This window comes from Paraburkholderia sp. SECH4 (assembly GCF_030511745.1).
GTDB lineage: Bacteria > Pseudomonadota > Gammaproteobacteria > Burkholderiales > Burkholderiaceae > Paraburkholderia > Paraburkholderia madseniana.
Map to the genome: position 1 here is coordinate 57,672 of NZ_JALOCP010000027.1, position 56,952 is coordinate 114,623.

The 56,952-nt window shown below is 61.2% G+C and carries 54 protein-coding genes (2 of these 54 running past the window's edge); 24 read left to right on the top strand and 30 right to left on the bottom strand.

What is annotated here, in order from left to right:
• The 6 genes from poxB to M0D67_RS29360 all read left to right on the top strand — a co-directional run.
• Window positions 1-706, top strand: partial view of a ubiquinone-dependent pyruvate dehydrogenase gene (gene poxB, locus M0D67_RS29335; protein ID WP_266240677.1) — the 3' end only. Its footprint begins 1,031 nt before the window's first position; 706 of the gene's 1,737 nt are visible here — the last part of the coding sequence; its start codon lies beyond the left edge, outside the window; its stop codon occupies window positions 704-706.
• Between the two features lie 9 nt (window positions 707-715).
• A complete protein-coding gene (locus M0D67_RS29340; RefSeq protein WP_171928144.1) occupies window positions 716-2,107 on the top strand; it encodes a cytochrome ubiquinol oxidase subunit I in 1,392 nt (463 codons plus the stop codon).
• 16 nt (window positions 2,108-2,123) lie between these two features.
• Entirely contained in the window at window positions 2,124-3,110 is a 987-nt protein-coding gene (gene cydB, locus M0D67_RS29345; RefSeq protein ID WP_171928145.1) for a cytochrome d ubiquinol oxidase subunit II, read from the top strand.
• A gap of 149 nt (window positions 3,111-3,259) precedes the next feature.
• Window positions 3,260-4,003, top strand: a complete 744-nt coding sequence (locus M0D67_RS29350; protein WP_171928146.1) for a (Fe-S)-binding protein — start codon at window positions 3,260-3,262, stop codon at window positions 4,001-4,003.
• Complete coding sequence (locus M0D67_RS29355; RefSeq protein ID WP_266240678.1) at window positions 4,000-5,376, top strand: lactate utilization protein B; 1,377 nt, start codon at window positions 4,000-4,002, stop codon at window positions 5,374-5,376. Before M0D67_RS29350 ends, M0D67_RS29355 begins: the two co-directional genes overlap by 4 nt.
• Window positions 5,373-5,966, top strand: coding sequence for an LUD domain-containing protein (locus M0D67_RS29360; protein ID WP_171928148.1), 594 nt, complete (start codon window positions 5,373-5,375; stop codon window positions 5,964-5,966). The genes M0D67_RS29355 and M0D67_RS29360 overlap by 4 nt, the downstream gene beginning before the upstream one ends.
• Before the next feature lie 93 nt (window positions 5,967-6,059).
• Here M0D67_RS29360 and M0D67_RS29365 read toward each other — a convergent pair whose 3' ends face one another.
• Window positions 6,060-6,800, bottom strand: coding sequence for a response regulator (locus tag M0D67_RS29365; RefSeq protein WP_154561142.1), 741 nt, complete (start codon window positions 6,798-6,800; stop codon window positions 6,060-6,062).
• Between the two features lie 225 nt (window positions 6,801-7,025).
• Window positions 7,026-7,808 (bottom strand): SDR family NAD(P)-dependent oxidoreductase, encoded by a 783-nt coding sequence (locus tag M0D67_RS29370; protein WP_266240679.1) that lies wholly within the window; start codon window positions 7,806-7,808, stop codon window positions 7,026-7,028.
• A 121-nt stretch (window positions 7,809-7,929) separates the two neighbouring features.
• Here M0D67_RS29370 and M0D67_RS29375 point away from each other — a divergent pair, with 121 nt between their 5' ends.
• Window positions 7,930-8,829: a LysR family transcriptional regulator gene (locus tag M0D67_RS29375; protein ID WP_266240680.1), complete on the top strand. Its 900-nt coding sequence runs from the start codon at window positions 7,930-7,932 to the stop codon at window positions 8,827-8,829.
• A gap of 1 nt (window position 8,830) precedes the next feature.
• On the opposite strand, the gene M0D67_RS29380 is transcribed toward M0D67_RS29375, so the two are convergent.
• The gene (locus tag M0D67_RS29380) at window positions 8,831-9,790 is read right to left on the bottom strand and encodes a LysR family transcriptional regulator (protein ID WP_168435734.1); all 960 of its coding nucleotides are present in this window, start codon (window positions 9,788-9,790) and stop codon (window positions 8,831-8,833) included.
• Window positions 9,791-9,920: 130 nt separating this feature from the next.
• On the opposite strand from M0D67_RS29380, the gene M0D67_RS29385 reads away from it, so the two are divergent.
• A complete protein-coding gene (locus M0D67_RS29385) occupies window positions 9,921-11,087 on the top strand; it encodes a mandelate racemase/muconate lactonizing enzyme family protein (protein WP_054033760.1) in 1,167 nt (388 codons plus the stop codon).
• A 4-nt stretch (window positions 11,088-11,091) separates the two neighbouring features.
• On the opposite strand, the gene M0D67_RS29390 is transcribed toward M0D67_RS29385, so the two are convergent.
• Window positions 11,092-11,253: a hypothetical protein gene (locus M0D67_RS29390; protein ID WP_154561138.1), complete on the bottom strand. Its 162-nt coding sequence runs from the start codon at window positions 11,251-11,253 to the stop codon at window positions 11,092-11,094.
• Here M0D67_RS29390 and dctA point away from each other — a divergent pair.
• Both dctA and M0D67_RS29400 read left to right on the top strand, forming a co-directional pair.
• On the top strand, window positions 11,252-12,607 hold the full coding sequence (gene dctA / locus M0D67_RS29395; protein ID WP_266240681.1) for a C4-dicarboxylate transporter DctA: 1,356 nt from the start codon (window positions 11,252-11,254) through the stop codon (window positions 12,605-12,607). The genes M0D67_RS29390 and dctA overlap by 2 nt on opposite strands.
• Window positions 12,608-13,079: 472 nt before the next feature.
• On the top strand, window positions 13,080-13,451 hold the full coding sequence (locus M0D67_RS29400) for a hypothetical protein (protein WP_054033757.1): 372 nt from the start codon (window positions 13,080-13,082) through the stop codon (window positions 13,449-13,451).
• 94 nt (window positions 13,452-13,545) lie between these two features.
• Here M0D67_RS29400 and M0D67_RS29405 read toward each other — a convergent pair whose 3' ends face one another.
• Together M0D67_RS29405 and M0D67_RS29410 are read right to left on the bottom strand one after the other, a co-directional pair.
• Entirely contained in the window at window positions 13,546-13,947 is a 402-nt protein-coding gene (locus M0D67_RS29405) for a hypothetical protein (RefSeq protein ID WP_266240682.1), read from the bottom strand.
• A gap of 93 nt (window positions 13,948-14,040) precedes the next feature.
• Window positions 14,041-14,802, bottom strand: a complete 762-nt coding sequence (locus M0D67_RS29410) for a CerR family C-terminal domain-containing protein (protein ID WP_266240683.1) — start codon at window positions 14,800-14,802, stop codon at window positions 14,041-14,043.
• A gap of 109 nt (window positions 14,803-14,911) precedes the next feature.
• Here M0D67_RS29410 and M0D67_RS29415 point away from each other — a divergent pair, with 109 nt between their 5' ends.
• The 3 genes from M0D67_RS29415 to M0D67_RS29425 are packed head-to-tail and all read left to right on the top strand — an operon-like array spanning window position 14,912 to window position 19,144.
• Window positions 14,912-16,054 (top strand): HlyD family secretion protein, encoded by a 1,143-nt coding sequence (locus M0D67_RS29415; RefSeq protein ID WP_233468985.1) that lies wholly within the window; start codon window positions 14,912-14,914, stop codon window positions 16,052-16,054.
• Window positions 15,990-17,657 (top strand): MDR family MFS transporter, encoded by a 1,668-nt coding sequence (locus M0D67_RS29420; RefSeq protein WP_216674343.1) that lies wholly within the window; start codon window positions 15,990-15,992, stop codon window positions 17,655-17,657. Before M0D67_RS29415 ends, M0D67_RS29420 begins: the two co-directional genes overlap by 65 nt.
• A 17-nt stretch (window positions 17,658-17,674) precedes the next feature.
• Window positions 17,675-19,144 carry an efflux transporter outer membrane subunit gene (locus M0D67_RS29425; protein ID WP_266240698.1) on the top strand — a complete coding sequence of 490 codons (1,470 nt, stop codon included), beginning with the start codon at window positions 17,675-17,677 and terminating at the stop codon, window positions 19,142-19,144.
• A gap of 36 nt (window positions 19,145-19,180) precedes the next feature.
• Here M0D67_RS29425 and M0D67_RS29430 read toward each other — a convergent pair whose 3' ends face one another.
• Window positions 19,181-20,704 carry a PLP-dependent aminotransferase family protein gene (locus M0D67_RS29430; RefSeq protein WP_266240684.1) on the bottom strand — a complete coding sequence of 508 codons (1,524 nt, stop codon included), beginning with the start codon at window positions 20,702-20,704 and terminating at the stop codon, window positions 19,181-19,183.
• A gap of 140 nt (window positions 20,705-20,844) precedes the next feature.
• Between M0D67_RS29430 and M0D67_RS29435 the strand changes: the two genes are divergently transcribed.
• Complete coding sequence (locus M0D67_RS29435) at window positions 20,845-21,507, top strand: FMN-binding negative transcriptional regulator (RefSeq protein WP_171928154.1); 663 nt, start codon at window positions 20,845-20,847, stop codon at window positions 21,505-21,507.
• A gap of 82 nt (window positions 21,508-21,589) precedes the next feature.
• On the opposite strand, the gene M0D67_RS29440 is transcribed toward M0D67_RS29435, so the two are convergent.
• A complete protein-coding gene (locus M0D67_RS29440; RefSeq protein WP_266240685.1) occupies window positions 21,590-22,228 on the bottom strand; it encodes a TetR/AcrR family transcriptional regulator in 639 nt (212 codons plus the stop codon).
• 228 nt (window positions 22,229-22,456) lie between these two features.
• Here M0D67_RS29440 and M0D67_RS29445 point away from each other — a divergent pair, with 228 nt between their 5' ends.
• Entirely contained in the window at window positions 22,457-22,858 is a 402-nt protein-coding gene (locus tag M0D67_RS29445) for a nuclear transport factor 2 family protein (protein WP_266240686.1), read from the top strand.
• A gap of 48 nt (window positions 22,859-22,906) precedes the next feature.
• Complete coding sequence (locus M0D67_RS29450; RefSeq protein ID WP_266240687.1) at window positions 22,907-23,662, top strand: SDR family oxidoreductase; 756 nt, start codon at window positions 22,907-22,909, stop codon at window positions 23,660-23,662.
• A gap of 118 nt (window positions 23,663-23,780) precedes the next feature.
• Here the strand turns inward: M0D67_RS29450 and M0D67_RS29455 are convergent, their stop codons facing one another.
• Complete coding sequence (locus tag M0D67_RS29455; RefSeq protein ID WP_266240688.1) at window positions 23,781-24,698, bottom strand: LysR family transcriptional regulator; 918 nt, start codon at window positions 24,696-24,698, stop codon at window positions 23,781-23,783.
• 139 nt (window positions 24,699-24,837) lie between these two features.
• Here M0D67_RS29455 and M0D67_RS29460 point away from each other — a divergent pair, with 139 nt between their 5' ends.
• The gene (locus tag M0D67_RS29460; protein ID WP_154561114.1) at window positions 24,838-25,602 is read left to right on the top strand and encodes an SDR family oxidoreductase; all 765 of its coding nucleotides are present in this window, start codon (window positions 24,838-24,840) and stop codon (window positions 25,600-25,602) included.
• Between the two features lie 70 nt (window positions 25,603-25,672).
• Here the strand turns inward: M0D67_RS29460 and M0D67_RS29465 are convergent, their stop codons facing one another.
• A complete protein-coding gene (locus M0D67_RS29465) occupies window positions 25,673-26,710 on the bottom strand; it encodes a methyl-accepting chemotaxis protein (RefSeq protein ID WP_301717647.1) in 1,038 nt (345 codons plus the stop codon).
• 218 nt (window positions 26,711-26,928) lie between these two features.
• A complete protein-coding gene (locus M0D67_RS29470; protein WP_154561110.1) occupies window positions 26,929-27,846 on the bottom strand; it encodes an AraC family transcriptional regulator in 918 nt (305 codons plus the stop codon).
• 100 nt (window positions 27,847-27,946) lie between these two features.
• On the opposite strand from M0D67_RS29470, the gene M0D67_RS29475 reads away from it, so the two are divergent.
• From M0D67_RS29475 to M0D67_RS29485, 3 genes are all read left to right on the top strand, one after another.
• Window positions 27,947-28,690, top strand: coding sequence for an SDR family oxidoreductase (locus tag M0D67_RS29475; protein ID WP_171928159.1), 744 nt, complete (start codon window positions 27,947-27,949; stop codon window positions 28,688-28,690).
• 118 nt (window positions 28,691-28,808) lie between these two features.
• Window positions 28,809-29,141, top strand: a complete 333-nt coding sequence (locus M0D67_RS29480) for a hypothetical protein (protein ID WP_233464891.1) — start codon at window positions 28,809-28,811, stop codon at window positions 29,139-29,141.
• Between the two features lie 64 nt (window positions 29,142-29,205).
• Complete coding sequence (locus tag M0D67_RS29485) at window positions 29,206-29,409, top strand: hypothetical protein (RefSeq protein WP_266240689.1); 204 nt, start codon at window positions 29,206-29,208, stop codon at window positions 29,407-29,409.
• 79 nt (window positions 29,410-29,488) lie between these two features.
• On the opposite strand, the gene M0D67_RS29490 is transcribed toward M0D67_RS29485, so the two are convergent.
• The gene (locus M0D67_RS29490; RefSeq protein ID WP_171928160.1) at window positions 29,489-31,156 is read right to left on the bottom strand and encodes an alkaline phosphatase family protein; all 1,668 of its coding nucleotides are present in this window, start codon (window positions 31,154-31,156) and stop codon (window positions 29,489-29,491) included.
• A 292-nt stretch (window positions 31,157-31,448) separates the two neighbouring features.
• On the opposite strand from M0D67_RS29490, the gene M0D67_RS29495 reads away from it, so the two are divergent.
• On the top strand, window positions 31,449-31,871 hold the full coding sequence (locus tag M0D67_RS29495) for a hypothetical protein (protein WP_154561102.1): 423 nt from the start codon (window positions 31,449-31,451) through the stop codon (window positions 31,869-31,871).
• Window positions 31,872-31,899: 28 nt separating this feature from the next.
• Here M0D67_RS29495 and M0D67_RS29500 read toward each other — a convergent pair whose 3' ends face one another.
• Window positions 31,900-32,337: a MerR family transcriptional regulator gene (locus tag M0D67_RS29500; RefSeq protein ID WP_154561100.1), complete on the bottom strand. Its 438-nt coding sequence runs from the start codon at window positions 32,335-32,337 to the stop codon at window positions 31,900-31,902.
• Between the two features lie 70 nt (window positions 32,338-32,407).
• Here M0D67_RS29500 and M0D67_RS29505 point away from each other — a divergent pair, with 70 nt between their 5' ends.
• Window positions 32,408-33,643, top strand: a complete 1,236-nt coding sequence (locus M0D67_RS29505; protein WP_266240690.1) for an NADH:flavin oxidoreductase/NADH oxidase family protein — start codon at window positions 32,408-32,410, stop codon at window positions 33,641-33,643.
• A 61-nt stretch (window positions 33,644-33,704) separates the two neighbouring features.
• Here M0D67_RS29505 and M0D67_RS29510 read toward each other — a convergent pair whose 3' ends face one another.
• The 4 genes from M0D67_RS29510 to M0D67_RS29525 all read right to left on the bottom strand — a co-directional run bounded on the left by M0D67_RS29510 (window position 33,705) and on the right by M0D67_RS29525 (window position 38,240).
• Complete coding sequence (locus M0D67_RS29510) at window positions 33,705-34,775, bottom strand: rhodanese-like domain-containing protein (protein ID WP_154561191.1); 1,071 nt, start codon at window positions 34,773-34,775, stop codon at window positions 33,705-33,707.
• A gap of 193 nt (window positions 34,776-34,968) precedes the next feature.
• A complete protein-coding gene (locus M0D67_RS29515; protein WP_171928162.1) occupies window positions 34,969-35,625 on the bottom strand; it encodes a peroxiredoxin in 657 nt (218 codons plus the stop codon).
• A 369-nt stretch (window positions 35,626-35,994) separates the two neighbouring features.
• Window positions 35,995-37,488 carry a HAMP domain-containing sensor histidine kinase gene (locus tag M0D67_RS29520; protein WP_168435732.1) on the bottom strand — a complete coding sequence of 498 codons (1,494 nt, stop codon included), beginning with the start codon at window positions 37,486-37,488 and terminating at the stop codon, window positions 35,995-35,997.
• The gene (locus tag M0D67_RS29525; RefSeq protein ID WP_266240691.1) at window positions 37,485-38,240 is read right to left on the bottom strand and encodes a response regulator transcription factor; all 756 of its coding nucleotides are present in this window, start codon (window positions 38,238-38,240) and stop codon (window positions 37,485-37,487) included. Before M0D67_RS29525 ends, M0D67_RS29520 begins: the two co-directional genes overlap by 4 nt.
• A 265-nt stretch (window positions 38,241-38,505) precedes the next feature.
• On the opposite strand from M0D67_RS29525, the gene M0D67_RS29530 reads away from it, so the two are divergent.
• A complete protein-coding gene (locus M0D67_RS29530; protein ID WP_266240692.1) occupies window positions 38,506-40,368 on the top strand; it encodes a cytochrome c biogenesis protein DipZ in 1,863 nt (620 codons plus the stop codon).
• 48 nt (window positions 40,369-40,416) lie between these two features.
• Window positions 40,417-41,157, top strand: a complete 741-nt coding sequence (gene msrA / locus M0D67_RS29535; protein ID WP_154561092.1) for a peptide-methionine (S)-S-oxide reductase MsrA — start codon at window positions 40,417-40,419, stop codon at window positions 41,155-41,157.
• Window positions 41,158-41,186: 29 nt separating this feature from the next.
• Here the strand turns inward: msrA and M0D67_RS29540 are convergent, their stop codons facing one another.
• From M0D67_RS29540 to phbB, 13 genes are all read right to left on the bottom strand, one after another.
• On the bottom strand, window positions 41,187-42,020 hold the full coding sequence (locus M0D67_RS29540) for an AraC family transcriptional regulator (RefSeq protein WP_154561090.1): 834 nt from the start codon (window positions 42,018-42,020) through the stop codon (window positions 41,187-41,189).
• A gap of 123 nt (window positions 42,021-42,143) precedes the next feature.
• Window positions 42,144-43,646 (bottom strand): DHA2 family efflux MFS transporter permease subunit, encoded by a 1,503-nt coding sequence (locus tag M0D67_RS29545; protein ID WP_266240693.1) that lies wholly within the window; start codon window positions 43,644-43,646, stop codon window positions 42,144-42,146.
• Between the two features lie 209 nt (window positions 43,647-43,855).
• Window positions 43,856-44,533 carry a glutathione S-transferase family protein gene (locus M0D67_RS29550; protein ID WP_171928164.1) on the bottom strand — a complete coding sequence of 226 codons (678 nt, stop codon included), beginning with the start codon at window positions 44,531-44,533 and terminating at the stop codon, window positions 43,856-43,858.
• Window positions 44,534-44,608: 75 nt separating this feature from the next.
• A complete protein-coding gene (locus M0D67_RS29555; RefSeq protein ID WP_171928165.1) occupies window positions 44,609-46,249 on the bottom strand; it encodes an AMP-binding protein in 1,641 nt (546 codons plus the stop codon).
• A 76-nt stretch (window positions 46,250-46,325) separates the two neighbouring features.
• Window positions 46,326-46,721, bottom strand: a complete 396-nt coding sequence (locus M0D67_RS29560) for a RidA family protein (protein ID WP_054033712.1) — start codon at window positions 46,719-46,721, stop codon at window positions 46,326-46,328.
• Entirely contained in the window at window positions 46,718-47,161 is a 444-nt protein-coding gene (locus M0D67_RS29565; protein WP_154561082.1) for a thioesterase family protein, read from the bottom strand. The genes M0D67_RS29560 and M0D67_RS29565 overlap by 4 nt, the downstream gene beginning before the upstream one ends.
• A complete protein-coding gene (locus tag M0D67_RS29570; protein WP_154561080.1) occupies window positions 47,158-48,366 on the bottom strand; it encodes an acyl-CoA dehydrogenase family protein in 1,209 nt (402 codons plus the stop codon). The genes M0D67_RS29565 and M0D67_RS29570 overlap by 4 nt, the downstream gene beginning before the upstream one ends.
• 1 nt (window position 48,367) lies before the next feature.
• Complete coding sequence (locus M0D67_RS29575) at window positions 48,368-49,219, bottom strand: enoyl-CoA hydratase family protein (RefSeq protein ID WP_154561078.1); 852 nt, start codon at window positions 49,217-49,219, stop codon at window positions 48,368-48,370.
• 23 nt (window positions 49,220-49,242) lie between these two features.
• The gene (locus M0D67_RS29580; protein ID WP_168435731.1) at window positions 49,243-49,800 is read right to left on the bottom strand and encodes a MarR family winged helix-turn-helix transcriptional regulator; all 558 of its coding nucleotides are present in this window, start codon (window positions 49,798-49,800) and stop codon (window positions 49,243-49,245) included.
• Complete coding sequence (locus tag M0D67_RS29585) at window positions 49,797-50,570, bottom strand: SDR family NAD(P)-dependent oxidoreductase (protein WP_171928166.1); 774 nt, start codon at window positions 50,568-50,570, stop codon at window positions 49,797-49,799. Before M0D67_RS29585 ends, M0D67_RS29580 begins: the two co-directional genes overlap by 4 nt.
• Window positions 50,567-52,939, bottom strand: a complete 2,373-nt coding sequence (locus M0D67_RS29590) for a bifunctional salicylyl-CoA 5-hydroxylase/oxidoreductase (protein ID WP_171928167.1) — start codon at window positions 52,937-52,939, stop codon at window positions 50,567-50,569. The genes M0D67_RS29585 and M0D67_RS29590 overlap by 4 nt, the downstream gene beginning before the upstream one ends.
• A 174-nt stretch (window positions 52,940-53,113) precedes the next feature.
• The gene (locus tag M0D67_RS29595) at window positions 53,114-56,470 is read right to left on the bottom strand and encodes an EAL domain-containing protein (protein ID WP_266240694.1); all 3,357 of its coding nucleotides are present in this window, start codon (window positions 56,468-56,470) and stop codon (window positions 53,114-53,116) included.
• A gap of 410 nt (window positions 56,471-56,880) precedes the next feature.
• Window positions 56,881-56,952: the 3' portion of an acetoacetyl-CoA reductase gene (phbB, locus tag M0D67_RS29600; RefSeq protein WP_266240695.1), read on the bottom strand. 672 nt of this gene lie beyond the right edge of the window; the window shows 72 of its 744 coding nt (coding positions 673-744); its start codon lies beyond the right edge, outside the window; its stop codon occupies window positions 56,881-56,883.

Here is a 56,952-nt window from a genome sequence, read left to right on the forward strand (position 1 = left end):
GAAGGCGCGCAAGGATCTCGACGCGCTGGCGCAGACCAGTGCCAGGAAGTCGTTGATCCATCCGCAGCAGGTTGCCAAAGCCATCAGTGACCATGCAACGGAAGACGCGGTGTTTACCTGCGATGTTGGCTTACCGACGGTATGGGGCGCGCGCTACCTCGCGATGAACGGCAAGCGCCGGCTGATAGGGTCGTTCTGGCACGGCTCGATGGCCAACGCCATGGCGCAGGCGATCGGCGCACAGGCGGCCTTTCCCCACCGCCAGGTGATCTCCATGTCGGGCGACGGCGGTTTCGCGATGCTGATGGGCGATTTCCTGAGCCTTGCGCAACTCGGCCTGCCGGTCAAGGTGGTGGTCTTCAACAACGGCGCGCTCGGCTTCATCGAACTCGAACAGAAGTCCACATCGTTCGTGCCGATCGGCACCGAGCTGAACAACCCGAATTTCGCCGCGATGGCCGAAGCCGTAGGTATCCGCGGTATCCGCCTTGAAAAGCCAGACGATGTCGAGCCCGGCATCGCCGCGGCGTTCGACCACAACGGTCCGGTGTTGATCGACGCGGTTGTCAACCGGATGGAGCTGGCGATGCCCCCCGCGGTCAACCTCGAAATGGCAAAGGGGTTCTCGCTTTATATGGTCAAGGCAATCCTGAACGGACAAGCGGACCAGGTGATCGATCTCGCGCAAACCAACCTGTGGCGCTAGGGGAGTGAAATGGACACCACCGCGCTCATGCTGTCGAGACTGCAATTCGCCTTCACCGTATCGTTCCACATCATCTTCCCGTCGTTCACGATCGGACTGGCGGCGTGGCTGACGGTACTCGAAGCGCTGCATCTGATCACCGGGCGGCCCGCGTACCGCCGGGTATTCGACTTCTGGCTGAAGATCTTCGGGATCGCATTCGGCATGGGCGTGGTCTCCGGGATCGTGCTGGCTTTCGAGTTCGGCACGAACTGGAGCGAACTCTCGCGGCTTTCGGGGCCGATTCAGGGGCCGCTGTTGTCCTATGAGACTTTTACGGCCTTCATGCTGGAGGCGTCGTTTTTCGGCGTGCTGCTGTTCGGCAAGAGCAGGGTGAGGCCGGGCTTCTACCTGTTTTCCACCGCGATGGTGGCGCTCGGCACAACGCTCTCGGCGTTCTGGATCATGGTGAACAATAGCTGGATGCAGTATCCGGTGGGCTACATCATCCAGGGTGGCGTCTACGTGCCGGACGACTGGTTGAAAATCATCTTCAGCCCGGTTGTCTGGGTGCGGTTTCCTCATATGTTGCTGGCGGCTTACGTTACTGGAGCGTTTTGTGTGGCCGCGACCGGTGCGTGGTACACGCTGCGCAGGATGTGTCCCGCCGAAGCGCGCATCATGCTGCGCATGGGTCTTCTGCTCGCGGCGATCCTCGTACCGGTTCAACTGCTATTCGGACATCTGGTCGGCGATTATGTGCACCGCTATCAGCCCATCAAGTTTGCAACGATCGAGGCGCGCTGGCACGACGAACAACCCGCATCCGAAGTTCTGCTTGCGTGGCCCGATGCCGCCCACGAAAAGAACGACTATGCGATTTCGGTGCCGGTGCTGGGCAGTCTGATTGGGTCGATGACGCTCGATTCGAAAGAGGTCGGTCTCACCGACTTCCCACGCAGCGAGCGTCCGCCGATCGTCATTCCATTCTTTGCGTTCCGGGTCATGGTGGGATGCGGTCTCATCATGCTGCTCGTTGCGTGGGGCGGCACCTTGCTATCGCTCAAGGAGCGCCTGCTGCAGCGGCGCGCGTTGCTGTGGACGGTATTCCTGTGCTTTCCGCTGCCTTTCATCGCGACGCTCACCGGCTGGTTTACCGCGGAGGTGGGACGGCAACCGTGGACCGTCTATGGGCTGCTGCGCACCGCTGACGCGCTTACGCCGTTCCTGACGCCGCGCGCAGCCGCGGGTTCGTTGCTGGTCTTCTGTGCGACCTACGTCTTCATCTTTGCCTTTGGCACGTTCTACATTTACAGGCTGCTCAAAGGGGGACCTGCCGAAGATCTGCTGCACACGCCGCCTGCTGCCTTGCCGAACCGTCCGCTTTCAGTGGCGGCGGATCTGTCGTCGACGGTCAAATGATCTGGGAGACGCTCAAATGATCCTCTACTGGTCGCTGATACTCGCCTTTAGCATCTTGCTGTACGTATTGCTTGACGGTTTCGACCTCGGTGTAGGCATCCTGTTCGGCCTGACCCGGGACGAAACACGCCGGCGTCATATGCTGGCCGCCGTGTCGCCGCTGTGGGACGGCAACGAGACCTGGCTCATCGTAGCCGGCGTGGTGTTGTGGGGCGCATTTTCGCAGGCTTACTCGTTGCTGGTCTCCGCCTTCTATGTGCCTGTGATGCTGATGCTCGCCGGCCTGATCTTTCGCGGTGTCGCCTTCGAGTTCCGTGGCAGGGCTCGCCGTACGCGGGCGATCTGGGACGTTGGCTTCGTATTGGGTTCGCTCGTCGCCGCCTTCATGCAGGGCGCAATGGTCGGCGCGCTGGTCAAAGGGCTGCCGGTCGTCAACGGCCACTTTACCGGCGACGTCATGACGTGGTGCAGCAGTTTCTCGGCACTGTGCGGTGTGGCGTTATGCGCCGGCTACGCTCTGCTCGGTGCGAGCTGGGTTGTCAGGAAATGCGAGGCAGACGCGCGCGACGCTGCGTATCGTGCGATTGCACCCTTGCTTCTGGTGGTGCTCGTTCTGCTGATCGTGCTGTTCTTTCATGCACTTCATGAAAACCTCGCGATCATGCACCGCTGGCTCGATCGCCCCTATCTTTTCCTTGTACCGTTGATCGCGCTCTGCGCCATCGTAGGCACTCTGACGGGCGTCAGACGGCGCCGCGACGACCAGCCGTTCCTCATGATCGTGCTGCTGTTCATCTGCGCGTACGCGATGCTGGCTATCTCGTTCTGGCCGTACATGGTCCCGTTCTCGCTCACTGTGGCAGCCGCCGCGAGTCCGCATGCCAGCCTGGCCTTCATGTTCTGGGGAGAGGGTCTGTTCATCTACCCGTTGATGCTGGGCTATACGGCCTACAGTTATCACGTCTTCAAGGGCAAGGTCGACCTGACTTCAGGGCACTACTGACACGCGGATGGAAGCGCCGCGCCGGATTACGGATGTAACCCAACCTGTGTGATTTGCAATCTGGCGGCAACCGCAGGCCAGGAAACTTGAGCACAAGACGAGTTCAGCCGCTTCATCCCACTGGAATTCATCCCGCCACCGGAGACACCATGAAAGTCGCCTTGTTCGTTCCATGTTTTATCGACGCCTTCTTTCCGGACGTCGGTGTCGCAACACTCGAGCTTCTCGAGCGTTTTGGTTGTGATGTCGACTTTCCACTCGAACAGACCTGCTGCGGACAGCCGATGGGCAATAGCGGTTGCGAGAAAGACGCTGCTGCCACTGAAGCGCTGTTCGTCAAGAACTTCTCCGGCTACGACTACATCGTGGCGCCGAGCGGAAGCTGCGTGCATCACGTGCGCGATCATATGACGGCCGTCGAATCGACAGCGCAAAGCAGGGCAGTGCGTGCCAATACCTACGAGTTAGTCGAGTTCCTGCACGACGTGCTGAAGGTCGACGCGCTTCCGTGGGCCGAGTTTCCGCATAAGGTCGGGCTGCACAACAGTTGCGGAACGCTTCGATCGTTGCGCACCGCGAAGATGTCGGAGATTGAGGAGCCGTTCTTCTCGAAACCGCTATCGCTGCTGAAGAAGGTCAAGGGTATCGAGTTCGTTATGCCTGCCCGGCCTGACGAATGCTGCGGATTCGGCGGCACGTTCTGCGTGACTGAGGAACCCGTCTCTGCGCGGATGGGCCAGGACAAGGTGCGCGATCACAAGCAGGCCGGCGCCGAATACATCGTATCCGCCGATTCGTCGTGCCTGATGCACCAGAAAGGCTGCTCGGAACGGCTCGGCCTTGATCTGAAGTTTATCCATATCGCCCAGATTCTCAATGGAGCCCGCTCATGAAACGTGTCGACCACGTAAAGGCGTCGCGCGAATTTATCGCCGACGAAAAGCACATCGAGTTCCACGACAAACGCCTGTGGACCCTGCGCACCTTGCGGGACGAGGCCGCGCACGGCATCGAAGAATGGGAACAATTACGCTCGCTTGCATCAGGGATCAAGGAACATACGCTGACGCACCTCGCCGACCACCTCGAAGAATTCGAGCGCAACGCGACGAACAACGGCGTGATCGTGCACTGGGCGAAGGATGCGGAAGAGCACAATCGCATCGTGCACGAGATTCTCGAAAGCCACGGCGCGAAGACGCTCGTCAAAAGCAAGTCGATGCTGACGGAAGAATGCGGAATGCGCGAGTACCTCGAACCGCGCGGCATCACGGTCGTGGAAACCGACCTGGGCGAACGGATCCAGCAGCTCGATCACCAGCGCCCCGCGCATATCGTCGTGCCGGCGGTTCATAAGCTTGCATCGGACGTCTCCAGAGTGTTTGCGAAGACACTCGGAACCGACCCGGACAACGACGACGTGCATTACCTTGCCGAAGCGCAGCGCGATGCGACCCGGCCGCTGATCCTGAACGCCGAAGCCGGGATGACCGGCTGCAATTTCGCGGTCGCGGAAACAGGCGGTATCACGGTGTGTACGAACGAAGGCAATGCCGATCTCAGTGCAAACGTGCCGTCGCTGCATATCGCATCGATCGGCATCGAGAAGGTGATTCCGAAGCTCGAGCACCTCGGGGTATTCATTCGCATGCTGTCGCGCAGCGCACTCGGCTCGCCGATCACGCAGTACACATCGCACTTCCGCGGCCCGCGCAGAGGCGGCGAAATGCACTTCGTGCTGGTCGACAACGGCCGCTCGGCACGGCTTGCAATGGACGACTTCTGGTACTCGCTGAAGTGCATCCGCTGCGGCGCCTGTATGAATACGTGTCCGGTTTACCGGCGCAGCAGCGGCCTGAGTTACGGCGGAGTCTACTCCGGGCCGATCGGTGCGATTATCAATCCGACCTTCGATCTGAAGAAATACAGCGCGCTGCCGTTTGCTTCGACGATGAACGGTAGCTGCACGAACGTCTGCCCGGTCAAGATCAACATCCACGAACAGATCTACAAGTGGCGCCAGATTGTTGCCGAGCAGCATGAGCTGCCGTTCGTGAAGACGCAGGCAATGAAAGTCGCGGGGAAAGTGCTGGCCGAGCCGGCACTGTACCGCGCGGCGATCAAGGCAGCGGACACCGCCGTTGCCAAGTTGCCGCGTGCCTTCATCTACAACCCCTTTAATGCGTGGGGCAAGCAACGGGAAGTGCCGGACGCGCCCGAGCAAACCTTCCGCGACTGGTACCTGAAAAACAGGAAAGCAAAATGAGCAGCCGAAACGCTATTCTCGCAAGTCTGCGCAGCGCGCAGCGCACGCCGGCCACGCTACCCGACGTGCCCATGTTCGATGCCGGCCTGCCACCGGCACTGGAAAAATTCAAGGAAACGTTCGCCAGCATGGGTGGCATCTGGGCGGACAGGTCCCCGGACGGTGATCTCGAAGCGCAGATCCGCGCGCGCTTTCCGGACGCGAAAGTGATCTGCTCGGCCGTGCCCGAAGTGGCGGGTACCCGACGCATCGAACAGGTCCGCGATCCGCACGAACTGAACGACGTCGATGTCGGCATCGTCCGGCCGCTGTTTGCGGTCGCCGAAACCGGGTCGATCTGGCTCAGCGAAGCGCAGTATCAGGTCAATGCGCTTGGGTATCTGTCACAACACCTCGTTGCGTTGCTGGATCCTGCGGACATTGTCGGTAATCTGCACCATGCGTATCACCGGTCCGACTTCTTCGCTGCGAATTACGCGGTGCTGATGAGCGGACCCTCGGCGACCGCTGACATCGAGGGTGTCCTGATTCGCGGGGCACAGGGGATTCGGTCTTTAACGGTGATTCCGGTGGCGCGTGGGGCAGGCTGACGGAGGCTGGCGCGCGTGGATGCTCTCGTCTTCATATGAACGTTGATCCGGCAGTGCGCGCAAAGCCCAGCAGTTATGGCGGCAGGACGGCGCTTATGAGGCCGCTGCGCTCAGTTTGTCGACGCTCGCTGCGAAGATGTAGCCGGCGCCGCGTTCGGTCTTGATGTAGGCAGGATGCGATGGATCCTCTTCAATCTTGCGGCGCAGCCGGAGAATCTGGACATCGATCGACCGGTCGTACACGTCGTCGTAAAGCCGGCTCGCTTCGAGTAGCTGCTCGCGCGTGAGAATCCGGCCCGGAGAAGCGAGAAACGCGTTGAGCAGGCAGAACTCGCCATTGGTCAGCTCGACGCGCTTGCCGTCCGGCGATGTCAGCCGGCGCGTGCCGATATTCAGTTCCCATCCGGCGAAGCGGTACGCGCGCGCGTCGACCTGACGTCCTGTCAGCGACTGCGTGGCCGCTGTGCGCCGCAACACCGTGCGGATGCGAGCCAGCAGTTCGCGCGGGCTAAATGGTTTGGTCAGGTAGTCGTCGGCGCCGAGTTCGAGTGCCATGACGCGGTCGGCCTCGTCGAGGCGGCCTGATACAACGATGATGGGCAGCGATGACTGCTCGCGTAGCCGACGCGCGATTTTCATCCCATCCTCGCCCGGCATCCGCAGATCGAGTACGACCAGGTCGATCGCGTATTCCGCCAACGCGGCGGTCATTTCCTGGCCGTCGGCGGCGACGGTCACCTTTAAGTCGTTGTCCGTCAGATACTCGCAAATGAGATTGCGAATGGCTGGATCGTCGTCCACTGCAAGCACATGTGGAAGATTAGACTCGCTCATCACCGGAAGCCTCGTTGCAAAGCGGGAACGCGGCGCTGTCGTGCTGCCACGTGCGGTGGACTAGCGATCGCCCGCCGGATGGCACATTATAGCGACGGATTGACGCGAGCACAGAACCCGTCGCGGACCGGGCCGAGCGATGGTCCGCCGGCATCACGAACCCGTGCGTTAAAAATGGGTGCTACCTGCTAATGTCGAGCGGCCATCGATCCGGCGCTGAAAAAATCAGACTTGCACGCGTCCACCATCAACGAACAGTTCTATCCCGGTGATATAGCTGGCATCGTCGGAGGCGAGAAAGGAAACCGCCTTGGCGATTTCATCGGTGCTGCCGACACGGCCGAGCGGTGTCGTCTCGGCAACCTCCTTGCAATAGGCTTCGATCTGTTCGTCGCTCAGCTTGAGTTCGGTCTTGTAGGCAGGCGTGACGACGACACCAGGCGCGACCACATTGACGCGGATGTCTCGGCCTTTGAGATCCGATGCCCAGGTGCGTGCGAAGGAGCGCAATGCAGCCTTGGTGGCGGCGTAGACACCGAACGCCGGTACACCTTGTGCCGATGTGATCGATCCTGTAATCACGATGGCGCTGCCGGCCCGCATGAGCGGCAATGCGCTCTGCACGGTTAGCAAGGTGCCTTTCACGTTGATGTCGAAGTACTTGTCGAATTGTGCTTCGGTGATCTGTCCAAGCGGGGAGAACTCGCCGCCGCCCGCATTGGCGAAGAGAATGTCTATCCGTTGATGTTCCGCAGACACCGCGTCGACGGCTCTCTTAAGGTCTGCGGCCGACGAAATGTCGCCACGAATCGCGCGTGCCCCGTGCCCGATTTCAGATACCGCCGTGTCCAATTCCGCCTGGCGTCTACCGGTGATAAACACCGTTGCACCTTCGCGAGCGAGGCGCTTGGCGGTAGCGAGGCCGATTCCGGTGCTGCCGCCGGTTACGAGCGCCACCTTTCCCGCATGCTTGGTCGAATGGATGTTGTCGTAGAGGGACGTTGTCATTTCAGGACTCCTGGTTCATCTGTGGATTAATGAGCCCAGCTTAGTTTAAACACCCATGCAGATAAATATGTATATTGTGGTTTATCTATTCACTGGGATGGATAATCGACGAGGTAGATCCATGGACCATCTGCAGGCCATCCGTATTTTTGTTCGCGTTGTCGAGACAGGAGGCTTCGGGCGGGCAGCCCTTTCTCTGAATATGCCCAATGCCACGGCGAGCAAATGGGTCCAGTCACTGGAAGCGCATCTTGGCGTAAAACTGCTGGAGCGAAATACGCGGCGCGTCAGCGTGACGACCTATGGCGCTGCTTACTATGAGCGCACTCGGCAACTCCTCAGCGAACTCGATGACATAGAGGCTACGCTGGGTCGGGAGGAGGCGAGCCCGCGTGGAGTGCTGAGAGTCGATGCTGGCGGATCGACTGCAAGCGGCATTCTCATTCCCGCGTTGCCAACCTTTCTCGAGCGTTATCCGGACATACAGGTTCAACTAAGCGTCACGGACCGTACCGCGGATCTTGTCGCGGAAAACATAGACTGTGCAATTCGAAGTACAGCCGACGATCCGGATCTTGTGACGCATCCGATCGGGAAGCTTGCGTGGACCACATGTGCGAGTCCCGCGTATCTCGCGAAGTACGGCACACCGAAACATCCACAGGAAATCGTGGATAACAACCTGCCTGTTGCGGGATATTTTTCTGCCAGTACGGGTGTGACACAGCCCCTTATGTTTCGCAGGGGCGAGGAGACGATCACGCTTGGCCGCGTACGCAATGACGTTCTTGTCAGCGAGAGCAATTCGCACATTGCAACTGCACTGGCCGGTTTGGGGATCGTCCACACGTTGGACTTCATGGCTCGCCCGTTCATCAAGCAGAGGAAACTTGTACCTATTCTCACGCGATGGCGACCGAACCCGCTTGAGGTCTATATCGCGTATCCGCCTAGCCGACGATATAGCACCAAGGTGAGGGTGTTTGCGGATTGGGCCGCTGCATTGTTCGCGTCTGCGTGACTTATGACTTGCGGCCCGTTTTCTTTTTTTGATCATAGATCGAAGCACCGGTTTCGACAGGTATAAACGGTGCTTGAAAGCGATCGATCAGAAAGTCGATGAATGCGCGGGCGCGGGCCGTCTGGTTTCGCTGGCTCGGATAGTAGACGAAGAGGTCGGCTGAGGGCAGCACCGTTTCCGGCAAGACCAGTTTGAGCCGCCCACTTTGGACGTATTTCGCCAGATCCCATTCGGAACGAATCAATATCCCATGCCCGTCGAGTGCCCACCGCAGCACGATATCGCCATCGTTGCTCGATAGCGCGCCTTTGACTTTCAACGCTTCGGTGTGGTCCCCCTGCATATACCGCCACACGCCGTAGGCATCATCGTTTTGCCGATGAATGATGCAACGGTGCCGAACGAGATCCTCTACGCACTCCGGTGTCCCGAAACGCTCGAGGTATTTCGGGGAGGCGCAAAGAAAGCGACGATTGCTCATGATGCGCCGGGCGCTAAGCCGGCTGTCAGGGAGTTCGCCAAAACGAATCGCCATATCGAAGGCCTCCTCCACCAGATCGATGGGCCGGTCGGTCACCTCAAACTGGATCTCCACGTTGGGAAAACGCTTCGCGAATTCGGACACAAGCGGCGCGATGGTCGTGCGCCCGAAGCCGAGCGTCGCATTGACGCGTAGCAGTCCGTGGGGATCGGATCGAGCCCCCGATATCTCGTCCTCCATCTGCCGGACTTGCCCGACGATCTGTGTCGCGTAGCGCAGGTAGGTCTCGCCCTCGGGCGTCAGGCTGACACTCCGCGTTGTCCGGTTGACTAACCGCGCCCCCAGTCTTTGTTCCATCAGCCCCAGGCGTTTGGTCGCGGCCGGCGGGGTGAGATCGAGCGCCCGCGCCGCTCCCGACAGGCTTTTGAGTCTGGCGAGGAGGATGAAAAACTCGAAGTCGGATGCTGAGTCAGTCGTCACTTCAGTTGTTCACCAAAAGTAAAAAATGAAATGAATCCAAGTGAATTCTAATCCCTCCTTTCGCGGATAAGCTAGTTTCCATTGCAGCCGGACGCATGCAAAACGTGCCCAAAACTCAGGAGACACCGTCATGAGAATCGTTGAAATCCGCGAAAAAACTGTTCCGATCAGCTCCCCGATCCGGAATGCCTACATTGACTTCAGCAAGATGACGCTGAGTCTCGTCGCCGTGGTGACGGATGTCATCCGTGACGGAAAACCGGTCGTGGGTTACGGCTTCAATTCCAACGGCCGCTACGGCCAGGGCAAGCTGATGCGCGAGCGCTTCATTCCGCGCATTCTCGAAGCCGATCCCGCCACGCTCGTCAACGATGCCGGCGACAACCTCGATCCGCACAAGATCTGGGCGACCATGTTCACGAACGAAAAGCCGGGCGGTCACGGCGAGCGCTCGGTCGCCATCGGCACGATCGACATGGCGATCTGGGATGCGGTGGCGAAGATCGAAGGCAAGCCGCTGTTCCAGTTACTGGCCGACCGCTACGGTAATGGCCAGCCCGATCGCAAGATCTTTGTGTACGCAGCCGGCGGTTACTACTACCCAGGCCAGGACCACGAGAAGCTGAAAGACGAAATGCGCAGCTATATCGACCGAGGCTATACGGTTGTGAAGAAGAAGATCGGCGGCGCTTCGCTCGATGAAGATCTGCGCCGCATCGACTCGATCCTGAGCGTACTTGGTGACGGCCAGAAACTCGCTGTCGATGCCAATGGCCGCTTCGACCTTGACACCGCGATCCAGTACGCGAAGGCACTCTCGCAATACGACCTGTTCTGGTACGAAGAACCGGGCGACCCGCTCGACTACGAATTGCAGGCGACGCTGCGCAACTACTACGACAAGCCGATGGCAACTGGCGAAGACCTGTTCTCGATGCAGGACGCACGCAACCTGATCCGTTACGGCGGCATGCGTCCGGATCGCGACTGGTTGCAGTTCGACTGCGCGCTGAGCTATGGCCTGGTGGAGTATCTGCGCACGCTCGACATGCTGCGTCAACACGGCTGGTCGCCGAGCCGCTGTATTCCGCACGGCGGACACCAGATGTCGTTGAACATCGCGGCCGGACTCGGTCTGGGTGGCAATGAATCTTATCCGGACCTGTTCCAGCCTTATGGCGGCTTTCCCGACGGCGTGAAGGTGGAGAACGGCTTCATCACCATGCCGGATCTGCCTGGCATCGGCTTCGAAGGAAAAGCGGATCTTTTCGCCGAAATGCAAAAGCTGTCCGCATAAGCCTTCAAACGGCAAAACGCGCCGACAAAAGCGTCGGCGTAGCGTTCATAAGAATAGACAAAAGGAACGCACGCGAAATCAGTCCGTGCTCGCCGCAGCGGTAGATCCCGCTGCGGCGGCTGGTGCTGAATTTCATTAAAAGATGCCACGCATAGGAGACAGTCATGCGGGTTTCAAAGATCGGAAAATCTCTTTCCAAGCTCTACGTACAGGTTCTGATTGGCATTGTTGCCGGCGTCCTCGTCGGCCATTTCTATCCTGACATCGGTTCTCAGCTCAAACCTCTCGGAGATCTGTTCATCAAGCTGATCCGGATGCTGCTTGCGCCGATCATTTTCGCGTCTGTTGTCGTCGGCATTGCCCGCATGAACGACCTTCATGCGGCCGGTCGCGTTGGCGTCAAGGCGGTTGTTTACTTTGAAATTGCATCGACGATTGCGCTTGCTGTTGGCCTTGTAATCGTGAACGTCATCAAGCCGGGCAGTGGGATGAACATTGACCCCGCGCATATCGACAGTTCGGCCATTTCCAGCTACACCCATGCGGCACAGCAGCACGGCATGCTTGAGTTCTTCATGAGCATTGTTCCGAACAGCATTGTCGGAGCGTTCGCAAATGGAGATATCCTGCCCATCATCTTCTTTTCGCTTCTGCTCGCCATCTCTCTCGCCAGGCTTGGTCCCCGCACTGCGCCGTTCGTCGACATGCTCGACATGTTCCTTCAGGGCATGTTCGGCGTCGTGCGAATCGTGATGTATGTCGCGCCCATCGGTGCCTTTGGCGGCATGGCATTTACCATCGCGAAGTACGGAATTGGCACGCTGGCATCGTTCGGCCAACTGATGCTGTGCCTCTACCTGACCTCGATCTTCTTCGTGGTGGTTGTGCTTGGTTTTGTCATGCGGATGAGCGGACTGTCGCTGTGGAAGTTTCTCCGCTACATCAAGGACGAGATCTTCATTACTCTCGGTACCGCTTCGACTGAAGCGGTGCTCCCGCAGATGCTCATCAAAATGGAGAAGCTGGGGTGTTCACGCCCCGTGGTCGGGATGGTGCTGCCTACGGGCTATACCTTTAACGCCGATGGCACGGCGATCTACCTGACCATGGCCTCAATGTTCGTTGCGCAAGCGATGAATATCCACTTGACGATCGGCGATCAGTTGCTGCTCCTCGGTGTGTTGCTGCTGACATCCAAAGGGTCTGCGGGTGTGGCCGGAGCCGGATTCGTCGCGCTGGCTGCCACGCTGGCCTCGATGCACAAAATCCCGGTGTCTGGACTGGTGCTGCTGCTAGGCGTCGATCGCTTCCTCAACGAAGCTCGTGCCGTCACAAACCTGATCGGCAACGGGGTAGCGACGATTGTCGTCGCTCGATGGGAGGGGGCGCTCGATATGAACAAGGCCCGCGCGATGCTCAACCGTACCGACATGAGCATCGATCCGTTGGAGTCCGCCGACGAGACGCCGGCGGATCGGACGCCTCCGAAAGACGCTGTTATTCGGCCCCACACGCATTGAATCGTCGAGGCAACTTGATGCTGAGCAGATTCCTTCGCCGCGAGTAGCGCAACGCTGACGCAAGCACTCGTAGAAACACATCCTTGGCGTATGGCCGATCCATGCACGTCGTGCGGTTTTCGCCCCCAAAACACCTCGGCATGTTCCTACAAGCGCTTGCGGCAACCGTCTACGAAAAAACGCGAACGGTAAGACTGCGGAGACAGAGAGGGTGATCCCGGCCGAAGCATGTAGACCCGCGCTCTGTGACCTCGAGATTCTGTCATCAACCGTATAACGAATTTATAAAACCGAGGGGTGTGTACCGTAAATTCAGCATATCTAAGCGCATGTCTCGCCATTCCACTCGACCCACATACCTTCTTTATCAAGAAGCCCGCGCTTTATACAACGGCTTTAGATACAGCTCGATATCATCGCTCCGCTTGACGCCGCTGCTTCACAGCCAGGCGTCATTCTTCGGAGAAAAATCATGTTTGAAATTGGAAAAGAGTATTCCCGGGAAGACATTCACAGGGTGACGGGAGGATGCAAGCAGGCATTCTTGCCTACGAAGGGCGGCAAGGTCGTCGCTGCGCGATTGCGTCAGGACCTCAACCCCTATGCGCCGGATGTGATCGTCTGCGATAGCAGCGCCGCTGCACGTGCGGCCGGCCGGACGCTCGCGCGACAGACCGAGCCGCTTCCAGTTTTTGTCCGAACAGCAACTGACCGATTCCGTTACATGGGCGAGTACGTCACCGATGAATCGTTCACTGCTCCGCTCGACTACGCCAAATACGTGCAGAACACCGGATTTACGCTTGGTCAGATTTCACGCGTGATCAAGATGAAACGCCGTTGATCTCTACGGCGTTTTCGATTCGTAATCGTTCTTTCGCCGGCTGGGTTGTTGCTCGCACCCAACCGGCGATCATCAATGACGCGACAGACAGCGCTCACTCCTCGCACTTCACATCCTGCCGTCGCACGACGATGATCACCGGGTAGGTGCCGTGCTCGAGTTCCACGCGCGCAACCACGGCTATCGTCGCATTGTCGACGTCGTCGTACACGCTGACTTTTTCATTCCGAAGGTTTGTCACGCCGGTACAGGCTGACGCGCGACCTTCGTCGGAGATCTTGCATTGAATCGGGTTGTCAGCAACGAAGCGATATTTGTCCCGGTCGGGGGTTGAAAGGTATTCACGAAAGCTCTGCGCCGATCCACCGACGCCGGTGACATACCCAATGGCGCACTGCAGTTTGGGTGCGTCGCTGCCCCCGGATGTTTGGGCGGTTGCGATCGTGCTTGCGGTTGCAATGACCGCGGCGAGTGTCAATGCAAGGGGATATCTCATGGCGCAAATCACCGTTGTCGGTTCGAAGTGCTGGATTGTAATGGCATCTTGCCCAACGGGTTCGAAAGCGTTGATGCGTGCGCCGGCGTGAGATCACTGCTGCTTGCGCGGCTTTCCTTTACCCGTGGTTTGCGCGGGGGGCGTGCGCCCCTCGTCACGTTCCCGGCTCCAATGCTCGAGCAGCGTGCGAGTCTGATCGCGGACGGTCGACGTGAGCAGTGCCGCCTTCTCTGCGTCGATGCTCTTCCAGCCGAGCATCGACAGCTTGGACGGATGCGCGAGGTGAAAAATCACCAGTTGCCCATGCAGGCTGAAGGTGCGGATCAAGGTGACCGGATCGTCGGCTGCACGCCCGGAAATTCGCGCCACTAGCGCCACGCTGACATCGTTGAGCGGCTGGCGAATCCGGCAGCCGAAAATCTGCATGGCACTCTGAGGTTCGTGTCCCGCCTGTTCGCGCGCAAAGAACATCCGCCGGCCGGGCTTGCTTGCCTTGACGAAAGCGCTGTGCGCGATCGCTGTCTGAATACCGATGAAGGCGTCGATCAACGCCGGGGTGTCGGCGTTTTCACGCAGCGCTTCCTGCGCGTGTTCGATGGCCGGGCCGAATGTCTCCCATGCGTCGTCGGCGAGCATCTCGACACATGCGCGATACACCCCTTCCTTATTCTCGAAGTAGTACTGCAGCGCGGGCGCGTTGACGCCGGCGCGGGCCGCGATGTCGCGTGTCGACGCGCCCTCGAAACCGTGTTCGCCAAACAGTTCGATCGCCGCCTCGATGATCCGGTGCCGCGTTTCGTCGCCGCGTGCATAGCCGCCCTCCGGCGAGCGGCGCAGCTTCTTTGCGGTGCTCATGCCTCTTTCTCCATTGCGCGTATTGCGGGAATTCGTAAGAAATATATCACTTGACACAATTTGATCAACTGGAATAATTGTGCCACCTGGAAACAATTGGACCGATACGATGTCAGCGACCGCAGGCTCTCCCTCCCGCCCGATACCCGCCGATGATTCGCCCGCAGCAGGCGCGAGGCGTCCCAGCCGGCGCACGGTGCTGATCGCGCTCGGCGTCGTCGCGCTGATCGTCGGCGCCGTCTGGCTCGCCCGCTGGTGGGCCGTGGGCCGCTTCATCGAAAGCACCGACGACGCCTATCTGCAGGCCGACAGCGTCACCGTGGCGCCCAAGATCGCCGGCTACGTTACGGAAGTTTACGTCGCGGACAACCAGGTCGTGAAGCCTGGTGATCCGCTTGTCCATCTCGACGCCCGCCAGTATCAGGTCGCGCTCGACCAGGCGCGGGCCACGATCGATGCGCGCAAGGCCGACATCGAACGCGCGCAGGCCGACATCAAACAGCAGCAATCCAACATTGCGCAGGCCCAGGCGCAGCAACAGGTGGCGCGCGTGAGCGCGCAGCATGCGAGTGACGAAGTGCGCCGCTACGCGCCGCTCGTCGCCACTGGCGCTGAAAGCAGCGAACGGTTGGCGGAATTGACCAGTAGCCGCGACCAGGCGAATGCCACGCTCGCCGCGAATGCGGCGGCGGTCGAGGCAGCACGCTCGCAGATTGGTTCGGCCACCGCGCAGCTCGCGCAGGCGCGCGCGCAGCTCGAAGCCGTCCAGGCCAGCGCGCAGCAATCGCAACTCGATCTCGACAACACCGTGGTGCGCAGTGTCCTCGGCGGCAAGGTCGGCGATCGCACCGTGCGTGTGGGTCAGTACGTGCAACCCGGCACGCGGATGCTCACGGTCGTGCCGGTCCAAAGTACCTATTTGCTGGCGAACTTCAAGGAAACGCAGGTGGGCGGGATGCGCATCGGTCAGCCGGTGGAAATGCACGTCGACGCGTTGCCCGGTCATACGCTGCACGGCGTGATCGACAGTTTCTCACCCGGCACGGGCTCGCAATTCGCGCTGCTGCCGCCGGAAAATGCCACCGGCAACTTCACCAAGATCGTGCAGCGGGTGCCCGTGCGGATTCGGATCGACACGGGCACGGAGACGCGCAGCGTGCTCTTGCCGGGGCTGTCGGTGACCGTGGATGTCGACACGCGTTCAGCGCGTGATCGTGACGCACGCATCGATAGCGAGAATCATCGTGGCTGAATCGGGAACCGCAACTCCCGCCTCCGCGGCGCCAGCCGCACCGCGTGGGGAAGAGCGTGCCAGCGTCGGCGACTGGATCGCCGTCGCCGCAGGCGCGCTCGGTGCCCTGATGGCGACGCTCGACATCTCGATCACGAACTCCGCGCTGCCGCAGATCCAGGGCGAAATCGGCGCCACCGGTACGGAAGGCACCTGGATTTCGACCGGCTATCTGATGTCGGAAATCGTGATGATTCCGCTGGCGGCATGGCTTACGCGCGTGTTCGGCCTGCGCAATTTCCTGCTGACGAATTCGGCACTTTTCATTGCGTTCTCGATGATGTGCGGCTGGTCACACACCTTACCCATGATGATCGCCGGCCGCATCGGCCAGGGCTTCACGGGTGGCGCGCTGATTCCGACGGCGCAGACCATCATCCGCACGCGCCTGCCGCTATCGCAGATGCCAGTCGGCATGACCATGTTCGGCTTGATCGTATTGCTCGGGCCGCTGCTTGGACCGGTTGTCGGTGGCTGGCTCGCGGAGAACATTAGCTGGAGCTGGTGCTTCTTCATGAATCTGCCGATCTGCCTTGCGCTGATGACCCTGTTGATCGTCGGTCTGCCGTCAGACCGGCCGCACTGGGAAGCGTTTTTCAAGGCGGACTGGCTCGGCATCGTGGGTCTCGCGATCGGCCTCAGTTCGCTCACGGTGGTGCTCGAAGAAGGCCAGCGCGAGCGCTGGTTCGAATCGTCGATGATCGTGATGCTCACCTGCGTGTCGGTCTTCGGCATGATCCTGATCGCCGCCTCGCAAATGACCGCGAAGAAGCCGATCGTGCGCCTGAGTCTGATGCGCAACCCGAATTACGCCAGCGTGATCGTGATCGTGTCCGCGGTCGGCGCAGCGCTCTATGGCGTGTCGTATCTGCTGCCGCAGTTTCTCGGGGTGGTCGCGGGCTACAACGCCGAACAGTCCGGCGCGATCATGCTGCTTTCCGGGCTGCCCGCCTTCATGATCATGCCGATCCTGCCGCGGCTGCTTGGCAAAGTCGACTTCCGCGTGCTGGTGATCACCGGGTTGGTGTTGTACGCGATCAGTTGCATGATCGACATTGAGTTGACGGCACAGAGCGTCGGGCACGATTTCATCTGGTCGCAACTGATACGCGGCACCGCACAGATGCTCGCGATGATGCCGCTCAATCAGGCGTCGATGGCGGCCGTGTCGCGCGAAGATTCCGGCGACGCCGCCGGTCTCTACAACATGGCGCGCAATCTCGGCGGGTCGATCGGCCTGGCGATCATCGGTACCGTGATCGACCGGCGCACGACCTTTCATACCGCGATGATCCGCGAGTCGGTCAGTGCAAATTCGCTGATCGGCCAGGAGAGCCTGGCGGCGAACGCAGCGAACTGGTTCGCACATACGGGCGACATGGCGTACTCGCAGGTGCGCGCGCTTGGGCAACTCGGCGCGCAGATCCAGCAGCAGGCCATCGTGATGACCTATTCGGAAACCTTCTATCTGCTCGGCATCGCGCTGATCGCCTGCATTCCGCTTGCGCTGCTGCTGAAAACACCCAGCCGGAATGCACCGCCGCCTTCTTCCGCCGGACACTAATGTCTTTTCATCACACCATGATGTTCAACCGTCCCTCGTCTATTGCACTGGCCGCCGCCGTGCTTCTGTCCGCCTTGGCAGGTTGCACGGTCGGCCCGGATTATCACGGCGCACCGTCGGTTGCGCAGGACGCCCGCAGCAGCGCGACCTTCGTGCGTGCGCCGGCTTCCGGTACGACTGCGACGCCGGCGCCGAACCAGTGGTGGCTCGCATTCAACGATCAGCAGCTGAACGACCTCATCGCCGCCGCCTTTGCACATAGTCCCGACGTGCATATTGCGCAGGCCCGGTTACGGGAATCGCGTTCGCAACTGCAGAAGCAACGTGCGAACGAATTGCCGAAAATCTCTGGCGATGCTGCCGCGCTGCGCTTGCGCTCGCCTGATCTGAGTTCGCTCAGCTCCGGAAGCTCGTCAGGCAGCAGTACAGCGTCGTCGGGTCGCGGCCCGTTGCAGCTCTATACGGCGGGCTTCGATGCCACGTGGGAAATCGATCTGTTTGGCGGCACGCGGCGCGCTATCGAAGCGGCGTCCGCGGATGCGGAAGCCGTCGATGCCGATCTCGCGGACACCCAGGTGTCGCTCGCGGCAGAAGTTGCGCAGGCCTACATCGAACTGCGCGACCAGCAGACGCGGCTTGAACTCGCGCAGCGTCAGGCTCAGACCGAACAGAAGATGTTGACGCTCACACAGCAGCGCCGGGAGCGCGGCACGGCAGCAGACATCGATGTGGAACGCCTGACCACGCAGGTTGAAAACACGCGCGCGACGCTGATTCCGCTCGACGCGCAACTGACCGATTCACTCGACCGCCTCGCCGTGCTGACCGGCCGTGAGCCCGGTGCGCTGGACCAACAACTCGCGGGCACGCGGCCGCTGCCGGCGTTGCCCGCGACGGTGGCGATCGGCGATCCGTCGGTGATGTTGCAGCAGCGTCCCGACATTCGCGCGGCGGAGCGGCGGCTTGCGTCGAGCAATGCGCAGATCGGCGAACACATCGCGGATTTTTTCCCGAAGGTGACGTTGCTCGGTGATATCGGCTTCAGCGCGGGCGATCCGGGTCACCTCGTGCGCAAGAACAATTTCAGTTGGATCGGCGCGCCGTATCTGCAATGGAACGCGTTCGATTTTGGTCGCACACTGGGCAGCGTGCACGCTGCCGAGGCATCGCGTGACGAAGCCGAGGCGCGTTATACGAAGGCCGTGCTCGGCGCGCTGCAGGACGCGAACTCGTCGCTCTCGCGCTATGGGCATCAGCGCGAGCATGTCGTCACGTTGCAAAAGGTGGAGGCCTCAGCAAGCCACTCGGCCACGCTGATGCGGCAGCGCTATTCCGCCGGCGTTGCCACGCTGATCGATCTGCTTGACACGCAGCGCGAAGAATTCACCTCGCAGCAGAGTGTCGTCGCGGGACAGGCCGAGTTGCTCAAGGACTTTGTGTCGCTGCAGAAAAGTCTCGGTATCGGCTGGCAAGCGCGGCAAGGCTAGCGGGCGGACGCGACCATTCCCTGGTAGATCATTCAGTTACGCTTTAGCGGCAACGGCGCCCTGCGGATTCGCACGGCGTGCCGCTTTGGCCGCAGCTTCAATACTCGTGGCGAGATGTTGAGTGGCAATTTCAATTTCGGCGTCGCTGAAACCGCCGAGACCCAGTATCAAACCCATCGGGCCTTTTCCATCGGAATACATGGGTGACACCGCTCGTACTGCAACGCCACTTTCGGCCGCTAACGACGCCACTAACCTGTCGTCGACGCCCCCTCCAAGCCAGAGCACGAGGTGCATGCCCTGATCGCTCGGCTGCAACCAGGCGACCTCTTTCGGCAGCAGTCGCTCGAGCGTCTCGATGATGCACGCGCGGCGGTCCGCATAGACGCCACGAATACGCCGGATGTGACGATCCAGATGGCCTTCCGCGATGAAGGCCGCCAGTACATGCTGATCTGCGTTTGGGGGATTGCGGTCCATGAGCACGCGCGCGCCGCAGAAGGCCTCCACGAGGTTCTCCGGGACAACGGCATAGCCGAGCCGCAATGACGGAAACAGGATCTTGCTAAAGGTGCCGAGATAGACCACCCGGTTAGGGTCCAGCCCCTGGAGCGACGGAAACGGATGTCCCGCATAACGCAATTCGCTGTCGTAGTCGTCTTCGACCACCCAGGCGTTGTTCGCGCGGGCCCACGCCAACAGCGCGTTGCGTCTCGCCATGCTCAATGGCATTCCCAGCGGATACTGGTGCGACGATGTGACGAACGCCACCCGCGCGTGCGGGCCCAGCTTGATACCCTCATCGACGTTGAGGCCCTCCGCGTCGACAGGCACCCGGATCATGCGCTCCGGACGCCCGGTGCTTTCCAGAATCGCCGTAATGCCCCGATACGCTGGGTCCTCCACCCACGCCGACGCGTCGCCATCGAGCAGCACCTGGCATGACAGGTAAAGGCCTTGCTGTGTGCCGCTCGTGACGATCACCTGGTCCGCCTCGCAACGAACCGAGCGCGATTTCCTGACGTAGTCGGCCACCGCTTCGCGCAGCGCCAGCGCCCCTTGTGGGTCGCCATACCCAGCCGGAGCGCCGGGTCCGCGGGCGCGTAGCCGGTTGCCGAGCCGGCGCCAGACATCGTCCGGAGCGGCAGGGCCAATGGGTACCGAAACTGCGAAAGGTGCCTGCGGTACGGCGGAAAATTGACGTGCAACCTGGGCGAACAGACGGGCGCGTTCTGGAAGCGGGGCAGTTTCAACGGATGAGGACCGCGCTCGGGGATCGGCGGGGAGCGTCAACGATTGCGCCACGCGCGTGTCGGAGCCAGGCTGCGATTGCAGAAAGCCTTCGGCGATCAGTTGCTCGAATGCCTCGACGACGGTTCCCCGCGCAACATGCAACGACGCAGCTAACGTGCGCGTGGAGGGGAGCACCTCGCCGGGTTTGAGGTCACCACGGCGAACGGCGTCGCGGAGTGCCTGCGCGAGCTGACGACCCAAATGGCCCGCGGCGCGATCCAGCATGCCGATCGACGGAACTTCCACCGCTTTCGGTTTGCGAGCCATGGCTTTCTGGTCCAAAGAAAATGATCCAAACTGGTTCTACAATATAAACCAGTTTGCCGCCACAATTCTTTGCAGGCCTGCCGCACCGGCGTTGCCTGCAATGAGGGTTAGCGCATCGCTGCACTCATCACGGAGCCCCTATGTACGTACCCACTCATTTTGATGAACCGCGCACCGAGGTGCTGCACTCGCTGATCACAGAGAATCCGTTCGGCACGCTGTTCACGCATGGCAAAAGCGGTCTGGACGCCAACCACATTCCGTTTGATCTGAAAGCCGGCGAAGGCGCATGTGGTGTCCTTCATGCTCACGTGGCTCGCGCAAATCCGGTCTGGCAGGACGTGGCCAACGGGGACGAGGTACTGGTCGTGTTTCGCGCGGGCGACGCCTACATCTCGCCCACCTGGTATCCGAGCAAGCACGAGTTTCACAAGCAGGTGCCGACATGGAACTACAGGGTGGTCCACGCTCATGGCCGGGTGACCATCCGCGATGACGAACGCTATGTTCGAGGGCTGGTCGCCCGTCTCACGCGGACCCATGAAGCATCCCAGCCGCAGCCGTGGAAGATGACGGACAGCGCCGCCGACTACATCGATACGATGCTCAAGGCGATCGTCGGAGTCGAGATCGAAATCACCCGCTTGGTCGGGAAGATCAAGCTCAGCCAGAACAAGGAGGTGCGGGATATACAAGGGGCCGGCGCTGCCCTAAACGAACGGGGAGAAAACGTGATCGGCGGAGCCATGCTTGAGTACGCCGCGATAAAGGCCGCCGCAAAAGCGGACGATTCCCCCGCCTGACGCTCATGAAAAATCGTGACGAGCATGGAACAGCGGTGAGTCTCGGTAAAGCTCCATACACACCGCCGAACGACACATTGGGCTACCGTCGGCGCGAACGTCCCCGCGATTGAATCTCAGACTGCGTGTCCACCGCAGCGAGCAGATGCTGGCGCCCCTCGTCAAGAATTTCATCGGCGAGCGCCGGATCAACGTCTGCAACAGCACGCGAAAGCAGCAGCGCACCGACCATCTGGCTGAACAAAGTGATCGCCTTGCTGCGGCCGCCTTCGCTGATCCCCTCGGTCTCTTCGATGACCTTGGCGAATCGGTCGAGGTTCACCGCGAGCCCCTCTGCGTAAGAGCCGCGCGCGACGTCGTCGAATCGGCGGGCATCGCCTACAAAACCCGACCACGGGCAACCCGCCTCGATATTCGCGCGATGCTCGGGAGACAGGTACCACTCAATGTTGTACTTGACCGGGTCAGCGCCAGATGACCTCGCGCCGTCGATCAGGGCGGCATAAGCCTCTCCCCCTTCTTCCATCGCCTTCTCCATCACCGCGGCGACCAGCGCGTCTTTTGATTTGAAGTGGTTGTAGAAACCGCCCTGCGTAAAGCCCGCCGCTTTCATCAGCTCCGCGAGACCGACCGCATCGACGCCGCGCTCGCGAAACAGCTTCTCAGCCGCTGCCATGATTGCGTGCCGGTTTTCGACCGCCTGCTGCCTGGAAACACCCACTTTCCCTCCCTTTGGCCGATAGCGACCCAATAAGACCCATCAAAAAATACAATGGTGATCACAATTGACATTGCCGGAACCGGCGCCCACAATCCATTTCAATGACAATGTCATTCACCATTGTCTTAAGTATAGCCTTCTTTACCTGTATGTCCAGGCAGCAGGAGGCACAACGGTTATGCGACGCGTGAGTGCGTCGTCACCTCACTCTTGAAAGAGGACCTCAACATGACGAAGACAACCCCTGAACAGAACAAGGCGCTCGTGCTGGAAGCATTCGAGACCCTGTTCAACAAGCGCGACTACGCGGCGGCTGAGCGCTTGTGGTCGGACCGCTACATTCAGCATAGCGCCCATATCGCGCCGGGACGCGAGGACCTGTTCAACCTGGTTCGCACGCTGCCCGACACAGCGCGCTATGAGAACCACCTGATCGTGGCCGAGGGCGATTACGTCATCGCGCATGGGCGCTTCACTGGGATCGGCCGGCCCGCTGCGTGGATCGCAGCCGACGTCGTCCGCTTTGAAAACGGCAAGCTCGCAGAGCACTGGGACGTGCTTCAGGACGAAGCGACCCGGGCCGAATCCGTGAGCGGCTTGCCGATGTTCGGCGACCGCTTCCCTGCCTGACCACGCCAACCTCATCTACAGCAAATCAACTTCATCAGGAATACGATCATGAAACTCACCGGAAACACGATCTTCATCACGGGCGGCGGTTCGGGCATTGGCCGCGGGCTTGCCGAGGCACTCCATAAGCGCGGCAACAAGGTCATCATCAGCGGCCGCCGGCGCGGGCATCTCGACGAGGTGGTGGCAGCGAATCCCGGCATGTCTGCAATCGAGCTCGACATTGCCGACCCGGCCAGCATCGAGAAGGTAGCGGCGCAACTGATCGCGGACTATCCCGACCTCAACGTGCTGATCAATAACGCCGGGATCATGGAGCCCGACCAGGCGGGCGGCCACATCGACGACGCGCTGCTGGTGTCCACCATCACGACCAACCTCATCGGGCCCATCCGCATGACCTCGGCGCTGCTCGATCATCTCAAGACCCGGAACGACGCTGCTGTCGCCTATACGAGCTCGGTCCTCGCTTTCGTTCCGTTGGCCGTGACGTCAGTGTATTCGTCGACCAAGGCGGCGCTGCATTCGTACGTCCTCTCGCAACGCTTCATGCTGCGGGACACAAACGTTCGCGTACTCGAAATCGCACCACCCTGGGTGCGCACGGATCTCATGAACAGCCGTGAGGCCGAACAGGCGATGCCGCTTGACGCCTTCATCGACGAAACGATCGCTGTCCTCGGAACGGACGCGGAAGAAGTTCTGGTCGAAGGGGCGAAGGCGTTCCGCGCGAACCCGGGACCCGGTGAGCACGCCTTCGTCAATAGCTTTAATGCGCAGATGATGGAAGTGTTCGGTGGGTGATTGACTGCTTGCCGGATACGCGTCGCAGGCACGTCGACGCGTATCCGGTGGCAGTAGCATCGAGGTTCAGGCGCGCCGGGCAGTGGCAAATCGTGAGCGGAGGCGGCGTGACACTCGCTTAGCCTCCGCTATCCCGATCCCACGGCGGCACGCCGCCGAACGCATCGACGAGGAAATCGACCACCGCGCGTATCTTGGCACTCAGATGCCGACGACTTGGGTACAAGGCGAGTACGTCGATGTCAGGCAAGCGATAGTCAGGCAATACCTGAACGAGCTTGCCGGCGCGCAGGTCGTTACCGATAAGAAAGGTGGGTTGCCAGATCACGCCTTGCCCGGCGAGCGCGGCCGCACGTGCCGTATCGCCATTGTTGGTATGCATGTGACAGTTGACCTTCACGGTGTGAGCCTTGTGCTCACTGTCCATCAGTTGCCACTCGTCGCCGGTGGCGGCGTACGAGTAGCCGATGCATTGATGCTCGATCAAGTCGGCGGGCGCTGCAGGGTATCCGCAACGCGCCAGGTAGTCTGGCGACGCACACAGGATATTTCTCGATGTCGCCAGCTTACGGGCTGCGTGGCTGGTCGAACCGGCGCGTGAGATGCGGATGGCGAGGTCGTAGCCTTCCTCGACGATATCGACGACGCGATCAATCAGCGCGACATCGAGTTCCACGCCGGGATATTTCCGCATGAACTCGGGCCATAGCGGCGCCAGATGCAGAATGCCAAAGCTCACGGGCGCATTGATGCGCAGTCGGCCACGCGGTTCGACTGAGGCCGATGACACAAGCCCCTCCGTTTCGGCGACGTCGTCGAGGATAGATTTGCAGCGGGCGTAAAGGGTTTCGCCGCCCTCGGTCAGCGAAAGCCTGCGTGAGGTGCGATTCAGCAGACGTGTGCCGAGGTGCGCTTCCAGCTCATTCACGTAGCGGGTCACGTTGGCGGGCGATGTCTCGAGCGCATCGGCGGCGCGCGTGAAGCTGCCGCGGCTCACCACGGTCACGAAGACTTCATAAGCACGCAGCCGGTCCATGTCTTTTCCCGATCATTCATAAATACTGAATGATATACCCATGTTTTGAGCCTTCCTGCAATAGTGACTGAAGCCTATATTGCTTCTCACGGACCAAGGCACTGGGCACTGGTCAACACACTGCAGCAGGAGATTGAACATGCAACGCTTATCAGGAAAAGTCGCCATCGTGACCGGTGCAAGCGCGGGAATTGGCCGTGCCACCGCAAAACTGTTCGCCGCGGAAGGCGCAAAAGTCGTGATCGCGGCGCGCCGCGAAGCTGAACTTGAAACGCTCGCGGCCGAGATTGCCAGCGAAGGAGGTGAGGCCGCGTTTCTGGCGGGCGACGTGCAGTCAGAGGACTTCGCGAAAGCGCTGGTCGCGCTCGCCGTCAGTCGCTTCGGCCGGCTCGACATCGCCTATAACAACGCCGGCACGCTGGGCGAAATGGGCCCGACCTCGGGTGTGTCGGAAGCAGGCTGGTCGGCTGCTTTGGCGACGAATCTGACGAGCGCCTTTTTGGGTGCGAAGCACCAGATCCCCGAGATGGTGAAGCACGGTGGCGGGTCGGTCATCTTCACGTCGACGTTCGTTGGCTACTCATTCGCTTTCCCGGGCACCGCGGCCTACGCTGCGAGCAAGGCCGGCTTGATTGGGCTGACGCAAGCGCTTGCTGCCGAGTATGGCCCGCAAGGTGTGCGCGTCAACGCCATTCTGCCTGGTGCCGTGGACACGCCGATGTATCGCGACATGAACGACACCGCCGAGTCGCAAGCCTTCGTGACCGGGTTGCATGCGCTCAAGCGTGTCGCACGGCCGGAAGAACTCGCCCGTTCGGTGCTCTATCTTGCATCCGATGACTCGTCCTTCGTGACCGGTACTGCTTCGCTGGTCGATGGCGGCGCGTCGATTACGCGTACGTGAATCTCTTGATGGCGTCCGGTGTTCGGGACGCCTTGTTTGAAGAGATCACGAGGCGGTCAAGGCAACTGACTTAAGCCGGAGGCGACTGCACGATCACGCCGTACCACCCCAGGCCGCGATAACTTTCATAGCCTGGGGTGGCGGCGAACGACACGGTGCGGCCGTCAGTCAGTTGATAAAAACCTGCTGGACGGCCGTCGGTATTCAGACGGAACTGTTCGTCGAGCACGCCTTTGTCGTCCGAGCTCGCAATCACGCGGTGCGACGCGCTGACGATCATGCAGCGCGTGCGCCGCCATTCTTCCGCCGTGAGCCGCACGCCTTTAACGACTGCCGACGCTTGCGGCGCCCAATCGAAAAAGATCACCAGCGCACCAAGCGGCTTGCCGTCGACCGCGCCGTTTTCGCGGATCGCTGTCGCATAGGTTGCGACGTGCGCGTGTTTCAGAAGCGGCAGCGCCTCGATATCGCCCGCAACAAAGTCCGCGCCGGAAGGCGTCTTCATTGCATCGCGAAACCAGCTGGCGTCGGCGACATTGCGATCGTGCACCGCATACGTATCGGGCCGGCCGTTCGCGACCACATTGCCCGCGGCGTCGATGATCCATAAATCGCGGTACACGGTATAGCTATCGAGAATCACCGACAGACGGCGCGACGCATACGCCCGCGCTTCGGCACTCTGATGGGCGAGGCAGTCGACCACCGCGGAGTCGGTGGCCCACCAGCGCACGTCACATGAGCGTTCGTACAGATTGCGGTCGATCACGTCGATCATGTTCAGCGCGAGATCGGCGCAACGCTGGCCTTCGTGCGAGCGCAGCCGTTCGATCATGCTGTCGCCGAGATCGGTCAGCTTGGTCAGCGAGCCGGCGAGTTCGCGATTGAGCACCGTGGTGATTTCGCCGATCCGCGCGGACACGTGCTTGACCTGGTTTGCCACGACCGCGAAGCCACGGCCCGCATTGCCCGCACGTGCCGCTTCGATCAATGCGTTGAGTGCGAGGAAGGTGGTCTCGCGATTGATGTCGTTGATATCGGAAATTTTCCCCGTCGCGAGCTTCTTGACGTGATGCGTCAGTTCGACGATTTCGAGCGGATTCGACATGGCCTGGTCCCGGTGGCGTGGAAATGTTGTGGCTACATAAAAGCAAGCATTGGGCCGGGTTGATTCCATGGGCTTCGTGTGCGCTGTCGTGCACACCGCAAACGTTTGGTGCTGATGTCATGGTGCAGGCATGATTTGCGATGACCGGCGGCGCACCCGCTACGTGCATTACCGTGAGAGACGGCATAGGCAGGCAGCACTCGTTTGTCGACGGACTATCAAGTGGTTTGTGCGGGTGTCTGAAACTCCCGCGCATACCGCGTTGGAGGCAATCCGACAAAGCGGGTGAACGCCACGCTGAACGCGCTTGCGGAGCTGTAGCCGACGCGTTCCGCAACTTCGGCGACGCCACCCTCTTTCTGCCGCAGCAGCTTCTTGGCCAAGGCCATACGCCAGCCGAGCAGATACTCCATCGGCGCCACCCCCACTGCGCGGTTGAATCGTTCGAAGAACGCCGAGCGGGAGAGGGAGGCCTCTTTCGCCAACTGCGCAACCGCCCACGGACGGGTCGGATTTTCGTGCATTCGTCGTATCGCGACTGCGAGGCGTTCGTCGGCAAGCCCGCGCAGGAGGCCCGGCGACGCGGCGGTCCCCGCCGTGGATCGGAGGGCTTCGATGAGGAGAACTTCCAGCAGGCGTGCCAGGACGACATCGCGCGCGGGCCGCTGCTCGCGCGATTCTTCGCCCACGAGCTGCACGAGGGTGGCCAACCTCTTCTCGCCGCGAACGTGCACGAGTTGCGGGAGAAGCGAAACCAGCAAGGCCGCATCAGGCGAACCAAAGACGCAATAGCCAATCAGCGATCGAACATCAGGCGGCCCGCTTTGAACGCCGAGTCTGAACCCGCCTTGAGGCAGCGCGACGGGCGCGGTGTCGAAGTCTTCCGATGTCGCCGGGTCGAGGCTCGACATCGAGAAGCCATACGCTGAGGGGATCAGCACAAAGTCACCCTCCTGGAGGGTGATTGGCTCGTGCCCGTCGACCGCGAGACGGCACGACCCTTCAAGGATCACACAGTAGAAGGGCCGCCCGGCCTCCGAGCGGCGAACACCCCAGGGGCCTGCGCCGCTGACGAATTTCGAGAACGGGGCGCCCGGTTGGAGCAACGTGACCACCTCGGCAAGCGGATCGACCATGCCGGACTCCTGCAAACGAAACGTGGACTCCTGATTGTAGCAAGTCCGGCTGCGGCGACGTATCGTTCCTGTACCGCAAACCACCTTCAGGAGTCTCCCCATGAAAACCGTCCTGATCACCGGAAGCTCGTCCGGGTTCGGCCTCGAAATTGCCCGGTACTTCCTCGATCGTGACTGGAAGGTCATCGCCACGATGCGCACGCCGCGCGAGGACGTTCTGCCGCGCTCCGAGCGTCTACGCGTGCTCGCGCTCGACGTCACCGATCCGGACAGCGTGCGTCATGCAGTGGAGGCCGCCGGGCCGATCGATGTCCTGGTCAACAACGCAGGGATTGGCGTGCTGGGTGCCCTCGAAGGCACTTCGATGGAAACTGCCCGCGAGATCTTCGAGACGAACACCCTCGGTACGATCGCGATGACGCAGGCGGTGCTGCCTCAGTTCAGGCAACGGAAGGCCGGTGTCATCGTGAACGTCACGTCGAGCGCGACGTTGAGGCCGCTCTCCCTGCTTGCCGTCTACACCGCGAGCAAGGCGGCGGTGAACGCGTTCACGGAGTCTCTTCAGCTCGAACTCCAGCCATTCAATGTGCGAGTGAGCCTGGTACTGCCGGGGCGGGCACCGGAGACGCGCTTCGGTGAAAACGCGCAGCCGCGGATGCAGGGTGCTATCCCCGATGCCTACGCCGGCCTCGCGCAAAGTGTTTTCGCGGAATGGGCGAAGTCGACTGCGGTCACCCGGGCGCTGGATGTGGCGGAAGCGGTGTGGCGTGCGGCGAACGACCCGTCGTGCCCGGTTCGCCTTGCTGCCGGCGCTGACGCCGTGGCGTTGGCGGGATCACGCTGAATCGGAGCGCGGCCTTTAACCGGGTCGCTGCGGACCATAACGCCCTGCGAGACTCAAGCTTCGACGTCTGCGCGCCGTTATACGGGTTACAACCGTAAAAACTCGGGGGAGAACGGCGATGAACAACGATGAGCGTCTTCGGCGTGAATTCTATGTGAACCCGGCTTCCTATTGCCGGGTGATGGCCGTTGTCTCGGCCGTTACCTTCGGTCTCTACCGGGTGGAAGGCGGCGGAACGGTCGGCATGCTTTCCGTGCGCTGGGAAAAACTGGGCAATGAGGTCGTGCCGCAACTGCATGCTTACTATGACAGTTGGCGCGTTCTCGCTTCGTTCTCTGATGTTCTCGCACGGATGAGCGAAGTGGCGGGTTCATCCTGCTCGCCCGAAGCCTTGTGTCAGATCTTGCTGGATTGCGGATTCGTCAATCGAATCGAATCGAACCGGGACTGACTGAAAGCGTTCAACCGTCGATCACTCGTGAGAGATCAGTCTTAACAGGAAGGAAATCGTAATCATGTCAGTAACGGTTCGCGTGGAGTATCAGTATTGCCAACACGGCAAGAAAGCGGTTCAGACAGGAAGCGACCTGCTAACCGTGTCAGAGGATACCAAGAGCGCGATTCTCGCTATGTTGCGGCTCCTGCATCCGCGTTGGGAGTCGATCAAGGTGCTGTCTACGTCCCCGGCGACGCCGTCAGAAACGACCCCGAGCAATTGAAAAAACAGCGTTGTAGGCGAAGTGCGTCGCGTCGGTCAGGCGCGTGCGCAGCACTAGCCGCGCACGCGCATCCATTCGCTTAAAAGTGCTCGCGCTCGAAGCCCGGCAGCGCACGCGTTCCTTCAATAGCGACCGAGTGCAGCAGTTCAGGTTTCAGGTCGAGCAAACGCAGGATCGTCGGCGCAACCTGCGTGGTCGACACACGCTCGTCGTTGGTCCGGCCAGCGTGATGGGCGTGAGGCACGTAGATCACGAGACCAAGATGGCTGTCGTCAGGAGCGTTGCCGCCGTGCTCTTCGTCTTTCGCCTTACTCGAGGTATAGATGACCCCCGGGTTCGGTTGGACGATGATGTCAGGCGTGCGTCCGCGTGCCGGATCGCCAAACCGGTCGGCCAGTTGCGAGCCGTACAGAATGTACGCCTGCGGGCCGTCCGCACAAATGCCGGGTGCGTTGCAGCTCAGGTTGGCTTTCAACGTCTTCACGACCGCCGGCAGTTGGCTTTGATCGCGCAACCAGATCAGGCCGACGTCATCGGTCTGGACGAAACCCGTATTGACCAGTCCCGATCCGTCATTCAGGTTGCCGCTCGTCGTATTGGCCTGCCCGAAGTTGCCGGTCGGATCCAGATAGTTGTTTGCTTCAAGCAGTTTCGAGAGCGTGTCGCCGTTCTTGACCAGCTTCGAATGATCGGTCGGGGACTGCCCATGCTTCGCAGTGACGATGATCGCCGTCGACGAATAAAGGTTGTGCTGCTTGAGTTCGGACACGATGCGACCCAAGGCGTTGTCCAGATAAGCAATCGCGCCGGTTACCTGCGGACCCGGCGTAAAGCTCGCATCCAGATAGCCGCCTCCCGTCGCCACCGTTGCCTTCTGGGCGACGCTCAAGGTCTGGAAGTTGGCTCCAAACAACGTGGGCACGTCGGCGGTGGATTTGCCCGTCGAATCCATGCCGTCAATTTGATTGATCAGCGACTGCACATGGAAATTGTCGAACTGTTCCGTGTGCATGTAGAGGTCGGTGTAGTTCGTGTGGGTCACCGGATCAATCGAATTGATCTCGGTGCGCGACAGATCGTCGACGCCTGCGCCGGACGGTCCATTGAGCCAGTCGTAGCCCCACGCATGTTTGTCGGCCCAGGCGGTGCGAGCGTGTTTCACGTTGCCTTTCACCACTTCGAAGATCGTGTTGGTCTTCACATAGTTGTGCGGGTAGACGGGCGTGCAGACGCCGTTGACCAACGCATTCGGGATGGCCTGAGGATTGAACGCGCCACCACCGTTGAGATTTGTCAGTGGGCCACCGTTCTCGCCATCGATGCCCGTGGTCTCGTCGAATACGACATTCCAGCCTTGCTTGCCGGTGCAAGTGCTATCCGACGGTGCGTAGAGCGTGCGGTCATACGATACGTCGTAGAACAGACCCGCGGATTTGGGCGAGCCACCGGTGACGAGCGCTGCGAGGCCCGGGAACGAATCCGAAAGACCTGGCGTGTGCGCGTTGGTGTAGGTGGTCCCCGACTTGGCCAGCAACGCAAGATTGGGACACGCATTCGAACCGATACAGCGTGCGACGTCCTGCTCATGCAAACCGTCGAAGCTAATCAGCAGCACATGTTTCACCGACTCGTGCTCGTGATCGTGTTCATCGTCCGCCGCAGCGCCCAGCGAGTACAGTCCAGCAAGCAACGCAACGCTTACGCCAATGGCGCTTTGTGTACGCTTCCATCTCCTGATCGTCGTCATCTCTCGTCCTTTTTGGTTGCTACGAAACATTTGGTAATCGGAGACTGAATGTGCAGTGGAATTGAGTCGCCTGGATGAATCGACGCTTTCGATTCCATAACGCACTAACGATTTGTGCAACGATGAGAAAATCACGTAATAGTTTGTATTGCCTAAGGTTTCCTTAAGCATTGCATGGTCCGGCGAATGCCGACTTGCCCTAAAATCACGCTTACGCTACGTACTATAAATTCCAAGACCAACCATGCCACGCTACGCCATATCGAGTCTCCGACGCGCTTCCGCCGGCGTCATGTTGGCTGCGATTTCCACCTTGGTAACCGGCTGTAGTGACGGGATATCCGAGGCCGACGCCGCATTCGTTACCACCGGGACGCCGCCCCAATTCGAATCGTTGCGGATGTACGGCGCGGCGCCGGATAACCCCGCGCCGGGCAGCGGCAACACGCATGCTCTGGGCCGGCTCCATCAGGGATGCATGGCGATCATCCGCGCCGGGGGCCGCGATGTGCGCGAGACGGTGATTCTGGAGGACGAGCCGGGTCCTTCCTTCGATCTTGATGTCACCCGTACGTCCGACGGATGGAGCGTGACTTCGGACGGACTCACACCGCCGAGCACCGATCCCGTCGGTTTCCGCACGCGCTTCACCCACTGCGTGAACGCGATCCGGGACAAGTACGCAGCCGAACCGGAAAAGGCTCCGTTCAAATAAGCTTCGATCGCGCTGCGCGCGGTCTTCTTTATTCGCGTCGGGTTTTTGACCGGCGCGACGGTTCCTGCTGCTGTGCCAGGAGCTGATTGGCCAACTCCACGCCGTCGACACAATTTCCTGCAGCCCACGCTTCGCTGAGCGTGGTGCGAAGCGTGCGTAGCGTCTTGCGCTGCGTACGCAGGGCAGTCATGAGTTGCTCGATCTCGTCGAGCCGCGTATCGAGTTTGTGCAGCAAATCCTCTTTCGGGTAAACCTCGTCACCAGCGAAGGCCTCACGCAATCTGTCGAGCGGAAAGCCCAGAGTCTGCGCCAACTGCACCATGCGCAGACGCCCAATGGCCTGGTCAGAGTAGACGCGATAACCGTTGGCGCTGCGCTCCGGCTCGGGCAGCAAGCCGCTCTGCTCGTAAAAGCGGATGGCAGATGGTGCGAGGCCGGTTTTTTCCGCGAGTTCGCCGATTCTCATAACGCTTGACCTTCAAGTTGACTTGAATCTTAGTATAGCGGCATCGCTCATTTTGGATGCTCTTTTCGCCATGACTACATCGCTGTTCACACCCGTGCAGTTGCCCAACGGCAGTTGGCTGCCCAACCGTCTAGCCAAAGCGGCGATGGAAGAGAATCTTGCCGACGCGGGGCAACTGCCCGGCGAGACGATCCATCGGCTATACCGTTCGTGGGCCGAAGGTGGCGCAGGTTTTATCGTCACGGGCAACGTGATGATCGACGGCCGGGCGCTGACCGGGCCAGGCGGAATCGTGCTCGAGGCCAAGACGCCTCTCGGACCCTTCACGCAGTGGTCACAAGCGGCCCGCAGCCGTGGTGCCCAGGTGTGGATGCAGATCAATCATCCGGGCCGGCAAGTGCTGGCGGCAATGGGCGGCACGGCGTGGGCGCCTTCGGCTGTCCCGATGGCGCTCGGCAAACACAGCAAGCTGTTCGCGCAGCCGAGCGCCATGAGCGAGGACGAGATCAGCGAGACCATCGGCCGCTTTGCCGCGACGGCGCACGCTGCCGAGCAGGCGGGGTTCACAGGCGTGGAAATTCACGCCGCACATGGCTATTTGATCTCGCAGTTCCTTTCGCCGTTGACCAATCGCCGCGCCGACCGTTGGGGCGGCGATCTTGCCAACCGTGCCCGTCTGTTGCTGGACGTGGCGCGTGCGGTACGCGCAAGGGTTTCACCGGGTTTTTGCGTGGCCGTCAAACTGAACTCCGCTGACTTTCAGCGCGGTGGCTTTTCGGAAGAGGACGCCCGGCAAGTCGTGCTGTGGCTGAATGACCTGTCGGTAGACCTGGTCGAGCTATCCGGGGGCAGCTACGAAAGCCCCGCGATGCAGGGCGACACTGCCGACGGGCGCACCCTCGCGCGCGAAGCCTATTTCCTCGAATTCGCCAAGAATCTGGCCAGTGTCGCCACGATGCCTGTCATGACCACCGGCGGCATCCGGCGCCGCGCGGTGGCCGAGCAGGTGCTGAACAGTGGCGTCGCCGTCGTCGGCATGGCCACGGCGCTCGCCGTGATGCCCGATCTGCCCGCACGCTGGCAAGCGGGCGCCGATCTTGGGGCGCACATTCAGCCGGTCGAGTGGCGCGACCGGGCGCTCGCGGCACTCGCGCGCATGGCACTCGTCAAACGCCGCCTGCGTTCGCTCGGCACGGGACGCACGGCGCCTGCCCGGTATTCCGCGGTCTTGACGTTGATCATCGATCAACTGCGCACGCGCCGGCTGACGCGGCGTTATCGGCAATGGAAGCAGGAGCACGCATGAAGCGTCAAATCGGACGCGGCGTGGCCGATGGTTAGCCATCAGCCGACGATTGACGATTCCGTCACATGCTGTCGTTTTCGACGACGCGGCCTTCCGCACGCCAGCGGAGCATGCCGCCGGGAAGGTTGGCAACCTGCTCGAATCCGGCCTGTCGCAGCATGATCGTGGCTTGTGCCGACCGTCCGCCGGCCCGGCAGACAGTCACGATCGGGCGTTCCTTCGTGAGTTCAGCGGCGCGCCCGGCGAGCTCACCCAATGGAATGAGCGTGGCAACGGGGATGCGCCCCAACGGTCCGTTGAACTCGTCGGGCTCGCGCACGTCGACGATCTCGACCGCATTCAGATTTTCCTCGAGCCACTGGGCATTGATTTCCCAGATGCCCGCAAAGCTGCATGTTAGTGGCGCCCAATCGGGCTCCGCCATCTGCGCGGGGTAGCTCGCGGCCAGGCCGCATTTCAGGTTCGCGGGCACGGCCACATCGATCTGCTTCGGATGCGCCAGGCGCAGGTTCGTCATGTATCCGGCGAAATCGTCTTCACACAGTTCACCGCCAAGACGTGGATTGAAGCGCCGCTCTTCGTCCACACTGGTGACCGTCAAACCGCGATAGTCGTGGGCCGGGTAAAGCAGGCACGCGGCGGGTAGCGTAAAGATGTGGTTGTGGATCGCGCGAAACATGGCGTGCGCGTCACCGCGCTGGAAATCTGTGCGGCCCGTGCCTCTGATCAACAGGCAGTCGCCGGTAAACGCCATGGTCTCGTTGTCGAGTACGAGTGTGATGCATCCATCGGTATGGCCCGGTGTCGCGCGTATGCCCAGGTACCTCGCGCCGAACTCGACCTTGTCGCCGTGGCTCAGATAGCGGTCCGCGCCTTCGGCGCCGCTCGCAGCCGAGATCGCAATCCGGCTACCTGTGCGGCGATTCAGCATCCATGCACCGGTTACGTGATCGGCGTGGACGTGGGTATCGATTGTGTAAAGCAGATGCAATCCAAGTTCTTCGATCAGGGCGGTATCCCGGCGCACCTGTTCGAATACCGGATCGACCAGCACGGCCTCTCGCGTCGCACTATCGGCAAGAAGATACGTGTAGGTCGACGATTGCTGATCGAATAGCTGCCGGAAGATCAACACGATTTCACTCCGCGGCCCGCTTTTGCGAGCGGTTAAGGATCGCGGCCCATGGAACGTCGCCAAACCGTCCTGCAGGCAGTCGAATTGGGCGCACCCCGTTCAGCGGGCCGGGTACGTGGATGCACCCGGACTCGCATTGGCCGCCGGACTTCACATTATCCGGCGCCCGTCGCTCCAATCAATGAGCGCTTTACTTCGGTTGCTCAACGTATCGCAGGTAAGGCTTCACGGTTTTGAAACCCTGCGGATATTTTTGCATCGCGGCATCGTTGGAAACGGACGTTGGAATGATCACGTCTTCGCCCGGTTTCCAGTTCACCGGCGTCGCCACCGTGTGTTTCGCGTTGAGTTGCAGGGCATCGAGGAGCCGCAACACTTCGTCGAAATTGCGGCCTGCACTCATCGGATAGACGAGCGTGGCTTTGACCTTCTTGTCTGGCCCGATGAGAAACACCGAGCGTACGGTCGCGTTGTCCACCGCGGTGCGTGGGCCGGCGCCGCTCGCCTCGGGATGAATCATGTCGTAGAGCTTCGCGACCGTCAGGTCCGGGTCGCCGATCAGCGGGTAATTGACCGCGTGGCCCTGCGTCTCCGCGATATCCTTGACCCACTCCTTGTGGTCACTGACGGGATCGATGCTGAGCCCGATAATTTTCGTGTTGCGCTTATCGAATTCTGGCTTGAGACCCGCCAGGTAGCCGAGTTCCGTGGTGCAAACCGGGGTGAAATCCTTCGGATGCGAAAACAGGATCGCCCAATGGTCTCCGATCCATTCGTGAAAACGGATCGTTCCTTCGGTGGTTTCCGCAGTGAAATCGGGAGCGTTTTCTCCAAGTCGAATCGACATCATCAGTCTCCATAGGTTGGGTGCACCAAGGTACCCGTGCCGCGGCCGGCGTGACGTCCCCCGGGCTGCCTGGGTGTTGAGTGGCAATTGGTCTGACTAGAGACTACCCTTCGGCCGGTTGCACCGTATCGTGCCGGAGGACCGTCTGCGGGCGCAGCAGATACAGAGACGCTCTCGAATAGCCGGGATGTGGGACAGACATCGGGACGCGCTGCGGGTCGCACCTATAGCGTAGAACAAAAAAGACTGTCCCTGTAGGCAGGTTGTAGGGCGAATCCGCAGTTGCGGTGGGAAGTTCACGTGCACGCCGAAGAAGGAGAACTCGCACGTTGATTCGGGCCGTATTCAGATCAAACGGCAAACGATCGGTCAGAGTGGGATGCCGGCGACAGCCGGCTTTTCGGTGGTCGGCAGCTCGAAACAGAATGCCGTGCCCGTTCCCTCACGTTCGAGCAGGCGTATCTGGCTGTGATGCAACTGCAGCATGCGCTGCACGATCAGCAGACCGAGTCCGCCGCCGCGATGCGCGCCACCTGAACTGAACGGACGTTCGAACAGACCTTCGCGCTGCTCCGCTGGAATGCCGGGACCGGTGTCGCTGACCGTGACCGATACCTTGCCGTCCTTGTGCGCGAGATCGACGTCGATCGACCCGCCGGCGGGCGTGTGGCGAATCGCGTTGTCGAGCAGGTTCGTCAGCACGCGCTCGATCATCCCCAGGTCGGCGTAAACCGCCGGCAGACGAGGAGGGAAGTCGGCGCGCAACTGGATCTGCCGCGCCTCGGCCGGCAACTCGAATTTCTGGAAGACGTCCTGGACCAGATCGACCAGCGAGAACGGCTCGAGTGCGGGTTGCACGTTGCCGTGTTCGAGCCGGGCCAGTTCGAATAGTGCCTGCGCGAGCCGCCCGACCTTGACGCTCTGTGCGAGCGCAATCGCCAGATAGCGTTTGCGCTCCGTTTCACCGAGCGTCTCGGCTTTGAGCGACAGCGTCTCGAGGTAGCCGTGCAGCGAGGTCAGCGGCGTGCGCAGGTCGTGAGAAATATTGGCGATCAGCTCGCGCCGCTGCTGATCCTGGCGCGTCAGCGCGCGCCACTGGTCGCCGATGCGGTTGGCCATCTGCGCGAACGTCGCTTCGAGTACGCCGATTTCGTCGCGCCTTCCAGCTGGCGACGAGCGTGGCACTGCGGGCTGGGTGTCCGGCTCGCCGTCGGCATCGAAACGGCGCATGGCGTCGGTGAGGCGGCGTAGCGGCCGCGTGATCAGGCCGAATGCCGTCAAACCCGCAAGCAATCCCAGCAGCGCGACCAGCGCCATCGACCAGAGCGTGGTACGCAGCACCGAGCTGGCGGCCACGCGTGCGGCGAGCGCGTCGTGTTCCTCGCCGAGCAGGACCACGTAGATATAGCCGGACGGCGGCTGCCCGTTCAATTGCAGCGGCGCGGCGCTAAACACTTTTCTCCCGTCGACGCTGCGCGGGTCGTCGCCGAGGATCGGCAACGCCTCCCCGGCGATAAATTGCCGGACGGGCGCGAGATCCACCTGAGCGCGCTTGACGTGGCCCGCGGGGGCGTCGTCGCCCTCGATGCGCCCCTGGTTGTCGAGCAGGTACACCTCGACGCTCGGATTCACCATCATCAACTGGCCGAACAGTTGGCGCACCGCGTCGGGCCGCAGGCCGTTCGCGTCCATCAGCGTAGTGCGATGCGCGATATGGTTGGCGAGATCCTTCGACAGGCGCTGCACGACTTCCTTTTCGTGCAGGTCGCTCGAGCGGATCTGCAGCCACGCCGATGCGCCGCAGCACGCCAGCAGTAGTGCGGAGAAGACGAGCGAGAGCCGCTGGGTCAGTGTCAGGTTCACGGCGCGTCCTGAGGTGCGCCGGCGGGCGTGGGCCCGTCGCCTGGATTGCCGGGCATGGCCAGCTTGTAGCCGCGCCCCCAGACGGTCAGGATGCGCTCGGGCTGGGCGGGGTCGGTCTCGATCTTCGCGCGCAGGCGGTTGATGTGGGTGTTGACGGTGTGTTCGTAACCCTCGTGCTGATAGCCCCACACGGCATTGAGCAGGTCCATCCGCGAGAACACTTTGCCGGGATGTTGCGCGAAGTAATACAGCAGGTCGAATTCACGCGGCGTCAGTTCAATCGGCTTGCCGTCCACTGTTGCCTCGCGCGTCAGCGGATCGATCGTGAGGCCAACGATCTGCAGACTGCCCGCGTCGATGCGCGAGTCTTTCGCCATGGCTTCGACGCGCCGCAGCAAGGCTTTGACGCGCGCAACCAGTTCGAGCACCGAGAACGGCTTGGCCAGGTAGTCGTCGGCGCCGAGTTCGAGGCCGAGGATTCGGTGCACTTCGCTCGACCGCGCGCTGGTGATGATGATCGGCGTATAGCGCGTCATCGCGCGGGCGCGCCGGCAGATTTCCAGGCCGTCGACGCCGGGCAGCATCAGGTCGAGGATCAGCGCGTCCCAGCCGCCTTGCTCCAGCAGACGCAGCCCTTCGCTGCCGTCGGCGCTGTGCACGACTTCGTAACGCTCGTCGCGCAGATGAAGGCTCAGCACGTTGGCGATGTCGACGTCGTCTTCAACGATCAGGATGCGCTTCAGTGGGTCCATGGAGGGCTTTAGCCGCGGGTAAGGGCGTGGTTCAAAGCGGTGGAAAGACAGGGCGCCCGCAAAAACGGGCCGTTGCGCCATTGTGCAAAATTTCCGGGCGGCGAGTTATCACATTTAATTTAACTTTTCGTGAGGACTTTGACACCCCCCGCGCCCTAGGATGTGGGCACTTTCCGCTCGCTCTCCGCTGCGCTTTCCGTTGATTAACAGCGTACCCAAGCGGCGTAACCATCCTAACCGACTTACAACAACGCCCGGAACCGACATGCTACTCATCGCTCTTGCCTATCTTGGCGGCGCTCTGACGATTCTCAGTCCGTGCATTCTGCCGGTGCTGCCCTTTGTCTTCGCGCGCGCCGATCAGCCTTTCGTGCGCAGCGGGCTGCCATTGCTGGCCGGCATGGCGCTGACCTTCGCCATCGTCGCGACCCTCGCCGCCGTGGGTGGCGGCTGGGTCACGCAGGCTAACCAGTATGGCCGCTGGCTTGCCATCGTCTTGCTCGCCGTCTTCGGACTGACGCTGCTGTTGCCGCGTTTCGCGGACCATCTGATGCGCCCGCTGGTGAGCGCCGGCAATCGCCTGTCGAATTTCGCGCAGGGCGACGGTCAGCAGGTTCGCGCGGGATCGTCCTTTCTGCTGGGCATCGCGACTGGCCTGCTGTGGGCGCCGTGCGCCGGTCCGATTCTCGGCCTTGTGCTGACCGGCGCGGCATTGCGGGGCGCGAGCGTCGGCACCACGCTGTTGCTGGTTGCCTATGCGGCCGGTGCGGCGACGTCGCTCGCGGTGGCGCTGCTGATCGGCGGCCGGGTGTTCACGGCGATGAAGCGCTCGCTGGGCGCGGGCGAATGGATCCGCCGCGGGATTGGCGCGGCGATGCTAGGCGGCGTGGTGGCGATTGCATTCGGGCTCGACACCGGCGTGCTGGCGCGTGTATCGACCATCGCGACCGGTGGCCTTGAACAGAAACTGGTCGACAAGCTGTCGCCCGGCGCGACGCCGACCAATCCGGTGGCGGCGGGTAACAAGACCAATGCGCCGGCCAATGCATCGGGCAGCGATGCCGTGATGACGGCCAACCCTGCTGCCGATGCAAGCGACGCCGGCGCGATGATGCGTGCTTCGCAAGGCGCGTCAGGCGGCGCGGTGGCGTTGCCCGTCGAAGGCGTGCTGCCGACCTTGAATGGCGCCGTCCAGTGGCTGAATTCACCGCCGCTGACGGTTCAGGACCTGCGCGGCAAAGTCGTGTTGGTCGATTTCTGGACGTACTCGTGCATCAACTGCCTGCGTTCGCTGCCGTACGTGAAAGCGTGGGCGCAGAAGTACAAGGACCAGGGGCTCGTCGTCATCGGCGTGCATGCACCGGAATTCGCGTTCGAACGCAATATCGACAATGTGAAGAAGGCTGTCCACGATCTCGGCGTGGACTATCCCGTCGCGATCGACAACAACTACGCGATCTGGCGCGCACTGAACAATCAGTACTGGCCGGCCCATTATTTCGTCGATGGCAAAGGTCAGATTCGCTATCACCATTTCGGCGAAGGCGACTATGCGGAATCGGAAAAGGTGATTCAGGAATTGCTGACCGAGTCAGGGCATGCGAACGCGTCGAAGGTCGCACTCGGCATTACCAGCACGAGCGCGCAAGGCGTGCAGGCAGCGGCCGACAGCGCCGACATGCAGTCGCCGGAAACCTATATCGGATACGAGCGTGCCGAGAATTTCACGTCGCCCGGTGGCGCAGCGGAGGACAAGGTTCACAGCTATACGGCGCCGTCGCAGCCCGCCGTCAACGATTGGGGGCTGGCCGGCGCGTGGAATGTGGGCGCCGAACACGCGACGCTCGCGGCGAGCTCCGGACGCATCGTCTATCGCTTCCATGCGCGTGATCTGCATCTGGTGCTCGGTCCGGGCAAGGACGGCAAGCCAGTTCGCTTCCGCGTAAGCGTGGATGGCGCCGCACCGGGCGCTGCGCACGGAACAGACGTCGCCGCCGACGGTGCCGGCACCGTCGCCGAGCAGCGTCTTTACCAACTCGTGCGGCAGACCGGCGATGTTGCGGATCACACGTTCTCGATCGAGTTTCTGGATCCAGGCGTGCAAGCGTTTGCCTTTACGTTTGGCTAAGCTGAGCCTGACGGCGTGACTCAACCACTCCTTGAAAGACTGAAAATCATGCAAACAACCTCTACTAGCAGCAAGGTTTCCCAGCGCAGGCGTTCATCGTTTTTCCGGCTCGCGGGTTGCGTCGCCATTGCGGCAGGCGTCTTCGCCGCGCAGCGCATCGCGAACTCAGCCGAAGCAATGACGAAGATTCCACCGCCTGCCCACGACGAGAGCGTCGGCACGGTGCATAGCGAAACCGCTGTGTTCGCGGGCGGCTGCTTCTGGGGCGTTCAAGGGGTGTTCGAACACGTGCGCGGCGTGAAGCAGGTCGCCTCTGGATACACAGGCGGCGCGGCTGGGACTGCGCAATATGAAACCGTTAGCGAGGGCGATACGGGGCACGCTGAGTCGGTGCAGGTCACCTATGACCCGACGCAGATAACGTACGGACGTTTGCTGCAGATTTTCTTCTCGGTTGCACACGACCCCACCGAGCTGAACTACCAGGGCCCCGACCACGGCACGCAATACCGCTCGGCGATCTTTCCGGCCAATCCTGAGCAGCGTAGCGTCGCGCAATCGTATATTGCGCAGCTCGACAAGGCGCACGTATTTTCAGGGCCAATCGTCACGCGCGTGGAAGATTTCAAGGGTTTCTATCCGGCAGAAAGCTATCACCAGAATTTCCTCGCGCTCCATCCTGACTACCCGTACATCGTGATTAACGATCTGCCGAAGGTGAGTGGACTGAAGCGCATGTTTCCCGATCTGTATCGCAACGATCCGGTGCTGCTCAAAGTGAGCGGCTAGTTTCTCGAGCGAGCCGCTCAACCCTCGAATCAAGCCTTCAACGGTAGCCAGATTTCGAGCCCACCCATGCCGCTGACCGGATCGAACTTCTCGTCATAGCGCTCGAAGTTGGGCGCATCGGCGGGAATATGTCCCGATGCCGGCAGCCACTGATTCCAGATCGTGTTCCAGGTGCGCCGTATGGTCGAGATATGCTCGCGGTGGTTGAACACAGCGTAGCGCTGCGGGGAAATGCGCAAGCGGCTCAGTTCGGCAGGCAATGCCGAAAAGTCGCTGACTTCGACGCCGCATAGATAGTCGACGTTGCCGGCGTCGTCGGCGTTGTAGCAGACGCCATACGCCACGTTGCCGACCTGGCCCGGCACTCTGCCGAAGTATTCGCCAAAGCGCTGCCACTGCGAAGGAATCGCGGCGCAGGTTTCGCTTGTATAGCGCTCGCTCAGGCCCGCGACGAGAAACGGTTTGCCGTCTTCGAAACGCGGCGGTTCGAGATGCGTGAGAAGGGTTTCGTCCATTTTGATCGGCTCCACGATAGCAATGTTGTCGAGATGACCACGCGCGCGCAGCGCTTCGGGCGTCAGTCCGAATTGCTCGCGAAACGCACGCGTGAATGCTTCGTGAGAACCGTAACCGGCGTCGATGGCGACCGTCAGAATATCGGGTGCACCGTCGGCGAGACGCCGTGCCGCTTCGCTCAAGCGGCGCGCGCGAACATAGCGCATGACCGAAAGCCCTGTGGCCGCTTCGAAAGCGCGCGCCAGGTGAAAGCGCGACACGCATCCACAGTTGGCGATGTCGTCGAGCGTCAACTCGCGAGCAAAGTGGCTTTCGATAAACCAGAGCGCTTTTCCAACGGGGTTCATTTCGGCTCTCACGTCAGCATGAAGCCAGCATAGCCAGGCGCGATGCGGCGCATTTGATCGCGCTTGCGGTTTTTCGGTGGGCGTCTGATTGACCGCGATCGACCCTGTCTCAGGTCGGGCAGGTCAGTAGTTTTCGGTCGCTGCCGCGTTACCGGCGCCACGCGACTGCGCCGCAGTGGACCCGCCGTCGCCGTGTGCATCTGCATGTGCGTTTGCGCTACCAGGTTGCCCCGGGCGCAGCAGCAAACCACCCAATACACCCGCCGCTGCCGCGAAGATCGCACCGAACAGGAACGCCACGTGGTAGCCGCTGTTGAGCGCCGTCACCGCGTTTTCAGAAGCCTGCATCGCGTCGCTACGCGCGGCCGCGAGGCTAGCGAGCACGGCGAGGCCGAGTGCGCCACCCATCATGAACGACGTATTGACGATCCCGGACGCGAGACCCGAGTCGCTCGGATCGACGTCGCTCATGGCGGCCAGCAGCAAGGGATTGAATGCAATGCCCGCGCCGAAGCCGAGCAGGATCATGCCGGGCAACACGTCGAGCACAAAGCTGCCATTAACCGGTGCGCGAGCGAACAACGCGAGGCCACACGCTGCAGAGAGCAGCCCGGCGGCAAGCGGCGCGCGCAGACCGAAGCGCATCACCACGCGCGCCGACAGGCCCAACGAAAAGAACGCCATGATCAGATTGGCCGGCAAAAACGCGAGCCCGACCTGCAAAGGCCGGTAGCCGAGCACGCGTTGCAGATACAACGCGGAGATGAAGAACCACGCGAACATTGCCGCCGCCCACAGCACACCGACCACATTGGCGGTTGCGACATTGCGCAGGCGGAACAGACCGAGTGGCATCAACGGATGCTGCACGCGCGCTTCGATCACGAGAAATACGGCCAGCAGCGCGAGCGCGGCGAACAGCAGTCCGAGCGTCTGCGCCGAGGTCCAGCCTGCCTCGTTGCCATTCACTACCGCGTACACGGCCAGCATCAGCGAAGCGGTGACTGTGGCCGCACCGGCCACGTCGAGCCGTTCGCCATGAGCATGGCCGCGTGCCGATGGCAGGAGCGCGACGCACAGCGCGTAGACGGCGATGCCAATCGGCAAGTTGACCAGAAAGATCCAGTGCCAGCTCAGCAGGTTGGTCAGCAGACCGCCGAGCAACACGCCGATGCTGCCGCCGCCCGCGCAGACGAAACCGTAGATACCCATCGCTTTCGCGCGTTCGCCCGCTTCGGTGAACAGATTCATGATTAGCGACAGCGAAACAGCGGAGACGACTGCGCCGCCCAGACCCTGCACGGAACGCGCGCCCACCAGCAGGATTTGCGAATTCGCCATGCCGCATGCGAGCGACGCCAGCGTGAACAGCGTGATGCCGCCGAGAAACAGCTTGCGATGGCCGTAGAGATCGCCCAGCCGTCCGCCCAGCAGCAGGCAGCCGCCGAAGGTGAGCATGTACGCATTGACCACCCACACCAGCGAGGTTTCGGTAAAGCCGAGGTCCGCGGCGATCGACGGCAAGGCAACGTTCACGATCGTCGTATCGAGCACGATCATGAGCACGCCGAGGCACAGAACGATCAGCGCCAGCCAGCGTTTGTTGCCGTGGATGGAATGGGTCATGCAGGGGCTCCTTTGCCGTGGTCTATCGAGCGGAAGCGGGCTCAAGCAGGCTCAAGCGGGCACCAGCGGATGCAATCGAATGCCGGACGTTCCGCCGCTCGGCGCGAAGTCGAAGCCCGGTCGGCAACCCGTTGATGGCAATGGGGATTTTTAGTCTAGCACCCGCGAGTTTTAAGCCACAACTACGAATTCCTGGGCGGCGTTGGCCGTCAATCGCCGCCCAGTAGTTCGTACTTGCCACCGCGCTCCAGCGCTCGCTGATAGGCGGGCCGTGCGTGAATGCGTTTCAGGAAATCGACGACGGCGGGAATCTGCCCTTCCATGCCGCCGCGCGCGGTGGCGGCTTCGAGCGGAAAGCTCATCTGAACGTCAGCCGCCGTGAAATCGTTGCCGACGAACCACCCGGTCGCACCCAATTCCTTATTGATGTAGCCGAGGTGCAGCTTCAACTGCGGATCGATGAAGCTCGATTGCAGCGTCCACGCGATCTTGCGGGCGATCGGCTTCGCGAAGAACGGCATCGGCGCGCCGGCGATGCGCAGGGCGATCAGTTTCAGCAGCAGCGGCGGCATCGCCGAGCCTTCCGCATAGTGCATCCAGTACGTGTAGCGCAGCCGCCCGGGCGTGCCCGCTGCGGGCGCGAAGCGGCCTTGACCGTACTTGTCGACCAGATACTCGATGATTGCGCCGGATTCGGCGAGGGTCTGGCCGTCGTCCGTAATGACGGGCGACTTGCCGAGCGGATGCACCGCGCGCAACTCGGGCGGCGCCAGCATCGTTTTCGGGTCGCGCTCGTAGCGCTTGATTTCGTATGGCACGCCGAGTTCTTCGAGCAGCCACAACACGCGTTGCGAGCGGGAGTTGTTCAGATGATGGACGATCAGCATGGGTCGAAGGAGGTTGGCCGGTGAAGCGTCACATCATAGGGGCGTTGTGCCGAGGCGGGGCTCCAAAAAAGAGGGCTACCCGAGCGTACGCAATTCAAAGCGTTTGATCTTGCCGGTTTCGGTGCGCGGCAGCGAGTCGATGAAAGCGATGACGCGTGGGTATTTATACGGCGCCACGCTATTTTTAACGAAATCCTGCAGTTGCGCGACCATTTGGTCGTCAGGCGTATAACCTGGGTTCAGCACTACGAAGGCCTTGACGATCTGTCCGCGCGTCTCGTCGGGTACGCCGATCACGCCGCATTCGGCCACCGCGTCGTGTTGCATCAACACGCTTTCCACTTCCGGGCCGGAAATGTTGTAGCCGGCGGAGACGATCATATCGTCGGCGCGGGCCTGATAGAACACGTAACCGTCTTCGTCGAGATAGACCGAGTCACCGGGAAGATTCCAGCCGTCGCGAACGAACTTCGCTTGCCGTTCGTCGGCGAGATAGCGGCAGCCCGTCGGCCCGCGCACCGCGAGTTTGCCGATTGTGCCAGCCGGGACCGGTTGCATGGCGTCGTCCACGGCCTGCACGACGTAACCCGGCACCGCGCGACCGATGGCATGCGGGCGGATCGCGTCGCCTTGCGCCGAGATGAAAATATGGATCAGCTCCGTGCCACCGATCCCGTCGATCATCTCGATGCCGCTTGCGTCGTGCCATAGCCTGCGCGTCGAATCCGGCAACGCCTCTCCCGCCGAGACCGTTTTCTTCAAGCTTGAAACGTCGTGATGCGCAACGAGCGGCGCCATCTGCCGATAGAACGTCGGCGCGGTGAACATGATCGTCGTGTGAAAGCGCTCGACGGTTTGCAGCAAGGTCTCAGGCGTGAGCTTCTCGATCAGCACCGTCGACGCGCCCACTCGCAGCGGAAAGCACAGCAAACCACCGAGGCCGAATGTGAAGGCGAGCGGCGGCGTGCCGCAAAACACATCGCTCGATGAGGGTTTCAGAACATGCCGCGGAAACAGATCGCACATCGCCAGGACGTCGCGATGAAAGTGCATGCAACCCTTCGGTGCGCCCGTCGTGCCGCTGGTGAAGGCGATCAGGCAGACGTCGTCAGCGGCGGTATCGCAGGCGGTGAAGTGGCCCGGCTTGTTGATCGCGAGGGTGTCGAGCGAATCGGCGGAATCATCGTGAAACAGGCGCGTTTGTTTCAAACCCGCACAGTAGAACTCGTCCTTGGGATCGTTGCAGCGTGCGAGTTCGGCGGTCAGGCGTGCGTCGCATAGCGCGGCGTTGACTTGCGCCTTGTCGATGATCTGCTTGAGTTCTTTCGCACGCAGCAGCGGCATGGTGGGCACCACGACGAGGCCGGCTTTCAGCGCCGCGAGCGCCGTCACTGCCATGTGCAAGGTGTTCGGTCCGCGTAACAGCACGCGGTTGCCAGGCTGCAAACCCATTTCATCGACCAGCACGTGCGCGCTGCGATTCACCAAGGCGAGCAACTCGCCGTAAGTGGTCGCCTGCGGTTTTCCATCCACGTCCGACCAGATCGCCGGACGGTCGCGATGTCCCGCTTCGATCGTTCTGTCGAGCAATTCCGTCGCGCAATTGAAGCGCGCCGGGTAAGCAACGTCCGGGTTGTCGAGCAGAAAGACAGGCCATTGATCCTGCGGCGGAAGATTGTCGCGCGCGAAGGTATCGACGTGTGCTGACGGTTCCATCATGGTCTCCCGGGCGTTGAGCCGGCTGAATGCGCTTCGGTTGGCTTGGTGGCTGGCTATTGCGTGTTTCGTGTGCTTACTGCGGAATCACTGCCGTGGCTTCGATCTCGACCTTGGCTTCGTCTTCGATCAATGCAACGACCTGTACCGCGCTCATCGCGATGTCGTAGTCGCCGATCAACTCGCGAAACGCACGGCCGATATCTTTCAGCGAGGCGAGGTATTCGCGCTTGTCCGTGACGTACCACGTCAGCCGGACCAGATGCTCGGGCTTGCCGCCCGCTTCGTGCAGGACGGCGAGGATGTTCTTGAGCGCCTGAATCGCCTGCTGCGCGAAGTCGGTGGTCTGAAAACGCGCCTGTTCGTCCCAGCCGATCTGGCCGGCGATGAACACCTGCGTGCCGGTTGCGGCAACGCCGTTCGCGTAGCCGCGCGGCTTGATCCAACCGGCGGGAAGGAGAGCTTTTTTCATGAGCGATGCGCCTCGATGGATTCAGGCTGTGGGACAAACGCCGCGAGCGCGCTCGCGATGTCTGTGGGAATGTCGATGGATGTGCCGCTTTCGAGCGATGTCGTTACCAGCACCTGTTTCGCGCGAAACCGGATTTCGTCGCCGTGCTGGCCGACGATCTCGATACTGATCGAGCGGCGCCCGACCTTCGTGACGCTGAGTGACAGCGTGATCGTTTCGCCCATCTGGCTCGGCCGCGAAAACTCGCAATCGAGTCTGACGATCGGCAAACCGACCCGGCGTTGCGCGATCATTTGCGCATAGTCGATCTGCATGCCTTCGTTGAACCAGTCTTCGACCAACGCGTTGGTCATCACCAGATATTGCGGAAAGAACACGATGCCGGCCGGATCGCAGTGCTGGAAGCGGATACGGACAGGTCGTTCGAAGGTCGCGTTCATTTCGCTGCGTCCTTGATGGCTTCCGCGGCGTGCGCCTTCAGAAGGTCGCGGCCGACAATCAACTGCTGCACCTCAGTCGCGCCTTCATAGATCCGCAACGCACGAATTTCACGGTAGAGCATCTCGACGGCTGTGCCGCTTTGCACGCCCATGCCGCCATAGAGTTGCACGGCGGCGTCGATCACCTGTTGCGCGCCTTCGCTTGCGTGCCACTTGGCCATTGCGGCTTCACGCGTGACCTGTTCGCCCTGATCGCGCAGCCAGGCTGCGCGATAGACCAGCAATGCGCTGCTGTCGATCGTCAATGCCATTTGCGCGAGCTTGGCTTGCGTCAACTGAAAATCGCCGAGCGTCTGTCCGAACATCTTGCGCGACGCCGCACGCGAGAGACCTTCAGCCATCGCATGACGCGCGAAGCCCAACGACGCTGCCGCCACCGAGGTGCGGAAAATATCCAGCGTACGCATCGCGAGTTTGAAACCTTCGCCGGGTGCGCCGAGCATCTGGCTGCGCGGCACGCGTGCGCCGGCAAAGTGCAAACGCGCTAGCGGATGCGGCGCGATCACGTCGATGCGTTCGGCGATTTCCAGACCCGGGGTGTCGGCATCGACGATGAAGGCGGTGATGCCGCGTGCGCCCGGCGCTTCGCCGGTTCTGGCGAACACTACGTAGAAGTTGGCGATGCCGCCGTTGGAGATCCACGTTTTGTCGCCGTCGAGTACGTAGAAGTCGCCGTCTTCGCGCGCTGAGAGGGACATCGCAGCGACGTCCGATCCCGCTTCCGGTTCCGACAAAGCGAAGGCGGCGATAGCCGTGCCATTTGCGACCCGTGGCAAATAACGTGTCTTTTGCTCATGAGTGCCGCCGAGCGAGATCGCGCCAGAGCCGAGTCCCTGCATCGCCAAGGCGAAATCCGCGAGACCGGAATGCTTGGCGAGCGTCTCACGCAGCAGGCACACCGCGCGCGTGTCGATCGTGTCGCCATTCCCGCCGTAGGCAACGCCGCCGACACCGTATTTCAGCCAGCCCGCTGCACCGAGTTCACGGACCAGGCGGCGGCAGGTTGCATCGACGTCGTCATGTTCTACGTGCGAGAGATTCGCGCGGCACCATGCTTCGATACCCGCAGCCAGTTCGCGATGGCGTGGTTCGAAAAACGGCCAGGCCAGTGCGCTGTGCAGATCCAGATCGCTGTTGGTGCTCAATTCAATCTCCCTCGAAGACAGGGCGGGACTTCGCGGCAAACGCGCTATACGCACGTTCGAAATCGCGCGTGCTCATACAGATTGCCTGTGCTTGCGCTTCCGATTCGATCGCTTCGTCGATGCTCATGCTCCATTCCTGGTGCAGCATCTTCTTCGTGATGCCGTGCGCGAAGGTCGGACCGGCGACGAGATCGGCGGCGAGCTTCTGTGCGTCTGCGATGAGCGCTGCCGGTTCGCACAGGCGGTTATAGAAGCCCCATGCGTGGCCCTCGTCACCACTCGCCGAGCGGCCGGTGAACAGCAATTCGGCGGCGCGTCCCTGACCGATGATGCGCGGCAGGATCGCGCAAGCGCCCATATCGCAACCCGCGAGGCCGACGCGAGAGAACAGAAACGCGAGCTTGCTGCGCGCGGTGCCGAGCCGCATATCGGACGACATTGCCAGGATCGCACCGGCGCCGGCACAGACGCCGTCGACTGCGGCGATGATGGGTTGCGGGCAGTGACGCATCGCTTTGACCAGATCGCCGGTCATGCGCGTGAACAGCAACAGTTCCGGCATCGGCAGATCGATCAGCGGCGCGATGATGTCGTGCACGTCGCCGCCGGAGCAGAAGTTCTCGCCTGCGCCGTGAATCACGACTGCCTTCACGTCGGTCGCGTACGCGAGTTGCCGGAACAAATCGCGCAACTCCGCATACGATTCGAACGTCAGCGGGTTTTTGCGTTCGGGGCGGTTCAGCGTGATCGTCGCGACCTTGTCGGCGACCGACCAGCCGAAGTGCCGCGCCTCGTAACCGGCGAGTGTCAGGCGGTTGCCGGCTAGCAGCGCGTCGGCGTTGGATCGTGTCATGAGTGTCTCCAGTTCGGTGCGGATCAGTCTTTCAGACTGTCGAGCAGATGTTGTTTGAGTTTGCCGAGGCGCTGATGGGTGCGCGATTTTTCGTCGAGGCTCAAGCCGCCGAACAGTTCGACAACCCATTGCTCATGCGCGATGGCCATCTTGTCGAACGCCTTGCGACCCGCGGGTGTGAGGCACACGCTGATCGAGCGGCGATCGTTGGGATCGGTGCCACGCGAAACCAGACCTTCTTTTTCGAGCTGATCCGTAATGCCGGTCACGTTGCCGCCCGTCACCATCAAACGGCGCGACAGTTCGGTCATCTTCAGGCCTCCCGGATGACGTTCTAGTTGTGCCATCAAATCGAAACGCGGCAACGTGGTGTCGAATTCGTTGCGCAGGCGCTTGCGCAGTTCGGCTTGCACGAGATTGGTTGTGGTCAACATGCGCAACCATAGACGCAGGCCCATGTGACTATCGGCGCCGGTACTCATTTCCAGATCCACGACGTTCTCCGCTGGTTTGGCGACGCCTTTGCGCGGCGGCTTTGTTTCAGCCGTCGTAGTCTTTTTGAAGTTCGATAACTTGGTCACATTACTTCTCCACCGGAGATGGAAATGGATTGACCCGTGATCGCGTCCGAGCCGGGTTGGCAGAGCCAAAGCACTGAGTTCGCGACTTGCTCCGGGCTCACGAAACGACGCTGCGGATTCGTGCGCAGCAAGGTTTCACGCGCTTGTTGTTCGGTGCGTGAGGTCTTGCTGGTGATCTGTTCGAGCGATGCATGCAGCAGTTCGGTTTCTGTATAACCGGGGCAGACGGCGTTGACCGTGATGCCCTTGGTTGCGACTTCCAGCGCGAGTGAACGCGTCAGGCCGATGACGCCATGTTTCGCGGCGCAGTAAGCGGCGACGTAGGCGTAGCCGATTTGCCCCGCCGTGCTCGCGACATTGACGATGCGGCCGTGGCCACGCTCGAGCATGCCGGGCAACACGGCGCGCGTGCCGAGGAAGACGCCGGTGAGGTTCACGTCGAGCATGCGCTGCCAGAGCGCCATGTCGGTGTGAGTGAAGGGCGCGGCTTGCGCCTGGCCGGCGTTGTTGACGAGGATATCGATTGCGCCGGCTTGTGCGAATGCCTTCTCGACCGATTCTTCGCTGGTGACGTCGACGCTGATGCAGGCGACCTCGCCGAGCCCGTTGAAAATCTCCCGCTGCGCATCGAGACGTTGTGCGTTCCGTCCCATCAGGGTGACGCGAGCGCCAGCGTGCAACAGCGCTCCGGCCACTGCCGCGCCGATGCCGCTGCCGCCGCCTGTGACGACAGCGTGCTGTCCTGCGAGGGTCGTGTTGGGCGTATTCACGTGGTTCCTTCAGCGCGTTGCGCGCGTTCTTGCGGCGACAAGCCTGCGTTCGCGGCGGCCTGTGCACGCTCGCGTTCGAGATTGCGCTCGAGTTGCGACTTGGCTGCCGTGTAAGGCTTCGGCCACGTCACGTCCAGATAGCCGATTTTTGCGGCTTCATTCAACGTCCACGACGGATTGGCCAGATGCGGCCGCGCGATCGCACAGAGATCGGCACGGCCCGCCGCGATGATGCTGTTCACGTGGTCCGCTTCCGAGATCGCACCAACGGCGATGGTTGCGATGCCGGCTTCGTTGCGCACGCGGTCGGCGAAAGGCGTCTGGAACATGCGGCCAAACACGGGCTTTTCCTGCTTGCTGACCTGGCCCGACGAGACGTCGATCATGTCCGCGCCTGCGGCTTTGAACGCGCGAGCAATTTGCACGGCGTCGTCGGGCGTGGTGCCGCCTTCGACCCAATCGTTAGCGGAAATACGCACGGAAATCGGTTTGTCTTGCGGCCAGACAGCGCGGATCGCCTTGAAGACCTGCAACGGGTAACGCAGACGGTTTTCAAGTGAGCCGCCATATTCGTCGGTGCGCTGATTCGTCAACGGCGACAGGAAGCTCGAGAGGAAATAGCCGTGTGCGCAGTGCAGTTCGAGCCAATCGAAGCCGGCTTCAGTGGACATTTGTGTGGCGCGTACGAATTGCGCTTCGATTTCTTTAAGTTCGTCTCGTGTGGCTTCATGCGAGGTCTGACTGACGCCGCTTAAATATTGCTGCGGCGAAGCGGACACGAGCGGCCAGTTGCCTTCGTCAAGCGGCTGGTCGATGCCTTCCCACGCTACACGTGTCGAGCCTTTTGCGCCGGAGTGCCCTAGCTGAATGCCGATCTTCGCGTCCGATTGACTATGCACGAGATCGACAATTCGCTTCCATGCCGTGAGATGCTCCGGCGCGTACATGCCGGGACAAGCGGGCGTGATGCGCGCTTCGGGCGACACGCAAGTCATTTCCGTCATGACCAGCCCGGCGCCACCCATGGCGCGGGCACCGAGATGCATCAGGTGATAGTCACCGGCGATGCCGTCGACGGCGGAGTATTGCGCCATCGGCGAGACGACGACGCGGTTTTTCAGGGTGACGCCACGCAACGTGAAGGGCGTGAACATTGGCGGAACGGAGTGCTTTTCAGGCGCGCGTTCAATGCCGGAGCGGTGTGCGAGCCAGTCTTCGAACGTCGAGAGATAGGTCGCGTCACGTTCCCGCAAATTCTCGTGCGAAATGCGCTGCGAGCGCGTAAGCAGCGAATACGCGAACTGCTCCGGTTCGAACGACGTATAGCGGTCGACATGCTCGAACCACTCCGTCGAATTGCGCGCGGCGTTCTGGATGCGCAATACGTCGATACTGCGGACATCCGTGTAGTGCTGCAACGCAGCGGGCAAATCACCCGGATGCGCGCCCATGCTGTTGGCGAGTTCGATCGAATCTTCGAGCGCGAGCTTGGTGCCCGAGCCGATCGAAAAGTGCGCGGTGTGCGCGGCGTCGCCCATCAGTACGATCGGCGTTTGCGTGCCATCGGCGTTACCGCGCCAATGAACCCATTCCTCGTTGACGACGCGCGGGAAGCGAATCCATTGCGACGACCCACGCAAATGCGCGGCGTTCGACAGCAACGGGTTGCCATCCAGATACTTGGCGAACAGCTTCTCGCAGAACGCGATGCTATCTTCCTTGCTCATTTCGTCGAGACCGGCGGCGCGCCACACGCGCTCCGGTGTTTCCACAATAAACGTCGAGGTCTGATCGTCGAAGCGGTAGGCGTGGGCCTGGAACCAGCCGAACTCGGTTTCTTCGAAGGCGAATGTGAAGGCGTCGAAGAGCTTTTTTGTGCCGAGCCAGACGAAGCGGCAATCGCGCATGTCGATCGCGGGCTTGTAGGTGGCGGTGTACTTCTGACGGATGGCGCTGTTGGCGCCGTCACAGGCGATGATCAAGTCGGCGTCGTAGGTGGTGTCGTCCGTGACCTGGGTTTCGAAAACCAGCTTGACGCCCAGTTCTTCGCAGCGCGCCTGGAGGATATTCAGCAGACGTTTGCGGCCGATGCCGCAGAAGCCGTGGCCCGACGAGCGAACCTGCCTGCCGCGGAAATTGATCTCGATGTCGTCCCAGTGGTTGAAGGCGTCGAGGATCGCGTCCGCGCTCGGGGCGTCGGCGGCGCGCAGATTGCCGAGCGTCTGGTCGGAGAAGACCACGCCCCAGCCGAAGGTGTCATAGGGGCGGTTGCGCTCGACCACCGTGACGTCATATGCCGGGTTCCGGCCCTTCATTAACAGGCCGAAGTACAAGCCGGCCGGGCCGCCGCCGATACATACGATGCGCATGTTGACTCTCCATGTGGACCTTTCTCTGGAGAGTAATTTAGGCGTCGATAGTTTAGATGTCAAGTAAATTGTGGGACGGCGCGCGTGCGCGTTGCGGCGGATGATCAGTCAACAAATGAAGCGGGCGAGACGCGCATCGTATACCCGTTCACCGGACGGGTGTCCTGTCGTTGGTCAACTACGTGTATCAACCCCGCGGAGAAGAACTTCCTCCATAGGGGCGGGAACATGGACGAAGTACCCCTGTATGTAGTCGGCTCCCATGTCTCGCAGCAATGCCGCGACGGCGGCTGTTTCGACGAATTCCGCAATGGTCTGCTTGCCGACTGCCTTTGCTACATCGCAGATACACCGCACCATCGCCTGATCAATGGGGTCATGTTCGAGATTGGTGATGAACTGTCCGTCGATCTTGAGGTAGTCCACAGGCAACGCTTTAAGGTAGCCGAACGACGATGCGCCACTTCCGAAATCGTCCAGGGCGAAGTGCATGCCGCGCAATCGCAGCGACTGGACGAACTCCGTTGCAACTGACAGATTCGTGATCGCCGCTGTCTCTGTTACTTCAAAGCAAAGCTTATGCGTGTCGAATTGAAATGAGTCAGCCAGATCCCTCACGTACCGATGGAAGGCGTGGTCACCAATGGACTGGCCGGAGAGGTTCACCGCGATACTGTCAACGTGGTCCAACTGGTCGCGATGGTGTGTCATCCATGCGAATACGCATTTGACCACCCAGCGGTCAATGCGGGAGGCCATGTGGAAACGTTCAGCCGCTGACAGAAAAACGTCGGGCAGTACCAGAGTCCCATCAGACTCGCGCAGGCGCAACAGAAGTTCGCACCGAAGATGGTTCTCCTGCTGACCAAGCGCCCGTATGCGCTGGGCATATAGCTCGAAACGGTCTTCATCGAGGGCCTGCTCCAGACGCGTGACCCACTGCATCTCGCCGTGCCGCGCGATTACGGCCTGATCGGCGTCGAACCACGAGTGCACACGGTTACGCCCGGCGTCCTTGGCGGCGTAGCACGCATTGTCAGCGGCCTGAAGCACGGCCGCAGTCGTTGGCCAGCGCTCGTCAATGGGTACCAGACCGATGCTCGCACCAATATGGAAGCGACGTTCGTTGTAGGCAAATCGAAATTCGTCGAGGCGCTCGCAGATCTGGGAGGCGACCCGACGGGCCTGCTCCGTGTCGCATTGCTCCAGGATGACGCCAAACTCGTCGCCTCCTAGCCGGGCTAGTGTGTCGGTTGCCCGGATACACTGTCCCACCTGTTCCGTCACTTGTCGCAGCAACTGGTCGCCGGCGATATGCCCGAAGGTATCGTTCACGACCTTGAATTGATCAAGGTCGATGTACAGCATGGCGTGTTTGCTGCCTGCCTCGCGTGCATGGATTAGCACGCGGTTAAGTTGCGTTTCGAATTCCGCGCGATTTAGCAACCCCGTGAGGGCATCATGTGTGGCGCGATAGCTCATTTCTTTGGTGAGCCGACGTTCTTCGGTCACGTCGTGAAACACCAGAACGACACCCAGAACTTCGCCAATCGCACTGACGATCGGGGCAGCGGAATCCTTGATCGCATGTTCTGCACCGGACCGTGATATCAGGACGGTATTGTCAGTGTTACCTACGACGCGGTTCTCACTCAGACACTGCGTGACGGGATTCGGAGCGTGTACGCGCGTTGATTCGTTGCGGGCATCAAATACATCGTCCAGCGGAAGGCCGCGCGCCTGGGCAATGAGCCAGCCCGTTAGTCGCTCTGCCACTGGATTCAGGTATGTGACGCGACCGTGCGGATCGGTTGTGACGACGCCGTCGCCGATTGAATGCAACGTTATCTGGAGGAATTCATGCTGTTCGGCAAGGGTCGCCTGCATCCGCTTGCGCTCGGTGGTCTCGAGGACCAGAACAGCACACTGATTGGGGCCGGGGCGATATGCCACCATGTCAAACCAGCCGTCCGCTGCTGTCGGTATATCCTGTCGCGCAACCGGCTCGCCGGTGAGTACAACCCCAGTTAGCGTGCCGAGCCAGTCCCATTCCAGGTCTGCCAGCCCGGCAAACACCTCGGAGACCTTCCTGCCGATCATGAGATCGGACGGAATATGACTTGTCCTTGCAATTGCCGGATTTGCCGCGACGAACCGGAAATCGACAACCTTCGCAGTTGCGTCGCTGACAATATCCAGCAATACGAATCCGACCTGCATGTGCTCAAAAAGCGCGCGATACCGGCGCTCACTTTCGAGCAGGGTGGCCTCGACCTTCCTGCGCTCAGTGATATCCTCGATCACGGCCATGGACCGCCATGGCACGCCGTCGCTCTGCCTTTCGAGAAAGGCGGACAACAATACGTCGATCACTTCGCCGTCCTTGCGCACCATTTCGTATTCGACGTTGCGGCAATGACCGGTGCGGAAGAACTCGGGAAGCACGACCTGACGGGCGTACTCGCGCGACGCGGGTGTCAGGAAATCGGATGACGGCCGCCCCAGCACCTCGACCCGGTCATACCCAAGCGTGCGAAGCCATAAGTCGCTCACGCTTATGAGCCTGCCTTGCACATCAATCGAGTGAAGCATCGCCGGGGTGCGTTCGTAGAGTTCGCGATACCTCCGCTCGCTCTCGATCAACGCCTGTTCGGCGCGCCTGCGTTCACTAACATCGCGTCCCACTGCATGGATCGCCACAATCCGTCCGTCGATGTCTGTCACCGGTCGGTAGTTCCAGCGCACCCATCGTTCGACATTATTTATCGTGGACATACGGGCGACCAGCGTCGCACCCAATCGACGCGTCACCACATCACGTAGAGCCGCGGCCACCGATGCGCGGTCCTCGTCGGCAACCGTATCAAGCAGGTTGGCACCCGCAAGCCTCGACGAGGAGCCGTCCATATAGCGTGCGGAGGCGTCGCTAACGTAGCCGATCTCTCCACTGGAACTGGCCAGCACGACGAGGTCTGTTTTCGGCTCAGGAGCGGTGTTCAGATTGAATCCCTTCCCGAACGGGGCGTCGGCGAGGGCACCCGCAGTGGGATTGAGCAGGCAGGTGCTGACAATATGCGCCAGGCTGTCCAGAGCAGCACGTTGCATATGAGTCAGTCGTTGCGGCTCGCATGCCGCCACCGACAGCACACCTATGCACTGCCCCATCGGGAGAAGGATCGGCGTATTTGCATAGAACCGGATCTCAAGCGTACCGAAGATGAACGGATTCTGGGCAACGCGAGGATCGTCTGCCGCATCGACCACCTCAACCGCTTGATGGTCGCCCGCAACGAGCAGGCAGAACGCCGCCTCAGCGGCCGTCCACTCTTCCGCAGATAACCCGACATCTGAATGAAGCCAGCTCGAGTCAGGATCCGGCAAGGTTACTGCGGCGATCGGCACCTCGCAAATCGTCGCAGCGAGGCGTGCGACCTCTTCAAAAACTGAGGTGATTGTGCCACTGACAATAGCCGAATTGATAGCGTCGCCACGATGCGCGGGCCGGTACTCAGGCAGACGGTGAGATGTCATGTCGGGGTTCCCCGGAAGATTGCACGACTGAATGCGAAAGGTATCAACAGCGTACGCTGGTTTTTTGTTTTTGCCGTTTCCGGAACATATCTTGACTGACCGTCCCGACAAGGACCACAAGTCTGCACGGCAGGGTGAATCTGTCATGGATGCGATAACGGCTGGTTACCGTCGGCGCGCAGGCGAGCGGAGACGGCGCGATTCCGAAGGTAGGCGAGCAATGCGCATACCCGGTCCGGCGTGACCGCACAGAGGACCGAAGAGCGGGTCATGTACTTTTGCCTTGCGCATACCATGTACGGATTGACGGTCACGCAGACAAGCGTCCTCCCGGCACGGATGGCTTCGCTACCCCACGCTTAACCGTCTGAACCTCAGAGTTGCCTTGATCCGGACGTCGGCACTTCGACTCACTGGAGGTGCTGGCCGCCGTTGATGGCGATATTCGCCCCGGTCAGAAAACCTGCCTCGCGCGAACACAG

Bases quoted from the DNA above. Each gene is read 5' to 3' on its own strand.
- M0D67_RS29340 (WP_171928144.1), top strand. From the start codon at position 716: ATGGACACCACCGCGCTCATGCTGTCGAGACTGCAATTCGCCTTCACC.
- cydB (WP_171928145.1), top strand. From the start codon at position 2,124: ATGATCCTCTACTGGTCGCTGATACTCGCCTTTAGCATCTTGCTGTAC.
- M0D67_RS29350 (WP_171928146.1), top strand. From the start codon at position 3,260: ATGAAAGTCGCCTTGTTCGTTCCATGTTTTATCGACGCCTTCTTTCCG.
- M0D67_RS29355 (WP_266240678.1), top strand. From the start codon at position 4,000: ATGAAACGTGTCGACCACGTAAAGGCGTCGCGCGAATTTATCGCCGAC.
- M0D67_RS29360 (WP_171928148.1), top strand. From the start codon at position 5,373: ATGAGCAGCCGAAACGCTATTCTCGCAAGTCTGCGCAGCGCGCAGCGC.
- M0D67_RS29365 (WP_154561142.1), bottom strand. From the start codon at position 6,800: ATGAGCGAGTCTAATCTTCCACATGTGCTTGCAGTGGACGACGATCCA.
- M0D67_RS29370 (WP_266240679.1), bottom strand. From the start codon at position 7,808: ATGACAACGTCCCTCTACGACAACATCCATTCGACCAAGCATGCGGGA.
- M0D67_RS29375 (WP_266240680.1), top strand. From the start codon at position 7,930: ATGGACCATCTGCAGGCCATCCGTATTTTTGTTCGCGTTGTCGAGACA.
- M0D67_RS29385 (WP_054033760.1), top strand. From the start codon at position 9,921: ATGAGAATCGTTGAAATCCGCGAAAAAACTGTTCCGATCAGCTCCCCG.
- dctA (WP_266240681.1), top strand. From the start codon at position 11,252: ATGCGGGTTTCAAAGATCGGAAAATCTCTTTCCAAGCTCTACGTACAG.
- M0D67_RS29390 (WP_154561138.1), bottom strand. From the start codon at position 11,253: ATGACTGTCTCCTATGCGTGGCATCTTTTAATGAAATTCAGCACCAGC.
- M0D67_RS29400 (WP_054033757.1), top strand. From the start codon at position 13,080: ATGTTTGAAATTGGAAAAGAGTATTCCCGGGAAGACATTCACAGGGTG.
- M0D67_RS29405 (WP_266240682.1), bottom strand. From the start codon at position 13,947: ATGAGATATCCCCTTGCATTGACACTCGCCGCGGTCATTGCAACCGCA.
- M0D67_RS29410 (WP_266240683.1), bottom strand. From the start codon at position 14,802: ATGAGCACCGCAAAGAAGCTGCGCCGCTCGCCGGAGGGCGGCTATGCA.
- M0D67_RS29415 (WP_233468985.1), top strand. From the start codon at position 14,912: ATGTCAGCGACCGCAGGCTCTCCCTCCCGCCCGATACCCGCCGATGAT.
- M0D67_RS29420 (WP_216674343.1), top strand. From the start codon at position 15,990: ATGTCGACACGCGTTCAGCGCGTGATCGTGACGCACGCATCGATAGCG.
- M0D67_RS29425 (WP_266240698.1), top strand. From the start codon at position 17,675: ATGATGTTCAACCGTCCCTCGTCTATTGCACTGGCCGCCGCCGTGCTT.
- M0D67_RS29430 (WP_266240684.1), bottom strand. From the start codon at position 20,704: ATGGCTCGCAAACCGAAAGCGGTGGAAGTTCCGTCGATCGGCATGCTG.
- M0D67_RS29435 (WP_171928154.1), top strand. From the start codon at position 20,845: ATGTACGTACCCACTCATTTTGATGAACCGCGCACCGAGGTGCTGCAC.
- M0D67_RS29445 (WP_266240686.1), top strand. From the start codon at position 22,457: ATGACGAAGACAACCCCTGAACAGAACAAGGCGCTCGTGCTGGAAGCA.
- M0D67_RS29450 (WP_266240687.1), top strand. From the start codon at position 22,907: ATGAAACTCACCGGAAACACGATCTTCATCACGGGCGGCGGTTCGGGC.
- M0D67_RS29455 (WP_266240688.1), bottom strand. From the start codon at position 24,698: ATGGACCGGCTGCGTGCTTATGAAGTCTTCGTGACCGTGGTGAGCCGC.
- M0D67_RS29460 (WP_154561114.1), top strand. From the start codon at position 24,838: ATGCAACGCTTATCAGGAAAAGTCGCCATCGTGACCGGTGCAAGCGCG.
- M0D67_RS29465 (WP_301717647.1), bottom strand. From the start codon at position 26,710: ATGTCGAATCCGCTCGAAATCGTCGAACTGACGCATCACGTCAAGAAG.
- M0D67_RS29470 (WP_154561110.1), bottom strand. From the start codon at position 27,846: ATGGTCGATCCGCTTGCCGAGGTGGTCACGTTGCTCCAACCGGGCGCC.
- M0D67_RS29475 (WP_171928159.1), top strand. From the start codon at position 27,947: ATGAAAACCGTCCTGATCACCGGAAGCTCGTCCGGGTTCGGCCTCGAA.
- M0D67_RS29480 (WP_233464891.1), top strand. From the start codon at position 28,809: ATGAACAACGATGAGCGTCTTCGGCGTGAATTCTATGTGAACCCGGCT.
- M0D67_RS29485 (WP_266240689.1), top strand. From the start codon at position 29,206: ATGTCAGTAACGGTTCGCGTGGAGTATCAGTATTGCCAACACGGCAAG.
- M0D67_RS29490 (WP_171928160.1), bottom strand. From the start codon at position 31,156: ATGACGACGATCAGGAGATGGAAGCGTACACAAAGCGCCATTGGCGTA.
- M0D67_RS29495 (WP_154561102.1), top strand. From the start codon at position 31,449: ATGTTGGCTGCGATTTCCACCTTGGTAACCGGCTGTAGTGACGGGATA.
- M0D67_RS29500 (WP_154561100.1), bottom strand. From the start codon at position 32,337: ATGAGAATCGGCGAACTCGCGGAAAAAACCGGCCTCGCACCATCTGCC.
- M0D67_RS29505 (WP_266240690.1), top strand. From the start codon at position 32,408: ATGACTACATCGCTGTTCACACCCGTGCAGTTGCCCAACGGCAGTTGG.
- M0D67_RS29515 (WP_171928162.1), bottom strand. From the start codon at position 35,625: ATGTCGATTCGACTTGGAGAAAACGCTCCCGATTTCACTGCGGAAACC.
- M0D67_RS29525 (WP_266240691.1), bottom strand. From the start codon at position 38,240: ATGGACCCACTGAAGCGCATCCTGATCGTTGAAGACGACGTCGACATC.
- M0D67_RS29530 (WP_266240692.1), top strand. From the start codon at position 38,506: ATGCTACTCATCGCTCTTGCCTATCTTGGCGGCGCTCTGACGATTCTC.
- msrA (WP_154561092.1), top strand. From the start codon at position 40,417: ATGCAAACAACCTCTACTAGCAGCAAGGTTTCCCAGCGCAGGCGTTCA.
- M0D67_RS29540 (WP_154561090.1), bottom strand. From the start codon at position 42,020: ATGAACCCCGTTGGAAAAGCGCTCTGGTTTATCGAAAGCCACTTTGCT.
- M0D67_RS29545 (WP_266240693.1), bottom strand. From the start codon at position 43,646: ATGACCCATTCCATCCACGGCAACAAACGCTGGCTGGCGCTGATCGTT.
- M0D67_RS29550 (WP_171928164.1), bottom strand. From the start codon at position 44,533: ATGCTGATCGTCCATCATCTGAACAACTCCCGCTCGCAACGCGTGTTG.
- M0D67_RS29555 (WP_171928165.1), bottom strand. From the start codon at position 46,249: ATGGAACCGTCAGCACACGTCGATACCTTCGCGCGCGACAATCTTCCG.
- M0D67_RS29560 (WP_054033712.1), bottom strand. From the start codon at position 46,721: ATGAAAAAAGCTCTCCTTCCCGCCGGTTGGATCAAGCCGCGCGGCTAC.
- M0D67_RS29565 (WP_154561082.1), bottom strand. From the start codon at position 47,161: ATGAACGCGACCTTCGAACGACCTGTCCGTATCCGCTTCCAGCACTGC.
- M0D67_RS29575 (WP_154561078.1), bottom strand. From the start codon at position 49,219: ATGACACGATCCAACGCCGACGCGCTGCTAGCCGGCAACCGCCTGACA.
- M0D67_RS29590 (WP_171928167.1), bottom strand. From the start codon at position 52,939: ATGCGCATCGTATGTATCGGCGGCGGCCCGGCCGGCTTGTACTTCGGC.
- M0D67_RS29595 (WP_266240694.1), bottom strand. From the start codon at position 56,470: ATGACATCTCACCGTCTGCCTGAGTACCGGCCCGCGCATCGTGGCGAC.